General features: G+C 63.0%; 57 protein-coding genes (1 of these 57 cut by a window edge). 23 read left to right on the top strand and 34 right to left on the bottom strand.

Features of this window, described 5'->3' with window-relative positions:
* Positions 1-760 precede the first annotated feature (760 nt).
* Positions 761-2,659: an ATP-binding cassette domain-containing protein gene (locus ACT89O_RS21265; protein ID WP_487261115.1), complete on the top strand. Its 1,899-nt coding sequence runs from the start codon at positions 761-763 to the stop codon at positions 2,657-2,659.
* Between the two features lie 77 nt (positions 2,660-2,736).
* Here the strand turns inward: ACT89O_RS21265 and ACT89O_RS21270 are convergent, their stop codons facing one another.
* From ACT89O_RS21270 to ACT89O_RS21300, 7 genes are all read right to left on the bottom strand, one after another.
* Entirely contained in the window at positions 2,737-3,834 is a 1,098-nt protein-coding gene (locus tag ACT89O_RS21270; RefSeq protein WP_055398272.1) for a protein-glutamate methylesterase/protein-glutamine glutaminase, read from the bottom strand.
* A 15-nt stretch (positions 3,835-3,849) separates the two neighbouring features.
* Positions 3,850-4,599, bottom strand: a complete 750-nt coding sequence (gene cheD / locus ACT89O_RS21275) for a chemoreceptor glutamine deamidase CheD (protein ID WP_055398273.1) — start codon at positions 4,597-4,599, stop codon at positions 3,850-3,852.
* Between the two features lie 27 nt (positions 4,600-4,626).
* Entirely contained in the window at positions 4,627-5,532 is a 906-nt protein-coding gene (locus tag ACT89O_RS21280) for a CheR family methyltransferase (RefSeq protein ID WP_121421273.1), read from the bottom strand.
* Positions 5,533-5,633: 101 nt separating this feature from the next.
* Positions 5,634-6,122 carry a chemotaxis protein CheW gene (locus ACT89O_RS21285; RefSeq protein ID WP_010466005.1) on the bottom strand — a complete coding sequence of 163 codons (489 nt, stop codon included), beginning with the start codon at positions 6,120-6,122 and terminating at the stop codon, positions 5,634-5,636.
* Positions 6,123-6,174: 52 nt separating this feature from the next.
* On the bottom strand, positions 6,175-8,328 hold the full coding sequence (locus ACT89O_RS21290; RefSeq protein WP_487261116.1) for a chemotaxis protein CheW: 2,154 nt from the start codon (positions 8,326-8,328) through the stop codon (positions 6,175-6,177).
* A 40-nt stretch (positions 8,329-8,368) separates the two neighbouring features.
* Positions 8,369-8,731 carry a response regulator gene (locus ACT89O_RS21295; protein WP_010466008.1) on the bottom strand — a complete coding sequence of 121 codons (363 nt, stop codon included), beginning with the start codon at positions 8,729-8,731 and terminating at the stop codon, positions 8,369-8,371.
* Between the two features lie 49 nt (positions 8,732-8,780).
* Complete coding sequence (locus ACT89O_RS21300; RefSeq protein WP_010466010.1) at positions 8,781-9,227, bottom strand: hypothetical protein; 447 nt, start codon at positions 9,225-9,227, stop codon at positions 8,781-8,783.
* A 182-nt stretch (positions 9,228-9,409) separates the two neighbouring features.
* On the opposite strand from ACT89O_RS21300, the gene ACT89O_RS21305 reads away from it, so the two are divergent.
* Together ACT89O_RS21305 and ACT89O_RS21310 are read left to right on the top strand one after the other, a co-directional pair.
* A complete protein-coding gene (locus tag ACT89O_RS21305) occupies positions 9,410-10,522 on the top strand; it encodes a hybrid sensor histidine kinase/response regulator (RefSeq protein WP_306554949.1) in 1,113 nt (370 codons plus the stop codon).
* Positions 10,519-11,148 carry a response regulator gene (locus tag ACT89O_RS21310; protein WP_121421275.1) on the top strand — a complete coding sequence of 210 codons (630 nt, stop codon included), beginning with the start codon at positions 10,519-10,521 and terminating at the stop codon, positions 11,146-11,148. The genes ACT89O_RS21305 and ACT89O_RS21310 overlap by 4 nt, the downstream gene beginning before the upstream one ends.
* Positions 11,149-11,172: 24 nt before the next feature.
* On the opposite strand, the gene fliR is transcribed toward ACT89O_RS21310, so the two are convergent.
* The 13 genes from fliR to fliF form a co-directional block, all read right to left on the bottom strand.
* Positions 11,173-11,943, bottom strand: coding sequence for a flagellar biosynthetic protein FliR (gene fliR, locus ACT89O_RS21315; protein WP_055398277.1), 771 nt, complete (start codon positions 11,941-11,943; stop codon positions 11,173-11,175).
* 80 nt (positions 11,944-12,023) lie between these two features.
* Positions 12,024-12,293: a flagellar biosynthesis protein FliQ gene (fliQ, locus tag ACT89O_RS21320; protein WP_015015801.1), complete on the bottom strand. Its 270-nt coding sequence runs from the start codon at positions 12,291-12,293 to the stop codon at positions 12,024-12,026.
* Between the two features lie 11 nt (positions 12,294-12,304).
* Positions 12,305-13,012 carry a flagellar type III secretion system pore protein FliP gene (fliP, locus tag ACT89O_RS21325; RefSeq protein ID WP_121422887.1) on the bottom strand — a complete coding sequence of 236 codons (708 nt, stop codon included), beginning with the start codon at positions 13,010-13,012 and terminating at the stop codon, positions 12,305-12,307.
* Positions 13,013-13,067: 55 nt separating this feature from the next.
* On the bottom strand, positions 13,068-13,424 hold the full coding sequence (locus tag ACT89O_RS21330; RefSeq protein WP_055398280.1) for a FliO/MopB family protein: 357 nt from the start codon (positions 13,422-13,424) through the stop codon (positions 13,068-13,070).
* Positions 13,425-13,431: 7 nt separating this feature from the next.
* Positions 13,432-13,869, bottom strand: coding sequence for a flagellar motor switch protein FliN (fliN, locus tag ACT89O_RS21335; protein ID WP_055398281.1), 438 nt, complete (start codon positions 13,867-13,869; stop codon positions 13,432-13,434).
* Positions 13,859-14,863, bottom strand: a complete 1,005-nt coding sequence (gene fliM, locus ACT89O_RS21340; RefSeq protein ID WP_010466026.1) for a flagellar motor switch protein FliM — start codon at positions 14,861-14,863, stop codon at positions 13,859-13,861. The genes fliN and fliM overlap by 11 nt, the downstream gene beginning before the upstream one ends.
* Before the next feature lie 18 nt (positions 14,864-14,881).
* On the bottom strand, positions 14,882-15,454 hold the full coding sequence (locus ACT89O_RS21345; RefSeq protein ID WP_055398282.1) for a flagellar basal body-associated FliL family protein: 573 nt from the start codon (positions 15,452-15,454) through the stop codon (positions 14,882-14,884).
* Between the two features lie 374 nt (positions 15,455-15,828).
* Positions 15,829-17,184: a flagellar hook-length control protein FliK gene (locus ACT89O_RS21350; RefSeq protein WP_487261117.1), complete on the bottom strand. Its 1,356-nt coding sequence runs from the start codon at positions 17,182-17,184 to the stop codon at positions 15,829-15,831.
* A 2-nt stretch (positions 17,185-17,186) separates the two neighbouring features.
* Positions 17,187-17,651, bottom strand: coding sequence for a flagellar export protein FliJ (gene fliJ / locus ACT89O_RS21355; protein WP_487261118.1), 465 nt, complete (start codon positions 17,649-17,651; stop codon positions 17,187-17,189).
* A gap of 19 nt (positions 17,652-17,670) precedes the next feature.
* Positions 17,671-19,065, bottom strand: a complete 1,395-nt coding sequence (gene fliI, locus ACT89O_RS21360; RefSeq protein WP_121508460.1) for a flagellar protein export ATPase FliI — start codon at positions 19,063-19,065, stop codon at positions 17,671-17,673.
* The gene (locus tag ACT89O_RS21365) at positions 19,055-19,786 is read right to left on the bottom strand and encodes a FliH/SctL family protein (RefSeq protein WP_487261119.1); all 732 of its coding nucleotides are present in this window, start codon (positions 19,784-19,786) and stop codon (positions 19,055-19,057) included. The genes fliI and ACT89O_RS21365 overlap by 11 nt, the downstream gene beginning before the upstream one ends.
* Complete coding sequence (fliG, locus tag ACT89O_RS21370; RefSeq protein WP_055398286.1) at positions 19,770-20,765, bottom strand: flagellar motor switch protein FliG; 996 nt, start codon at positions 20,763-20,765, stop codon at positions 19,770-19,772. Before fliG ends, ACT89O_RS21365 begins: the two co-directional genes overlap by 17 nt.
* Before the next feature lie 24 nt (positions 20,766-20,789).
* Positions 20,790-22,484 (bottom strand): flagellar basal-body MS-ring/collar protein FliF, encoded by a 1,695-nt coding sequence (gene fliF / locus ACT89O_RS21375; protein ID WP_055398287.1) that lies wholly within the window; start codon positions 22,482-22,484, stop codon positions 20,790-20,792.
* 172 nt (positions 22,485-22,656) lie between these two features.
* On the opposite strand from fliF, the gene fliE reads away from it, so the two are divergent.
* Positions 22,657-22,968, top strand: a complete 312-nt coding sequence (fliE, locus tag ACT89O_RS21380; protein WP_055398288.1) for a flagellar hook-basal body complex protein FliE — start codon at positions 22,657-22,659, stop codon at positions 22,966-22,968.
* A 410-nt stretch (positions 22,969-23,378) separates the two neighbouring features.
* Here fliE and ACT89O_RS21385 read toward each other — a convergent pair whose 3' ends face one another.
* The 4 genes from ACT89O_RS21385 to ACT89O_RS21400 all read right to left on the bottom strand — a co-directional run bounded on the left by ACT89O_RS21385 (position 23,379) and on the right by ACT89O_RS21400 (position 27,320).
* Complete coding sequence (locus ACT89O_RS21385; protein ID WP_010466046.1) at positions 23,379-23,678, bottom strand: flagellar protein FliT; 300 nt, start codon at positions 23,676-23,678, stop codon at positions 23,379-23,381.
* Positions 23,679-23,680: 2 nt separating this feature from the next.
* Positions 23,681-24,136 carry a flagellar export chaperone FliS gene (gene fliS, locus ACT89O_RS21390; protein WP_055398289.1) on the bottom strand — a complete coding sequence of 152 codons (456 nt, stop codon included), beginning with the start codon at positions 24,134-24,136 and terminating at the stop codon, positions 23,681-23,683.
* A gap of 65 nt (positions 24,137-24,201) precedes the next feature.
* The gene (gene fliD, locus ACT89O_RS21395; RefSeq protein WP_487261120.1) at positions 24,202-25,635 is read right to left on the bottom strand and encodes a flagellar filament capping protein FliD; all 1,434 of its coding nucleotides are present in this window, start codon (positions 25,633-25,635) and stop codon (positions 24,202-24,204) included.
* 197 nt (positions 25,636-25,832) lie between these two features.
* Positions 25,833-27,320: a flagellin N-terminal helical domain-containing protein gene (locus tag ACT89O_RS21400; protein WP_218301583.1), complete on the bottom strand. Its 1,488-nt coding sequence runs from the start codon at positions 27,318-27,320 to the stop codon at positions 25,833-25,835.
* A 321-nt stretch (positions 27,321-27,641) separates the two neighbouring features.
* Here ACT89O_RS21400 and ACT89O_RS21405 point away from each other — a divergent pair, with 321 nt between their 5' ends.
* Positions 27,642-29,126 carry a flagellin N-terminal helical domain-containing protein gene (locus ACT89O_RS21405; protein ID WP_218301582.1) on the top strand — a complete coding sequence of 495 codons (1,485 nt, stop codon included), beginning with the start codon at positions 27,642-27,644 and terminating at the stop codon, positions 29,124-29,126.
* A 118-nt stretch (positions 29,127-29,244) separates the two neighbouring features.
* A complete protein-coding gene (locus tag ACT89O_RS21410; protein WP_487261121.1) occupies positions 29,245-31,464 on the top strand; it encodes an O-linked N-acetylglucosamine transferase, SPINDLY family protein in 2,220 nt (739 codons plus the stop codon).
* Between the two features lie 127 nt (positions 31,465-31,591).
* Here the strand turns inward: ACT89O_RS21410 and ACT89O_RS21415 are convergent, their stop codons facing one another.
* From ACT89O_RS21415 to rfbF, 7 genes are read right to left on the bottom strand one after another with little or no spacing between them, the layout of a single operon-like run.
* Complete coding sequence (locus ACT89O_RS21415; protein WP_487261122.1) at positions 31,592-32,371, bottom strand: cephalosporin hydroxylase family protein; 780 nt, start codon at positions 32,369-32,371, stop codon at positions 31,592-31,594.
* Positions 32,368-33,219, bottom strand: a complete 852-nt coding sequence (locus ACT89O_RS21420; RefSeq protein WP_487261123.1) for an NAD-dependent epimerase/dehydratase family protein — start codon at positions 33,217-33,219, stop codon at positions 32,368-32,370. The genes ACT89O_RS21415 and ACT89O_RS21420 overlap by 4 nt, the downstream gene beginning before the upstream one ends.
* Positions 33,216-33,704 carry an acyltransferase gene (locus ACT89O_RS21425; RefSeq protein WP_487261124.1) on the bottom strand — a complete coding sequence of 163 codons (489 nt, stop codon included), beginning with the start codon at positions 33,702-33,704 and terminating at the stop codon, positions 33,216-33,218. Before ACT89O_RS21425 ends, ACT89O_RS21420 begins: the two co-directional genes overlap by 4 nt.
* Positions 33,705-34,946, bottom strand: a complete 1,242-nt coding sequence (locus tag ACT89O_RS21430) for a methyltransferase domain-containing protein (protein WP_487261125.1) — start codon at positions 34,944-34,946, stop codon at positions 33,705-33,707.
* Positions 34,943-35,503 (bottom strand): dTDP-4-dehydrorhamnose 3,5-epimerase family protein, encoded by a 561-nt coding sequence (locus ACT89O_RS21435; protein WP_487261126.1) that lies wholly within the window; start codon positions 35,501-35,503, stop codon positions 34,943-34,945. The genes ACT89O_RS21430 and ACT89O_RS21435 overlap by 4 nt, the downstream gene beginning before the upstream one ends.
* Positions 35,500-36,567 (bottom strand): CDP-glucose 4,6-dehydratase, encoded by a 1,068-nt coding sequence (gene rfbG / locus ACT89O_RS21440; protein ID WP_487261127.1) that lies wholly within the window; start codon positions 36,565-36,567, stop codon positions 35,500-35,502. The genes ACT89O_RS21435 and rfbG overlap by 4 nt, the downstream gene beginning before the upstream one ends.
* Before the next feature lie 5 nt (positions 36,568-36,572).
* Positions 36,573-37,343, bottom strand: a complete 771-nt coding sequence (gene rfbF / locus ACT89O_RS21445) for a glucose-1-phosphate cytidylyltransferase (protein WP_436130811.1) — start codon at positions 37,341-37,343, stop codon at positions 36,573-36,575.
* A gap of 394 nt (positions 37,344-37,737) precedes the next feature.
* Between rfbF and motA the strand changes: the two genes are divergently transcribed.
* From motA to ACT89O_RS21490, 9 genes are all read left to right on the top strand, one after another.
* The gene (gene motA, locus ACT89O_RS21450) at positions 37,738-38,598 is read left to right on the top strand and encodes a flagellar motor stator protein MotA (protein WP_055398297.1); all 861 of its coding nucleotides are present in this window, start codon (positions 37,738-37,740) and stop codon (positions 38,596-38,598) included.
* Between the two features lie 30 nt (positions 38,599-38,628).
* Positions 38,629-39,561: a flagellar motor protein MotB gene (motB, locus tag ACT89O_RS21455; RefSeq protein WP_055398298.1), complete on the top strand. Its 933-nt coding sequence runs from the start codon at positions 38,629-38,631 to the stop codon at positions 39,559-39,561.
* 72 nt (positions 39,562-39,633) lie between these two features.
* A complete protein-coding gene (gene cheY / locus ACT89O_RS21460) occupies positions 39,634-40,020 on the top strand; it encodes a chemotaxis response regulator CheY (protein ID WP_010466076.1) in 387 nt (128 codons plus the stop codon).
* 4 nt (positions 40,021-40,024) lie between these two features.
* Positions 40,025-40,645: a protein phosphatase CheZ gene (locus ACT89O_RS21465; protein ID WP_121421289.1), complete on the top strand. Its 621-nt coding sequence runs from the start codon at positions 40,025-40,027 to the stop codon at positions 40,643-40,645.
* A 231-nt stretch (positions 40,646-40,876) separates the two neighbouring features.
* On the top strand, positions 40,877-42,031 hold the full coding sequence (locus tag ACT89O_RS21470; protein ID WP_055398300.1) for an EscU/YscU/HrcU family type III secretion system export apparatus switch protein: 1,155 nt from the start codon (positions 40,877-40,879) through the stop codon (positions 42,029-42,031).
* On the top strand, positions 42,028-44,109 hold the full coding sequence (gene flhA, locus ACT89O_RS21475) for a flagellar biosynthesis protein FlhA (RefSeq protein WP_121421290.1): 2,082 nt from the start codon (positions 42,028-42,030) through the stop codon (positions 44,107-44,109). The genes ACT89O_RS21470 and flhA overlap by 4 nt, the downstream gene beginning before the upstream one ends.
* On the top strand, positions 44,106-45,602 hold the full coding sequence (flhF, locus tag ACT89O_RS21480; RefSeq protein WP_121508445.1) for a flagellar biosynthesis GTPase FlhF: 1,497 nt from the start codon (positions 44,106-44,108) through the stop codon (positions 45,600-45,602). Before flhA ends, flhF begins: the two co-directional genes overlap by 4 nt.
* Complete coding sequence (locus tag ACT89O_RS21485; protein ID WP_487261128.1) at positions 45,595-46,392, top strand: hypothetical protein; 798 nt, start codon at positions 45,595-45,597, stop codon at positions 46,390-46,392. The genes flhF and ACT89O_RS21485 overlap by 8 nt, the downstream gene beginning before the upstream one ends.
* Positions 46,393-46,686: 294 nt before the next feature.
* On the top strand, positions 46,687-47,403 hold the full coding sequence (locus tag ACT89O_RS21490; protein WP_121421293.1) for an RNA polymerase sigma factor FliA: 717 nt from the start codon (positions 46,687-46,689) through the stop codon (positions 47,401-47,403).
* Positions 47,404-47,665: 262 nt separating this feature from the next.
* Here the strand turns inward: ACT89O_RS21490 and ACT89O_RS21495 are convergent, their stop codons facing one another.
* From ACT89O_RS21495 to flgA, 3 genes are all read right to left on the bottom strand, one after another.
* A complete protein-coding gene (locus ACT89O_RS21495; RefSeq protein ID WP_121508443.1) occupies positions 47,666-48,040 on the bottom strand; it encodes a hypothetical protein in 375 nt (124 codons plus the stop codon).
* 71 nt (positions 48,041-48,111) lie between these two features.
* Complete coding sequence (gene flgM, locus ACT89O_RS21500; RefSeq protein ID WP_121508442.1) at positions 48,112-48,432, bottom strand: flagellar biosynthesis anti-sigma factor FlgM; 321 nt, start codon at positions 48,430-48,432, stop codon at positions 48,112-48,114.
* Positions 48,433-48,525: 93 nt separating this feature from the next.
* On the bottom strand, positions 48,526-49,326 hold the full coding sequence (gene flgA / locus ACT89O_RS21505) for a flagellar basal body P-ring formation chaperone FlgA (protein ID WP_436130809.1): 801 nt from the start codon (positions 49,324-49,326) through the stop codon (positions 48,526-48,528).
* 220 nt (positions 49,327-49,546) lie between these two features.
* On the opposite strand from flgA, the gene flgB reads away from it, so the two are divergent.
* The 8 genes from flgB to ACT89O_RS21545 form a co-directional block, all read left to right on the top strand.
* Positions 49,547-50,005: a flagellar basal body rod protein FlgB gene (flgB, locus tag ACT89O_RS21510; RefSeq protein WP_487261129.1), complete on the top strand. Its 459-nt coding sequence runs from the start codon at positions 49,547-49,549 to the stop codon at positions 50,003-50,005.
* 36 nt (positions 50,006-50,041) lie between these two features.
* Positions 50,042-50,446, top strand: coding sequence for a flagellar basal body rod protein FlgC (flgC, locus tag ACT89O_RS21515; protein ID WP_121421298.1), 405 nt, complete (start codon positions 50,042-50,044; stop codon positions 50,444-50,446).
* 15 nt (positions 50,447-50,461) lie between these two features.
* On the top strand, positions 50,462-51,118 hold the full coding sequence (locus ACT89O_RS21520) for a flagellar hook assembly protein FlgD (RefSeq protein ID WP_121421299.1): 657 nt from the start codon (positions 50,462-50,464) through the stop codon (positions 51,116-51,118).
* 39 nt (positions 51,119-51,157) lie between these two features.
* Positions 51,158-52,438, top strand: coding sequence for a flagellar hook protein FlgE (gene flgE / locus ACT89O_RS21525; protein ID WP_121421300.1), 1,281 nt, complete (start codon positions 51,158-51,160; stop codon positions 52,436-52,438).
* A gap of 58 nt (positions 52,439-52,496) precedes the next feature.
* Complete coding sequence (gene flgF, locus ACT89O_RS21530; protein WP_121421301.1) at positions 52,497-53,237, top strand: flagellar basal-body rod protein FlgF; 741 nt, start codon at positions 52,497-52,499, stop codon at positions 53,235-53,237.
* A gap of 37 nt (positions 53,238-53,274) precedes the next feature.
* Positions 53,275-54,057: a flagellar basal-body rod protein FlgG gene (flgG, locus tag ACT89O_RS21535; protein WP_121421302.1), complete on the top strand. Its 783-nt coding sequence runs from the start codon at positions 53,275-53,277 to the stop codon at positions 54,055-54,057.
* Positions 54,058-54,086: 29 nt separating this feature from the next.
* Entirely contained in the window at positions 54,087-54,779 is a 693-nt protein-coding gene (locus ACT89O_RS21540; protein ID WP_487261130.1) for a flagellar basal body L-ring protein FlgH, read from the top strand.
* Positions 54,780-55,136: 357 nt separating this feature from the next.
* On the top strand, positions 55,137-55,833 hold the 5' portion of the coding sequence (locus ACT89O_RS21545) for a flagellar basal body P-ring protein FlgI (protein ID WP_121421304.1). Its footprint extends 455 nt past the window's final position; the window shows 697 of its 1,152 coding nt (coding positions 1-697); it begins with the start codon at positions 55,137-55,139; its stop codon lies beyond the right edge, outside the window.

Raw genomic sequence — 55,833 nt, forward strand, 5'->3', positions numbered from 1 at the left:
AAGTCTTTCGACTTAACTCATAAAAACGGAATTGAAGTGAACTTCACTTCTATTCTCATGAGCGTTTGTAGTGCTAAGCACTAGTTCCAAAGAACTTGGCACTCGCCATCAAACGCCCACGCTTATCGGCTGTATATTTTTAATGAACCGGATCACTCACAAGACCGCAGTCTTCTTTGTTTTCCCGACCTAGCTGCGATCAGCTGAGCCTTGAATTCTAGCACAGTTTTTGAAGAACTGTCAAACTTTTGAAAACTTTTTGTTTTCATCACCTTTCAAACTCAGCATCTTGCGACACGCCGCTCTACTTAGCGAAGCCTTGAATTATATGCCGGTTTTTACACCACCTACAACCAAAAACCAAAATTTCTTCTTCCACCTTCTCGACATCAGCAGCAACAGAACCTAAGCCCCGTCACCACCCACATCTTCAGCATCACCACATTTCTGCAGAACCGCCTCAGTAGCGAAGCCTTCGACTATAGCACTAATTTAGAGAGACTGGAAAGAGATGGGGACGAAAATTCAGCAGACTACGGGACAAGCTCCCCCGCTGGCACTCTTGGACGGAAAGAGCGTCCAGCATCATGAGATGTTTGGGTTCTACCGGAGCGCGGACGGAACAACCGGGGGCCTACACACAGTGCTGCACGTGCATGTCACATGCATAGCACTCCCCATGTGAAGAGACGAGCCCACTGAAGCAGCGCCGAAGATCCCCAAAAGGCTTATACGGCCCCGCCCCGATAATCTTGCTCTTATGGCACTTATCACCTTACTGGACGCCCAACTCGCATTTGGGCATGTTGCATTGCTGGACCACGCTGGCTTTTCTCTGGAGACTGCGGAACGTGTCGGCCTGATCGGCCGCAATGGCGCAGGCAAATCCTCGCTTCTCAAAATTCTTGGAGGCCTTGCAAAACCTGACGACGGCTCGCTCCAGGTACAGCAAGGAGTGCGGATTGCATTTGTGGCCCAGGAACCTTCCCTGGACGCGGCCGCCACCATCTTCAAGGCGGCATCCGAAGGATTGCAGAGGGTCATCGCTATCCGCGACCAGTACCTGTCGGGTGCGGAAGGACTGGATCTGGATGCATTGCAGTCGGAGATTGAAGCGTACGACGCCTGGAACTGGGAGCAGCGGGTGGAGGAAACCCTGCAGCGGCTGCACCTTGATCCAGACGCGGTGGTCGGCACGCTGTCGGGCGGAACCAAAAAACGCGTGGCCTTGGCACAGGCCTTGGTGGCACGCCCAGACGTACTGTTGCTGGATGAACCGACCAACCATCTGGATCTTGATTCGATTGAATGGCTGGAGGACCTTCTGCTCGACTTTCCCGGCAGCGTTGTCACCATCACCCATGATCGATCGTTCCTGGACCGGGTCGCCACGCGCATTGTGGAACTCGACCGAGGCCAGCTCCGGTCTTACCCCGGAAACTTCGCGCAGTACCAGATACAGAAAGAAGAACAGCTGGCGCAGGAGGCTGTCATCTCGGCCAAGGCCGACAAGCTTTTGGCACAGGAAGAAGTCTGGATACGCCGTGGCGTCGAAGCACGCCGTACCCGCAGCCAGAGCCGCATCAGCCGCCTGGAGCATTTGCGTGCGCGCCGCGAAGCACGTCGCGAGGTGGTCGGCAGCGTTCGCATGGATGTGGCAACAGGTGGTTCCAATGGCTACCAGGGCAAGATCGTCGCTGAACTGACCGGGGTGGGCAAATCGTTCGGCGACAAAACGATTGTTCGCAACTTCACGGGGACCATCCTGCGCGGCGACAAGGTAGGACTGATTGGCCCCAATGGTGCAGGCAAGACCACGCTCCTCAAGATGATCCTTGGCGAGCTCGCGCCTGACGAGGGCACCATCCGCCAGGGAGCCAACCTGCAAGTTGCGTATTTCGACCAGATGCGCCACGCGGTCAATCTGGATGCCACGCTGGAAGACTTCATCAGCCCGGGCAGCGAATGGATCGAGATTGGCAACCAGCGCAAACACGTGAAAAGCTATCTGAGCGATTTCCTGTTCTCTCCGGCCCGCGCACACTCTCCGGTTCGCTCGCTATCGGGTGGGGAACGTAACCGCTTGCTGTTGGCGCGGCTGTTCGCCCGTCCTGCCAACGTCCTGGTGCTGGATGAGCCCACCAACGATCTGGACATCGACACGCTGGATCTCTTGGAAGAGCTGCTGGAGAACTATGAAGGTACGGTCTTCCTCGTCAGCCATGACCGAACCTTTCTCGACAACGTCGTCACCAGCACCATCGCATTTGAAGGCGATGGACTGTGGCGAGAGTACGAAGGCGGCGTGCAGGACTGGCTGCTGCAATCCAAGCGCAGCAGGGCTCTCAACGCTTCAGCACCTGCCACCAAAAAGGTTGATGCGGAAATTTTGAGTCAAAATGCCGATCAGCGCTTATCCAGCAAGCCCGAACAGCTATCAAAAAAGAAGCTTAGCTACAAGGAGCAGCGCGAACTGGATCAGCTCCCGGCGCTGATCGCCGGCCTGGAATCCGAACAGCAGGCGCTCCAAGAGGCACTGGCAGATGGGACCCTCTACAGCACCGATCCGGCGCGGGCAGCAGTCATGACCGCGAGGGCGGGCGCGATCGAAGACGAGTTGATGGCCGCACTGGAGCGCTGGACAGCCCTGTCCGCATAGCGTTAGCCGGTCGGGGAACATAGCGCGGCCCGCAGGAAACCATCCAGCCTGCAGCGCTCAAGGGCCGCGTTATTCCATCAGATGCGGTGGTGCAGCCGATCAGTAGCGCCGCGCAGACGGGTGATCAGCGCAGGCGCGATCTGCCCCAGCGGCAGAACCTCATCAGCAGCGCCATGGGCAATGGCCTCACGCGGCATGCCAAAGACAATACAGGTCGCCTCATCCTGCACATAGTTGTAGCTGCCGGCGTCCTTCATTTCGCGCATCGCAGCCGCTCCATCATTACCCATTCCAGTGAGCATGATGCCGAAGGCGTTGCGTCCAACCACTGCGGCGGCAGATTTGAACAGCACTTCCACCGAGGGCTTGTGACGATTCACGGGCGGACCATCATCCACCACCGCCACATAGTTGGCACCACTGCGTGCTACATGGAACTGGGTGCCACCCGGCGCGATGTAGGCATGGCCAGGCAAGATGCGCTCGCCATTGACCGCCTCTTTGACCGTAATCTGACACAAGCCATTCAAGCGGGCAGCAAAGCTGGTGGTGAACCCTGGAGGCATGTGCTGGGTAATGACAATCGCGGGCGAATCCGCCGGCATTTGCACCAGCACCTCCTTGATAGCCTCCGTCCCCCCTGTGGAAGCACCAATGCAGATCAGCTTTTCGGTGGACAGACGGCCCAGGAGCGCCGAGGCTGGGGGCGCGACAGCAGCCCCGGCGCCGCCCCCTGCTGGCGCAGCGTCACGCACGGGTGCACGGCGGACCTGGGCGACCGCAGCCACACGGATCTTGTCCACGATCTGCGCAGCGAGATCATTGAGGCCGCTGGCCAGCCCCACCCGGGGCTTGGCCACAAAATCGACGGCCCCCAGTTCGAGCGCCTTCATGGTCACCTCGGCGCCCCGCTCCGTCAGCGTGGAAATCATCACCACTGGCATCGGGCGCAAGCGCATCAGACGCCCCAGAAAATCGATGCCATCCATCCGGGGCATCTCAACATCCAGTGTGATGACATCAGGATTGAGCTCGCGGATCATCTCGCGTGCCACCAAGGGATCATTGGCCGTGCCAATGCACTCCATGTCCCGCTGCCGGTTGATGATCTCGGACAGCAGACTACGGACCAGCGCCGAATCGTCCACCACGATCACCCGGATTTTCCTGCTCATTAACTCACGCCTTCCTCAAAACAGATCGACAGAACCGCCCGAGGTAGTCTTTGCCACAGTAGCTGCATTGCCACGCACTTCCTGGGCCACCAGGGTTTCGGGATGTGCGTGTGCCAATCGCTTGACCATGGCCTTCCCCGTGATGGGGAAAAAAACCACCTTGCGCGGATAAATATCCAATACATCCTCGGAGACGATGGGAATCCGCTCCGTGTGCAGGTAGTTCAAAACAAAATTGGTGTTGCGCTCACCGACGTTCATGGTCGTGAAGTTGTGCATGACCTGCGCCCCGCCAAATATCTTGGCCTGCATGGTCTCGCGCCGGGCGCCCAGCTTGAGCATCTCGTTGATCAGCAATTCCATCGCGTATGAACCATAGCGGCCCGACGCATCCGCCACGTCACCATCGGGCAGCATGAAATGGTTCATCCCTCCCACATGCGCGCGGCTGTCCCACAAGCAGGCGGCAATACACGACCCCAACACGGTCATGATGATCATGTTCTCGTCGCCGACGAAATACTCACCAGGAAGCACCTTCACAGCGTTGTGCTGGAAATGATGGTCCAGGTAGAAAAAGGATGCCTCCCCAGGCTTGCGGCTGCGCGCTTTGAGATCTTGCAGCGATGATTCCCTTGCAGGACCTGCCCCCGCAGAGTAGATGTCCGCACTCAACGGCGCAATGCGAGGGGCACGGCGCCGCTCGGACGCACCAGAAGAGGCGGCGGCCGGAGAAAGAGAGGATCCTGATGGAATATTGGTCATGGGCTAGGTGCGAGGCAACATGGCAGGTCAGCGACGCTCGTACACGGTCTTGCCACGCAGCGTAAACAGGTCTCTGGACTCGCTAAAGTTTTCGGCATGCCCCACAAACAGCATGCCCCCGGGTTTCAGGACCCGGTGAATCCTTTCCAGCACGCGTCGCTGCGTGGCGGCGTCAAAGTAGATCATCACATTGCGGCAAAAGACCACATCGAAGGGCTCTTTGAACGGCCAGTCGTCCCGGATGAGGTTCACGCTCATAAAGTCAATCGCGCGGCGCAACTCCGGCTTGGCCCGCACCATCCCCAGGTTGCCACCCTTTCCCCGCAGAAAAAACTTTTGCAGGCGCTCCGGGCTCAGCCCCTTGAGACTGTCAAGGCGGTACACCCCTTGCGCCGCCGTCGCCAGCACGCGGGAATCAATGTCACTGGCAGTCAGCTTGAAAGAAGCGTTGGCTCCCAGCGCCTCGAACGCGGTCATGACAATGGAATAAGGCTCTTCTCCGGTGGATGCCGCGTTGCACCAAACCTTCCAGCTGGCAGACGGCTTGCTCCGCAGGTGCGAAGCAAAAATCTCAAAGTGGTGCTGCTCGCGGAAGAACGCAGTGAGGTTGGTGGTCAGGGCATTGATGAACTCCTGCCACTCCGGCCCGTCGTGCGTCTCCAGCCATCCCAGATAGTCGTGAAAGCTGCTGTGGCCCGTGTCCCGCAAGCGGCGTGAAAGGCGGCTATACACCATGGCGTGCTTCCCATCGTGCAAGCTGATCCCGGCCCGTTGATAGATCAAGGCCTGCACCCGCGCAAAATCTGCATTGGTCCAGACGAATTCACGCCCTTGAGCCAGCGGCCCCGACGGCGCTGCAGCAGCGGCAAACGCTGGATCCGCCCTGCCAACGGGAGGCCGGGCTGTTGAAGAGGCACTGGTGGGTTGGGCCATATTGATCGTCCGACGGGAAATCCTGTTCGCTCCTAGAGATCTGCAAGCCACACCTGAAATCTGGCAGGTGCCGGGTCCACCACGTTGGTGACGGAGGAGTCCTACTCGTTGGCAGTCACCAGCCCCATGTCTACGCCGGACATGAGTTTCTCGATGTCCAGCAAAATCAGCATCCGCTCCCCCACCGACCCCAGCCCCAGGATGCAGCTGTTGTCGATGGCGCTTTCGATATCAGGCGCCGAACGGATGCTCTCAGGTGTCAGCTCCATCACATCGCTGACGGAGTCCACCACGATTCCGACCACCCGGTTGCGGAGGTTCAGAATGATGACCACCGTGAAGCTGTTGTAGTCGGCTTGCGCGCAGTTGAACTTGAGCCGCATGTCAACGATGGGCACGATGGTGCCGCGCAAATTGACGACACCCTTGATGAAGTTAGGGGCGTTCGCAATCCGTGTAGGTGGCTCATAGCCACGTATCTCCTGCACCTTCAGGATGTCGATACCGTACTCTTCCTGGTCGAGACGGAAAGTCAGATATTCACGGGTGCCCGTTGGCACCGCCTCTGCTGTTTTACCCATCACACTCATGGTGCTTCTCCTTTCGTGACAGCGCCGTGCCCCTGGGAACGGCCGCTTGAATCTAGTGGCGCGCCCTGCGCACCAAGCCGCCTGTGTCCAGAATGAGTGCGACCGTGCCGTCACCCAAGATGGTGGCCCCCGATACGTTGGGAACCTTGCGGTAGTTCGACTCCAGGTTCTTGACCACCACCTGGTGTTGGCCCAGCAGCTCATCGACCAACAGCGCCACACGGCTGCCATCCGCCTCGACCACCACCATGATGTTGCTGGATTTGTTGGGATCGAAACGCGGCACCTGGAAAATTTTCTCCAGCGCAATCACCGGCATGTACTCATCGCGCACTTTCACCAGTTGCGAACCTTGGGCCACGGTGCTCACATCGTCTGCATTGACCTGGAAGGACTCCACCACCGAAGACAGCGGAAGAATGTAGACCTCATCACTCACCCCCACGGACATGCCATCCATGATGGCCAGCGTCAGCGGCAGGCGCACAGAAACCTTCATTCCGTAGCCTTCAGCGGAATCGATTTCGACCGAACCATTGAGTGCAGCGATGTTGCGCTTGACCACATCCATTCCCACGCCACGCCCGGACACATCCGTCACCTCGTCAGCTGTGGAGAAGCCGGGCGCGAAAATCAATTGCCAGACCTCCGCGTCGCTCATCTGCTCGGACACTTCAATGCCACGTTCTTGGGCCTTGCTGAGAATCTTTTCGCGCGAGAGCCCACGGCCATCATCGCGTACCTCAATCACGATCGAGCCACCTTGGTGAGAGGCAGACAACGTGATGGTCCCATGCTCGGATTTGCCTTTCGCCAATCGGTCTGCGGGCATCTCGATACCGTGGTCGCAACTGTTGCGCACCAAGTGAGTCAGCGGATCGGTGATCTTTTCCACCAGCCCCTTGTCCAGTTCGGTGGCTTCGCCCAGCGTCACCAGTTCCACCTTCTTGCCCAGCTTATTGGCCAGATCCCGGAGCATGCGGGGGAAACGGCTGAAGACAATGGACATCGGAATCATGCGGATCGACATGACCGACTCCTGAAGATCGCGGGTATTGCGATCCAGGTCAGCCAGCCCTGCCAGCAACTGCTGGTACGCCCCAGCATCCAGGCCTCGGCTGTTTTGCGCCAGCATCGCCTGGGTGATCACCAGTTCGCCCACCAGATTGATGAGCTGGTCGACCTTTTTCACATCGACCCGAATGGTCGTGGACTCCATCTGCGCCTGCATGGCAACCTTCGGCTCGCTGGCCTTGGGGGCTGCAGCAACCTTCACAGCTTGGGTTGGGGCCTGCGCTGCGTGAGGTGCATCCGCACGGGGGGCGCCAGGCGCTTCGCTGAAGAAACCGTAGGCCTCACCCCCAGCGGCGCCAGCAGCAAGGACCGTTTCTTCATCCTCGTCAGCGGCAACGCCCGACGCTGGCGCCGCAGCGTCACGGATCAGCACCTGTTCCTTGGCCACATGAAAGGCAAACAGGTCGAGCAGATCGTCGTTGGTGGAGGTGGTTTCCACCGCGAAACTCCGCGTATTGGCCTGTGGACTTTCTATGTCACGGATCGCCCCGAGGCCCGGGATATCCCGAAAAAGCTCCTTGATGGCATCCGCCTGCTCCAGTCGATCCAAGGGACCAATCTGAATCTCCAGGGTCCGCGCCTGTCCGGTCACCGCCGGTGTCACTACCTTCGGTGCCGGCGCTGGTGCTGCAGCCTGTGGAGCTGGAGTTGGAGCAGGTGCGGCCGGCGGCGGGGGCGGAGCGACAGCAGGGGCATCCCCGGGGACCAACCCTGCAGCAAGTTCACTAATGCGACGCACCAGTGAGGTGGTGGAAACAGCTTCGCCCTGCCCACCTGCTTGGTGGCGGGCCAGCAGGCTCCGTGAGGCGTCGGCAGATTCGAGAAGCACATCCACCATCTGCGGAATCGGCTGGAGCTCGTGGCGGCGCAAGCGATCCAGGAGAGACTCCATCTGGTGGGTCAACTCCGCAACATCCGAGAATCCAAAAGTGGCTGAACCACCCTTGATGGAATGGGCGCACCGGAAGATGCCATTGAGTTCTTCGTCATTGGCGCTACTCAAATCCAGATCCAGAAGCATCTGCTCCATCTGGTCCAGGTTTTCGCCCGCTTCCTCGAAAAAGATCTGATAGAACTGGCTCAGGTCGAAGTCAGCACCTGCACCCGATCCTTCTTGGTAAGTTTCCGCCATCATGGGCTCCTGTGTACTTGGTGATCCCGGACAACCCGACTCAGCGGATCACTTTCTGGATAACTTCAATCAGGCGATTGGGATCGAAGGGCTTGACCAACCAGCCGGTCGCGCCAGCAGTACGTCCCGCCTGCTTCATCTGATCACTGGACTCGGTGGTGAGGATCAGAATGGGAATGGTCTTGAACTTAGGGTTCTCACGCAGTTTCCGAGTGAGCCCGATCCCGTCAAGCCGGGGCATGTTCTGGTCAGCGAGCACAAGATCAATATTGTGGCTCTCGGCCTTTTCCAGGGCATCCTGCCCATCCACCGCCTCCACGACGTGATAGCCGGCACCCGTCAGAGTGAACGACACCATTTTCCGCATGGACGGTGAATCATCTACGGCAAGGATCGATTGCATGTAAGGCTCCAACTGACTTAAATATATAGGTTAACCAGTGATGTAAAAATCAGAACAGGTCCACCGAACCGGCATCCATCTCGCTCTGCGTGACAGGGTTAGGCCGGTCGGGCGCCATCTCCGCAAAGGGCGCCGCTTCTTCGCCATCTTCATTGCCCATGGCTTCGGAAGCCAAACGAAACGCGCATCCTTGAAGCACCTTGGTCGTGTGCCATATCAGCTGGGACGCCATATCCTGGAACTGCAACTCAGTCACTGCACTGCGCAGCGCAGCGCGGGCAGCTACCAGCTCCGGGGAATCTGCAACGGCAGCATCCGTCAGCACCGCGTTTGCCTCCCCAAAGCGTTCCAGCAGGTTATCGGTAGCATGGTTGAGCAGTCCTTCCAGGCGATGCAGGTCATGCATAACGACCAGCAACGAATCCTGCAGTTCTGCCGCCACCATGACGGGAACCTGGACAGCAGGTCCTCCAGACGTTGTTAGCGTAGATTGCATCGTTTCTCCATCGCGGCACGCAGCAGCAAAGCACGCAAAAACACAGAACTACGACACCCGCACAGTGGCCCCAAGCCCGTGTGCACCGTGGTGTCAGCGCCCATTGGACGCTGACGCTGAAACCATCCCAATCGGACAAACACCCTTGTTTGTTCCAATTTGTATCCTATGATAGCGCTCCTATGGTCACCATAGCATCAGACCAGACCCTCAACATCCTGCATCTTGAAGATTCACTGGCAGATCATGAGTTGACCGCATTGACCCTGCGGCGCTCCGGTCTCCACTGCCACCTCCATCGGGTGGATTCGCTCTCCGAATTCCAGCGGCTCACAGATATCCAGCCGTTCGACATCATCTTGGCAGATTACCGGCTGCCCGGCTTCACTGCACTGGACGCGTGGGCACATGTGGTGCAAAAGCCGCAACACCCCCCCTTTATCCTTCTGTCGGGAGCCATCGGCGAGGCAGCAGCTGTAGATGCGATCCGCCTTGGCATTGCCGATTACCTGCTTAAAGACGACCTTCAGCGGCTGCCGCATGTCATTGCACGCGCCCTGGAGGTTCATGAAGCCCGTCAGGCACGCGAACTGGCTGTCTCGCAACTGGAAGCCTCGGAGCGCCGACTGGCAGACCTGACGGAACATCTGCAAACCTCGATCGAGCAGGAACGTGCGTCCATTGCCCGCGAGATCCATGACGATATCGGCGGCGCACTGACCGCCGTCAGGTTCGATGTGGCATGGATCGGACGCCATAGCACCAATACGGAGATGCAAGAGCATGCAGCCTCAGCGGCAGAGATGTTGCAGCATGCCATTGGAGCAAGCCAACGCATCATGATGAACCTGCGCCCCCCGATTCTTGAACAGGGACTGGTGGCAGCGGTGCAATGGCTTGCCGCCGGATTTGAGCGTCGCTCGGGCATTCCCGCCCGGGTTATCAGCAGCAGCGAATCTATCCGGGCCACCGCAGATATTCAGCTGGTTGCCTATCGCACAGCGCAGGAGGCGCTGACCAACATCTCCAAACACGCACATCCCCGCACAGTGCACATTGACCTCTCCGACAAAGAGGATGTCCTGACATTGGAAGTGACTGACGATGGGCAAGGTATTGACCCCTGCATGCTCGAAAAACCAAAAGCCTTTGGGCTCAAAGGCCTGCATGAGCGTGCCCGGACCGTGGGGGGATGGCTGGACATCAGCAGCCGGCCCGGCCATGGCACGTCCGTGATCCTGTCCATACCGCTAACATCGCACCCAACACCACCAGCTCCAGGAGATGCGCAGTGATTCATGTGGTCCTGTGCGATGACCACGCCGTCTTGCGGCGTGGAATACGCGACACGCTGGCCGACGCGCCCGACATCCAGGTAACTGGCGAGGCCGGAGGATATTCCGAGTTGCGCGAGGTCTTGCGCTCCGCCGCCTGCGACGTATTGCTGCTCGACTTGAATATGCCGGGCCGCAGCGGCTTGGAGGTGCTCACCAGCTTGCGCGAAACCCATTCCGCCATCAAGGTGCTGGTGGTCTCGATGTATCCAGAAGATCAGTACGCCCTGCGCTGCCTGAAAGCTGGCGCGCAAGGATATGCCAACAAGGCAGGGGACCCGGTCGAGCTGATTGCTGCCGTGCGGACCGTCATGCAGGGACGCAAGTACCTCACGGCAGAAGTGGCGCAGATGCTCGCGGACAGCCTGGCACAGCCTACGCCGGAAGCGCCACACACGGCCTTGTCGGAGCGGGAGCTGCAAACGTTGGTCAAAATCGCGTCCGGACGCAGGCTGTCGGACATTGCAGAAGAGCTGATGCTGAGTCCAAAGACAGTGAGTGTCTACCGTTCACGGGTGCTGGAAAAGCTCAAGCTGTCCAACAATGCGGAGCTTACCGTCTACGCCATCCGAAACCAGCTGGTCTGAACCTGCCCCCAGCGCCACCTATGACTACCGCTGAGCAGCAAACAGATCGACTGCCTGCTGCATGAGCGCGAGCACGGGTTGCTCCAGTAGCGGCAGTGTGGCCACAATACCCAGCATGCCTACCGTCAACGTCACGGGGAAACCGACCGCATAGATATTCATTTGTGGTGCCACGCGGGAAATGATGCCCAGCGTCAAATTGACAAACAGCAACAGCGCAATCATCGGCAGAGCGATCCAGAGCGCGCTGGCGAACAGCGACGAGCCCAGTTCATAAAGGCGCATCTGCCCGAGCGCCTGCAAAAAATTTCCATCGACAGGAAAGCGGTCAAAGCTTTTCACCACGGCCATCAGGATCAGCAAGTGGCCATTGATGACCACAAACAGCAGCATGGCCATATGCCCAAAAAACCGCGCAACGGCGCTGATCTGCGCATTGGACGACGGGTCAAAGAACGACGCGAAATTCAAGCCCATCTGCAAACCGATGATTTCACCCGCCAGTTCCACGGCCGCAAACACCAGCCTGACAGAGAAACCGATCGCAAGGCCCACGGCCACCTGCTGAGCAACAGCACCAAACGCCTCACGACCATTGACGCTGATGACCGGCTGATCACCCAGCACACCCTGCGCGCACAGTGCCACCAGAAACGCCAGTCCAATTTTGACGCGCATGGGAACTGTGCGCATGGAGAACACCGGCGCGACCGAGAACACGGCCAGCACGCGCAAAAAGGGCCACAGAATGGGCGAAAGCCAAGCCATCAGCTGAGCCTCGGTGAAAGTGATCACACGATCCTCAACGGGCTTCGAAGCGGGCGTCTGGAGGACCCGGCTTCAGGAAAAAACCCATAGCTCGCCCTCTCACCTGGCTAGCCAATCATCGAAGGAATCGATTCGATGGTCCGGCGGATAAAGTCCACCAGGGTGCTGAGCATCCAGGGGCCTGCAATGGCAAAAACCACCATCGCGGCAATCAGCTTGGGAACAAACGCAAGCGTCGCTTCGTGGATCTGGGTTACGGCCTGAAAGATGCTCACGAGCAATCCCACCGCCATGACGACCCCGAGCACGGGCATCGAAATCATCAGAAGCAATGTCAGCGCGTCACGCCCGATGGTCAGCACCATTTGTGAAGTCATTGGCAGCTCCTTCAGGGTACAAAACTGGCAGCCAGCGAGCCGATCAGCAGGTTCCAGCCATCCGCCAACACAAACAGCATGAGCTTGAACGGCAATGCCACCAGCACCGGAGACAACATCATCATGCCCAAAGACATGAGGATGCTCGACACCACCATGTCGATCACCAGAAACGGAATGAAGATCATGAACCCGATCTGAAACGCCGATTTCAGCTCACTGGTGACAAATGCAGGCACAAGCACCCTGAGGGGTGCAGTTTCTGCGGTCACACTGGAATCCAGCCGCGCCAAGCGGGAAAACAGGGCAAAGTCAGACTGCCGGGTCTGCTTGAGCATGAAACTGCGCATCGGCGCTTCGGCCTTTTCCAGAGCCTGTTCAAAACTGATGGTGTTGTTGGTGTAAGGCACATAGGCATCCTGGTACACACGGTCCAGGGTAGGCCCCATGACAAAAAAAGTGAGAAACAGCGACAGCCCGATGATGACCTGGTTGGGCGGCGCGGACTGGGTGCCCAGCGCCTGGCGCAACAGCGACAAAACAATCACGATCCGGGTAAAGCCGGTCATCATGAGCAGCACCGCTGGCAAGAAGGACAGCGCCGTGAAGAACAACAGTGTCTGAATAGGCACCGAGTAACTGTTGCCAGACGGACCGCTTCCCACCACCAGCGGCAGGGACCCGGCAGACGCCTGCGCGAAGGCCAGGTCATGCCCCATGAACCCCACAGAAGCGACCGCTCCCAGCAGCGCCACGCGACGGGTGAGCGATACATCAGCCATTGGCGGTGCTTCCTGGGGCATTCACGGCGGACGCGACTGCCTGCGCGAAAGAAGGCTCCGCTCTGGGTGCCGAATGGGGGGCGGCTGACGGACCAGCAGGGAACACATGCAGACAGCTCACTTGCTGAGCGGTAACGCCCAGCACCAGCCAGGTTCGCGCATGCTCGGGCCCGACTTCCACCGTCACCACGCGCTGATGGGGGCCGACAGCCACTGCAGACAGTACCCGCGACGCGGCTCCCACACCAGCGCTACCCGCCGCCTGCCGCTGCTGCAACCGGCGGACAAGCCAGGGCAGTAAGGCCATGGCGCCCACAAAAAGGACGACCACGAGCAGCGTCTGGGTCATGCTGCCACTATCCACGACTGACCCGCCGCAAACGCTCGGAAGGCGTCACCACGTCCGTGAGGCGAATACCAAACTTGTCATTCACAACCACCACCTCGCCCTGGGCAATGAGATAGCCATTGACCAGAACGTCCATCGGCTCACCCGCGAGGGCATCGAGCTCCACGACCGAGCCTTGCGCGAGCTGAAGGATGTACTTGATGGGTACCTTGGTGCGCCCAAGCTCCACCGATAACTGGACGGGTATGTCCAGCACCATGTTGATGTCGTTGACCGTGCCATCGCCACCACCGGAGAAAGGGCGTACAGGCTCACCAGACAACGGGCCACCTTGCTCCCCGTCGCCAGGCTTGTCGTCGGTGCGCTTTTGTTCTTCAAGCGCCTCGGCCCAACCCGCAAACGGGTCGTCCGCGCCAGCATCCTTGTTATCTTCTTCAGTTGACATCTTTTTCTCCCAGCCAGCTCATGTCGGCATTGCGCAGGCATTCTTCGATACGAATGGCGTACTTGGAATTGTGCGTTCCGTACTGGCACTCAAAAATGGGGACCCCACCAATCGATGCGCGAATGCGGGGTTCTCGGTCCAGCTCGATGAAATCGCCAGGCTTCATGGCCAGCAACTGCTCCACGGTGGCGTCGGCGCGTGCCAATTCGGCCACCAGGGTCACTTCGGCTGCCTGGATTTCCCGGGTGAGCACGCGGACCCAGCGGCGATCCACTTCAATGGAGTCGCCCTGGGTGGACGAATACAACACGTCACGGATCGGCTCCAGCGTCGCGTAGGGCATGCAGATGTGGATGGCGCCCGAAAGGTCCCCGATTTCCAGCTGAAACGCCGTGGATACGACGATTTCGCTGGGGGTGGCAATGTTGGCAAACTGCGGCTGCATCTCAGACCGCTGGTACTCCAGCTCCAGCGGGTAAATGCCCTGCCAGGCCTTTTTGTATTCAGCACAGATCACGTCCACCAGGCGGTTGATGACCCGTTGCTCCGTGGGCGAAAAATCCCGACCTTCAATCCGTGTCTGGAACTTGCCCACGCCGCCGTACAGTGTGTCGATGATGCCGAAAACCAGCGAGGGCTCGCACACGATCAGTCCGCTGCCGCGCAGCGGACGGATGGCCACAATGTTGAAGTTCGTGGGTACCGCCAACTCGCGCAGAAAGGCGCTGTAACGCTGCACGGATACCGTGCCCACCGAAATTTCAGGACTGCGGCGGATGAAATTGAAGAGCCCGATGCGGAAGTTGCGTGCAAACCGCTCGTTGACGATTTCCATCGTCGGCATACGCCCGCGGACGATGCGCTCCTGGCTGGAAATGTCGTAGTTGCGTACGGAGCCCGCCTCCGCGACCTCCTCGACCGACTTCTGGCTCTCACCAGTAACCCCTTCAAGAAGGGCATCAACTTCTTCCTGGGAAAGAAATGAATCACTCATGACTGGTCCTCGCCCGGGTCATTGGATGATGAAGCTGGAAAAAAGCACACGGTGCACCGGGTTGCGCTCTGTGCGCCGACGCGAAGGCCGGTCCTCCGCATCCTCTTCCTTGTCGGCCGCCGCAGCGCGTGCACGCTCCGTAGGAACCGTGTAACCCAGGGGGCGGGAGACTTCCCGCAGGATGTCTGCAGCCAGCTTTTCCTTGCCTTCCCGCTGCAGCAGTTCAGTGGAAGTCCGCTGGGAAACCAGCATCAGGATGCCGCTGCGTATGGAGGGCAAATACAGCTTCACCTGCTCTGCTGTCTTGGCATCTTCCAACTCCAGGGTGATACCAATCTGGGCAAACCGGTCACCGCCAGGGTCTGCCAGGTTCACCACCATGTTCTCCATGGGCAGGAACGTGGGGGCCACCTTGGGGGCCTCCTTGCGGACTGGTGCAGCCCCATCTTCTTCGTCGGCATGGGAGCGGCTGGAAATGAACCAAGCCGCCGCGCCGCCACCAATCACCAGCACCGCCACCACAACGCCGATGATGATGATGAGCATCTTCTTGCTTTTGGCCGGGGCCGCTGCGGGAGTATTGGCTGACACGTTGCGGATTCCTTGCGGTGGGAGACGGGCCGGGCCCGCGCAATCCATGGGCGAGCAAAACCGGATGGCCCATTATTGGGCGGGGCTGCAACCAATAATAGCCAGAATAAAAGCCCAAAACCATGGCATTCACTGCGCTATGGACTCTGCACGCAAGCACCGGAACGGCGTTCGGTCGCGCTGCAGCGGCAAGACCTGATGGAATGCAGGAGTAGCCACCGCTGCAAAGCAACCTATCAGAAGTGCTCTGGGGTAGGGAGTAACACGGTACTCGCGTACCGCCAGCAGCAGCGTAAAGACGCCGCGCGAGCGAGTTCCTGACCGGGGGGGGGTGACGCGGGCGGCAGGCGGGTAGCCCCGTCTGCCCGCCGGGCTCACACAAAGACGTCTACTGCGCGATCCGGGGCGCCACCGCGCAGCAGTGAAGCCGTGCCAGTGGGCGCTGCAGCGACCACCTTCGCCTGGCGAGCGCCATCGCGCTGGCCCTGCCGCTCAGCCCCACCCGCATCGTCACGCTGCCCCGCCGAGGTGCCAACCGACATACCCGACAGCACGAGGCCCTCACTGCGCAACAGCTCACTCAATTGCGCCATGCTGCGGTCCAGCAGCTCACGGGTTTGCGGCTGGTCGCTGCGGAACGTCACGTGGGCCTCATTGCCCGACAGCGACACCGACACCTCTACCGGCTGCCCGTCGCGGTTGAGCGTCAGTTCCGCATTCTGTGTTTTCTGGTTGACCCAATAAGCCACCTGCTCGGCGACCTGCTCCTCAACACCTGCCTGTGCAGGGTCGGCAAACACCGTGGCCCCATCCAGGGAGCCCGGCTCCACCGGCGCAGAACCGCTGCCGCTATCCAACCAAGCCCCGGCGCTGGAACGCCCCTCGCCAGAGCGGCCTCCAGCGTCCGCACCCTCCCCACCTCGCGCGGACGCTACCGGAGACAGCAACCCCTCTGCAACGGAGGCGACCACAGCGCCACCCGCCGGGTCCACCATGCCCCCCGGACTGCGATCCGATGCGCCAGCAACTGGCATCCCCACCATTCGCTCGCTGGCCATCTGCACCGCAGCCAGGGCCACGCCTTGATGGCCCGGCAACTGCTGCGCAGCGCCTCCTCCGAGGGAGCGACCTGTAGACATTTCCACTGCATCTGCCTTCTGGGCCAAGGCACTTTGCATGCGGGAGAAAATCCGACCCTGCGCCATCCCGCCGACCGGCGGGAGCCCTTCCTGCAAGTCTGCCGAAGTGTCGAGCCTGGCTGTTTCAGCCACGATGCCTTGCGAAAGACCGTCCGTTCCGGGAAGGATTCCCGCCAGGGACGCCAGCCCCCCTTGGGCGCTACCACCCTGCGCGTCCAGCCCCAACACCGCTCGGGTCTGCGCTCCGGCACTCAAAATGCTGCCGCCCTGCCCGCGCTCTGCCGCAGCAGCATCAATCCGCCCATTGGCACCGGGCACCAGCAAACTCTGCCAGGCGGCCATGGCGGAGGCCTCCATGGCCTCCTTTGCAACGTCCGTCAAAGCCACATCGGAAGGAGCGGCACCGGAAGCCGCCAGATCCAGCGGAGCGCCATCGCCTCCGCCCATCGCCCCATCGCCCAAAGCTGCCAGCAGCGCCAGAAAGCCGCCAGCGCCAGGTTCGTTCGCGTCCGGGGGCTGCGCTGTGGAGCGGTGCCGAGCGGCATGGGCGGACTGGGTGCCCTGGGGAGAAGAAATTTTGGTGGGTTCCATGGTCAATACTCCCGGCCCTCAGAGCCCTGAATCGCACTGCGGTACTGCAACGCAGCCCGCTCATCGGTTTGTTTCTGATCTCTTCGCATTTCGGCCAACTCCAGGTCGTGGCGCCGCTTTTCCATGACCTTGCGCAGGCTTGCCAGACGCAATTCCGCCTCCAGCAAGACGCGCCTGGCGGCCTCCACCCGATGGGCGTGGTCTCCCACCACACCATTCTGGACACCCGCCGCATGGCCCAGGCGGTCCATGAACTGGTAGTGGTGGTACATCACCTCGGGCTTCATCGTGGTGTCGGCCTTCATGCCCCAACGCGCCTGGGTCTCCCGGGCGTAATCTTCCAGCTGGTCGAGCTGGGCACGCGCCGCCTGCTGCGCAGCCAACATGTCCTGCAGCGCCTGGCGCGCGTCGTCCCGCTTGCGTGAGGCGACTTCCACAGCGACGGCGAGCGAGTTCAGGCTGGACATGGCTGACTACCCAAGGTGTTCAATGGTCCAACACCGCTGCCATGCCCGCCACGCTCTGGTCCATCGAGGCGGCCTCGAACATGTCCTGCTGCAAGAAGGCGGCCATCTGCGGCTGCAGGCGAATGGCTTCGTCCAGGGCAGGATCGGAGCCGCTCATGTACGCCCCGACCTGCACCAGATCCCGGCTCTTCTGGTAGCGCGAATACACCGCCCGAAAGCGTCGCGCCAGATCAAAATGCCCGCGCGACACCACGTTGTGCATCACGCGGGATGCAGACTGCTCGATGTCGATGGCGGGGAAATGCCCCGTCTCGGCCAAAGCCCGCGACAACACGATGTGCCCATCCAGAATCGCACGCGCCGCGTCAGCGATCGGGTCTTGCTGGTCATCGCCCTCAGACAGCACCGTGTAGAAAGCCGTGATCGAGCCAACCCCATGCAGCCCATTGCCACTGCGCTCCACCAGTTGCGGCAGTTTGGCAAAGCAGGAGGGCGGATAGCCCTTGGTGGCGGGTGGCTCACCGATGGCCAGCGCAATTTCGCGCTGCGCCATGGCATAGCGGGTGAGCGAATCCATGAGCAGCAGCACATGCTTGCCCTTGTCCCGAAAGTGCTCGGCAACCGCCGTGGCATATGCAGCCCCCTGCATGCGCAAGAGCGGCGGCGCATCAGCAGGCGCCGCCACCACCACCGATCGCGCGCGGCCATCCTCACCCAAAATGTCTTCCACGAATTCCTTGACCTCGCGCCCCCGCTCGCCAATAAGCCCCACCACGATCACATCTGCCTGTGTGTAGCGGGCCATCATGCCCAGCAAGACGCTTTTGCCCACCCCTGAACCGGCAAACAAACCCAGGCGCTGCCCACGCCCCACGGTAAGCAGGGCATTGATGGCGCGCACGCCCGTGTCCAGCGATTCGCGCACAGGGTCCCGGTCCATGGCATTGATCTGGCGGCGCCCCATGGGCTCAGACACCACGTCCTGCACGGGCCCGCCATGGTCCAGCGGCAGTCCCTGCGCATCCACCACCCGGCCCAGCAGGCCTTCGCCCATCGGCAAGCGCAGTACACCCGCACGCTGGATGGCCCGCGCGGGCTCGCCGAGACGGGGGATGGGGATGTAGGGCGCAGCGGGCACCACACTGGCACCACTGGAGAGTCCGTGGATATCTCCCGCAGGCATCAGAAAAGCGCGGTCCGCAGAAAAACCCACCACTTCTGCCAGCACGGGGGCATGCCCCGGCATCTGGACCATGCACTGCGAGCCCACGGGCACGCGGATGCCCACAGCCTCCAGCACCAGGCCCGTCAGCCGGGTCAGCGTGCCGCGCGTCTCCAGCGGCGCGCCTTCAGCGACGCGCGCACGCGCGTCGTCCATCAGGCGTGTCCAGGCAGATGGAGATTCAACGGCCATCACTGCCCTCTTCTTCCTCTTGCCATGGCGACTGGAGCCCCAGTGCGGCAATGGCCCGCTGCCAGCGTTTGTCAAGGCTGCCGTCCACCGCCGTACCGGCTGATTCCACCAGGCAGCCGCCCGGCGGCACCGCAGCATCCGCCATCCACTGCACACCGGGGGCATCGATTTCTTCGCGCAGAGGCTGGGCCATCGCCTCCATATCTGCTGGGTTCAGGCGGACCACGGCAGGCCGCCCCTCGGTCACCAGCATGCCTACCGCCTCCCTCACCACGGGCTGCAAGGCGTTGGGGTTGACGGACAGTTCCTGGCGCACCACCTGGCGCGCAATGTCACAGGCCAGCTCCAGCAGTTGCTGGGCCATCTGCTGCTGCATGTCGATCAGGCTTGCATCGAGGGTCTGCACCACGCTCTGCAGCCGCTGCGCCGTTTCATGCCCTTGCTGGGCAATGTATTCGTCCATGCGCCGCTGCCATTCCAGCGCCGTTTGGGCCTGCCCCTGGGCAAAGCCCTCAGCATAGGCGTCATCACATGCCTGCTGAATCAGTGCCTGCTGCGCAGCCTCATCAATTTCGGCCGGAATCTCCGCCACAGGCTCGGGCTCCGCTGGCTCAACCAGGTCGGAGCCGTCCACCGCACCAAACTTCCACTGCGTGAAATCGCCCACTTCCTCGCTGGGAATGAAGCGCGAATAAGAGCGCTGGCTAGACGAAGGCATCATCACCGCCGGATCCAATCACGATTTGACCCTCGTCGGACAAGCGACGCACGGTCTTCAGGATTTCCTTCTGCTGAGCCTCGACCTCGGACAACCGCATCGGGCCGCGCGATTCGAGGTCTTCGCGCAATGCCTCGGAGGCACGCGAGGACATGTTCGACAGGAACTTCTCGCGTAGCTCGGGCACTGCTCCCTTGAGTGCCACGATGAGCGTTTCGGACGCCACTTCCTTGAGCACAGTCTGGATGGCCTTGTCGTCGAGCTTGAGCACGTCTTCGAACACGAACATCTTGTCCATGATCTTCTGGGCCAGATCGGGGTCGTAACCCCGGATGGATTCGAGCACCACGGCATCCATGTTGCCACCCAGCAGATTGATGATCTCGGCCGCAGCCTTGACACCGCCCAGCGAGCTCTTGCGGATCTTGTCACCACCCGCCAGCACCTTGAACAGCACCTCGTTCAGGTCCTTGAGCGCCGTCGGCTGAATACCTTCCAGCGTGGCCACGCGCAGCAAAATTTCACTGCGCTGACGGTCAGTGAGGTGCATCAGGATGCCCGACGCCTGGTCGCTGTCCAGGTGCACCAGGATGGCTGCGACGATCTGGGGATGTTCGTTGCGCAGCAGTTCAGCCACCGACAGTGGGTCCATCCACTTGAGGCTCTCGATGCCCGACACGTCGCCGCCCTGCAGGATGCGGTCGATGAGCAGGCCCGCCTTGTCGTCGCCCAGCGCGCGGCGCAGCACGGCGCGCACGTAATTACCGGTGTCGGACACCAGCAGGCTCTGCGCAGCAGCGGCGCCGGAGAACTTGTTGATGACCTCGTCCACTTTCTCGCGCGACACCGAGCGCATGCGCGCAATGGTTTCGCCGAGTTTCTGCACTTCCTTGGGCGAGAAGTGCTTGAACACTTCGGCAGCCTCTTCCTCGCCGAGGGACATCAGCATGATGGCGGCATCGTTGAGTCCTTGGTCGTCCATGGTCGTCGTCCGTGGTGTCGGTAATTAGACCGGCTCGCCGTTCAGCCAGGTCTTCAGGATATTGGCCACAGCCACCGGGTTCTCCTTGGCCAGCACGCGCGCCTCTTCCAGACGCAATTGCTCCGGCGTGGCAGGAAGCACCTCGTTTTTCTTGGCGGGCGCAGGCAGCGCCGGGCGTTCGGGCGTTTCGGACTCCACGGCATCCAGCTGGCCACCGGCCACCGGGATGGCACGGGGCTTGGCCGCCGCGCCAGTACCCTTGAGGGCCGGACGCACCAGGCCCATCAGCACCAGGGCCGCAAACAGCACCGCACCCACCGGCCAGGCAAACGACTTGGCCAGATCGATCACTTCAGGCTGCTTCCACAGCGGAATGTCGCTGGTTGGCGTTGCAGTCACCTGGAACGGTGTGTTCATGAGATTGACGGAGTCGCCGCGATCCCGGTTGAAGCCAATGGTCTCGCGCACCAGCGCCGTCATCTGCTCCAGTTGCTCGGGTGTGAGCGCCTTCGACACGGTCTTGCCCTTGTCTTCCGTGGACTGGTAGTTGACCACCACCGCCGCGCTCACCCGCTTGAGGGCACCACTGCCGCCGCGCGTGACGCGCACCGTCTTGTCAACCTCGTAATTGGTGATGGATTCGCGCTTGCTGCCCACTGCTTGGGCGCCCTGAGCCTGCTGGCCGGCGGCGGTGGGCGGCGGGTTGGCGCCATTGATGGGCGCGGCAGACGGTGCAGGGGGCTGATTCGTCGTGGCGCCCGGCACGCCAGTGGGCAGCGGATTGCCTTGGGGGCCTGTGCTTTCCACCACCTGCTGGCTGCGGATGGCGCTGGCATCGGTGGCCAAGTTGGGCCGGTGCTGCTCGGAGGTAGATTCGGTCTGTGTGAAATCCACCTCGGCCGTCACCTGCGCCTTGACGTTGTCGCGGCCCACCACGGGCTCCAGGATGTCCAGGATGCGGCGGGTGTACTGCTGTTCGATCTGCTGCACATACAGCAGTTGCTGCGCATCCACACCGTTTCCAGCGGCAGTATCGGGCGACTGGGACAGCAGTTTGCCTGTATCGTCCAGCACGCTCACGGCGGACGGAGACAGCTCTGGCACGCTGGAAGCCACCAGATGCACGATGCCCGCCAGCTGCGCCCGGTCCAGAATACGGCCCGGGTGCAGGCTCACCAGCACCGACGCCGAAGGCTTTTGCTGCTCCCTGAAAAATCCGTTCTGGTTGGGAAGCGCCAGATGCACCCGCGCACCTTGAACCGACGACAGCGCCTGGATGGAGCGCGTGAGTTCGCCCTCCAGGCCTCGCTGAAAGTTCAGGCGCTCCTGGAACTGCGTCATCCCAAATTTGCTCGATTCCATCAGTTCGAAGCCCGCCACCGAACCCTTGGGCAGGCCCTGGGTGGCCAGGCGCAGGCGCACGTCGTGCACGCGGTCTGCAGGGATCAGGATGGCACCACCGCCATCGGCGTGCTTGTAAGGCACATTCATCTGCGACAACTGGGCCACGATGGCACCGCCATCTTTGTCGTTCAGATTGGCAAACAGCACGCGGTAGTCAGGCTGGCGCCCCAGCACGATGGCCGCAATGGCCACCGCCACCAGCAGCGCCGCGCCCACACCCAGCCGCATGCGCTGCGCCCTGTCGAGGGCAGACAGCCGCTGCAGCCAGTTCGGGCTGGCAGGGGGGGTGAGAGGAATTTCAGCAACTGCAGACATCTTGCTTTCCAGTAGGGTGGCCCGGCAAGGACCAAAGCGTGGGGTCGATTATTCGGTCACGCCTCCAAAATGTTCGCTGGATAAGCCGCGCGTTTGGGCATCAATTCAGAGCGATGGGTCCCGGCGCGATGGCTAGGATACGCAGCATACCGCCATTCCCACGGATACAGCCATGGACCTTCGCATCTCAAGCTCTACCGCCCCGCTCACGGGCGCTGGCGTGGCGCGCCGTGCTGCAGCGCCGCAAAACGACGCCAATGACGTGGGTTTCTCGGGGGCACTCAAAGGCGCACTGCAGTCGGTCAGCGCCGCACAAAACCGCTCTTCGAACCTGCAGACCGAGGTGCAGATGGAAAACCCTTCTGTCAGCCTCGAAGAAACCATGGTGGCGATCCAGAAGGCCCAGATCGGCTTTCAAGCCACGCTACATGTGCGCAACCGGATGGTGCAAGCCTATACCGACATCATGAACATGCAGGTATAGCAGCAGCACTCGCTGAGCGGCTGCGCCGCTTCCCCTCGCTCTCACAGCGCTGCGCCCTGTGGGCAAGGGGACGATGCCCTCGCTGCAGGGCGGCGCTTGCTGGGCATCCCTCGCGTGGGGCGCGCCGGTATCGGGCGGTAGGGGCCTTCTTTCACTCCTATTTTTGTAGCATTTGCGCTTTGTAGGCAAGCGCTATGGGCACTTTTTATCCCCAAAGACACGCCACGCTCTTGGTACCGGGGGCTGAGTGACGCATCGCTGGCCGTGGCGAGCTGGGTGCCAAGCGCCAGGAACCAGATGCTCTCAATTTAATAGCTGTTTGCGCTTGATAGACAAGCGGCATAGCCCTATTCGCCCATGAAAAAGCCGACCTCGTGGGGTCGGCTTTGTCCTGAAGTTCGGCGCACGCCTCAGTGCATCATCTGCGGCTGGCCTTCGAACAGGTGTTCAAACTGCGCCAGCCAGGGCTCAGCGAGGCAGCGAATCTGGGCATCGTTGCGCAGGATGCGCTGCATGATGCGGGTCTTCTCGCGTTTGTGCTCGGGCAGCAGTTCGTGCTCTTGCGACTTGAAGCGCAGCTGCTCGATCAGCACGGCGCAGGCGCCTTCGTAGCGCACCACCCCATCCCAGTCCTTGAGCTTGGCGGCCTCCAGCATCTTGGCGCTGCTGTCTTCAATCGCCTTGTAATAGTCAATCAGCATGTGTGACATGGTTATGCCTCCACCAGCACAGGCTGGCCAGTGGCGGCGGGCGCATCGGACGAAGCCGCGGTGCCGGTTTTCTTGATTTCGTTCCAGCCTTGCGCCACGGGCTCGATCAGGCGCATGACTTCTTGCATGATGGCGTCGTCGTTGCGGGCGTTGGCCAAGATCAGGCGGCGCATGCAGTAGTCGTACAGCGCACCCAGGTTTTCGGCCAGTTCGCCCCCATCGACTTTGTCGAGCGAGGTGCTCAGGCCCTCCTCCAGAATGCGCACGGCCTTGGAGATGGCATTGACTTTGGCCAGCACATCACCACGTGCCAGGGCGCCACGTGCCGTGGCGATGGCATTGAGGACACCTTCATACAGCAGGCTGACCAGCTGGTGCTGGTCCATCGTGTGCATGCTGGTTTCCACATTGATACGCTGGTAAGCGTTGGCTGCACGGGGGCTGTAGGCGCTGAACATGCTGACAATCCTTCCGAGGTATTACTTAAGTTATCGGCATGTGCCAGAAAAACTGAAGCCCCTGATTAACCAGTCGATTTGTTCCAGGCAGTGACCTGCTGTGAGATATACGCGTTCAGGCCATTGAGGCTGCTCAGCTGGGCATCGAGCGCGTTATACCGCTGTGTAATGCGCTTTTCAAATGCCTCGACCTTCTCATTCACACGTGTCTGGTCCTGGCTGTTGCGCTTGAGGCTCAGCTGCAGGGTGGCATCCTTGGATTTGAAGAAACCGTCGTTGGAGAGCAGGTTGGTGGTCAACGCCTTCAGCTGGACGGCAATGCCATCGGCAGCGCCGCCGCCGGTATTGCGGAACAGGTTTTTCACGTCGTCGGGGTTCTCGGACAGCGCCTTGGTGAGCTTGGAGGAATCAACCGCCAGATCTCCGCCCAGCTGCTGGGTAATGCCAATGTCCGCCAACCGCTGGAAAGCACCGCCCCCTGTAGTGACCGACTGGATGGCATTGCGCAGGGAGTTTTGCAGCGCTACGGCCGTCGAGTCACCTTGCAGCAAACCGGCCGACTTGGTAGCGGCGTCGTACTTGGTGGCGTCCTGCAGCAACTGGTTGATGGCGTTGTAGGCCTTCACGAATCCATCAATGTTGGACTGGATCGCGGAGTTGTCCTTGCTCACGGTGATATCAATGGGAGCCGTCGTCACTTGCTCGGCCTTGAAGGTCACGCCCGAAATCGTGGAGGCAAACGTATTGGTGGCTGAAGACACCGCGATCCCGTTGACCGTGGCCTTGGCATCGGCGGCAGCCTGCGTGACCGTGGCACCGTTGACGAGGCGGGACAAGCCTGTGGCGTCGGTGTTGCCCGCGCTCTGCGGGTCGGTGTCGCCGTCCTCCATCACACTCAGGCGAAACCCGAACTCCTCGCCGGTGCTCTTGCTGCGCAGCAGCAAGCGCTCGCCCGACGCATCACTGAGTACAGACGCCGTTACCCCTGCATTGGCACCATTGATCTTGCTGGCCACGTCCGACAGCTTGTCGCTCGCACTGATAGTGATATCTACGGGCTGACCGCTGCCAGGTGTGAACGACGCGGGTGCAACACTCCACTTGCCCAGTTCGAGGCGCAGCGTACCGGATCCGAGCGCTCCGCCCACGGGCAGCAAAGCGGCGGACGCAGTGGCCTGCGCCTTGGCAAGGCTCTGGACCTCGACACTGAACGTGGTGGGAAGCGTGCCCCCTACGGCGGTGGCGGAAACAAATTTGGAGTCGGACGACGTGGTAGCCACGCCATTCCAACCGGTCACGCTGGTGAGCTTGCCCGCTGCATCCTGCAGCGTGGACACCAGCGACTTGATCTGTCCAAAGGCAGAAATCTTGGTATTGACCGTGGCCGCTTGTAATTTCAGCGTGTCCAGGGGCCTCTTTTCCAGGGTGACCAACTGGGAAATGATGCTCTTGACATCAAGTCCGTTCGTGCCGACGCCTGGGGATGAAATGGTTGCCATACAAACCTCCTGAACTGGTCCAACGGAAATTATGGCGCCGAACGGCGATCAAGAACGTCCGTAAACACGCCAGGAAACCCGTCTTATCCAGCGGTCCTGGCACCCGCCTTCCAAAAAGCCAAAGGGCGGCGACAGAAATCTGCCGCCGCCTGGGGTCCACCAGGGCGCTGCAACGCCCTGGCTGCCATGCCCGCCGCTTAACGCAGCAGGGCCAACACACCTTGGGGCAGCTGGTTGGCCTGGGCCACCATTGCCGTACCGGCCTGTTGCAGGATCTGGGCACGCGACAGGTTGGCCGTTTCTGCGGCGAAGTCGGCATCCAGAATACGCGAACGCGAGGAAGAAAGGTTTTCCGACGTCACTTGCAGGTTGCTGATCGACGTTTCAAAGCGCGATTGCAGAGCACCGAGCTTGGCACGCTCACCGTTGATGAAGGCCAGTGCAGAGTCCACCGTCTTCAGGGCGTTGGTGGCGTTGCTGAACGTGGTCACATCCAGGTTGGCCACGGTTTGCAGGGCAGAGCCACCGTTGTCCAGCTGGTTGCTGGTTGAAGTAATTGCGAAAGACTTTTCCGAGTCCAGCGTAATGTAGCCACCGGTGTTCACGTTTTCTACCGTTGCGGCAGCAGAGCTCAGCGTGGTCGTGCCGCCGTTGGCCGCGCCAGCTGCGTCGTAACCGGTGACCGTCACGTTCGCCGCGTTGGCGTTGGCTGTATCGCCCACCACGATGTTGTTACCCGTGGCATTGGTAAGAACGATCTGGCTGCCGTCAGAGCTCAGAGAAGCATTGATACCGGTCTTGGCAGACTGGTCGTTGATGGCGGACACAGCGGCCGACAGGCGGTCCGTGCCTGTGGCGGAGGTCAGCGTGAAAGACACTGTACGTGCCGCGCCGACGTTGTCACCTTCCAGCGTCAGCGAGTAAGAGCCGACAGCCGACATACCACCCAGACGCACTTCGGTACGGGCCGTGGCTGTCACACCGGTATCTGCCTTCAGGGCATTGATCTGGTCGGCCGTAGCCTTGGCCGTGGCGCTAGCAGCCACAGTCAGCGTGCCGGTGCCCAGAGCACCGCTGATGGCCACGGTACCTGTGGTCACACCGTTGGTGCCTGCGGTCGCTTGGGTGGCCGATGCGCCAATGCCCGAGCCGTTGGAGGCGACGTTCTGGTTGTTGCCGTAGACGCTGGTGCGCAGATTGCCCGTGGCAGCCACGATGGTCTGGTTGGCGTTGGCACCCACTTGGAACTGCTGTGTGCCGAAACTGCCATCGAGCAGCTTGGAGCCGTTGAATTCCGTGGTTTGCGAGATACGGTCCAGTTCGGACACCAGCTGTCCCACTTCCTGTTGCAGGGCTTGGCGGTCGCCAGCGCTGTTGGAGGCGTTGGCCGATTGCACAGCCAGTTCACGCACACGCTGCAGGATGTCGCCAGAAGCCTTCAGGGCGCCTTCAGCGGTTTGTGCCAGGGAGATACCGTCATTCGCATTGCGAACAGCCTGGTTCAGGCCGCGGATCTGGCTGGTGAAGCGCTCGGAAATCGCCAGGCCAGCAGCGTCATCCTTGGCGCTATTGATACGCAAGCCAGAGGACAGGCGCTGAATGGACGTATTGAGAGAAGTCTGACTCATGCCCAGGTTGCGTTGGGCGGTGAGCGAGGCGATGTTGGTATTGATGGTGGAAGCCATTGCAAATCTCCAGAAAAGAACTGACTGAATATGGCGTTGCCGCCAGCCGGGGCGCCAGCACCGCGCTGGCCTCCTGGGTTCCCAGCGCTACAGGCCATCTGGTGAACGGCGGGCCGCTTACGGACCGTTGCAATTGTTTTCGGGTCGCCGCCGGAAAACTTGAGGGGCAAACGCACAAGTTGTACGACTTTTTTGCCGCTTATCTCCTAAACGCCCAAAAGCAGCGTCTCCACAATTCATCCATCGTTCCCCCATTGACAGCCGGACGGGTGCGCTTGAACCGGCAAACAGATCCGTCTTGCGACGTTAAGGAGTTTCGCCATGGCAGCAACCATCAATACCAACATCAGCTCGCTGACCGCCCAGCGCAACCTGGGCACCAGCCAGATGTCGCTGAATACAGCCATCCAGCGCCTGTCGTCCGGCTTGCGTATCAATAGCGCTAAGGACGACGCCGCCGGCCTGGCGATTTCCGAGCGCTTCACCAGCCAGATCCGCGGCCTGAACCAGGCTGTTCGCAATGCGAACGACGGGATTTCTCTGGCGCAGGTGGCTGAAGGTGCAATGGGGTCGGCTGGCAACATTTTGCAGCGGGTCCGTGAACTGGCGGTGCAGTCGGCCAATGCCTCCAACAGCGCTGGCGACCGCCAGGCCCTGCAGCAGGAAGTCGGCCAATTGGTAGCTGAACTGGACCGGATTTCGCAAACCACCGAATTCAACGGCCAGAAGTTGCTGGACGGCACCTTTGGTACGCAGCAGTTCCAAGTGGGTGCCAACGCCAACCAGACCATCGTGGCGGCCACAGCCAACCTGCGTACCAGCGTGTACGGCAACAACCAGAACGTCGCCTCCAACGGCTCGGGCATTGGCGCATCGGCCACCCAAGCCACCGCAGGCACCAACGGTGTGACCACCGGCTCGGTAGCCGTCAGCGGCTACCTGGGCACCGGCACCCTGACGGTGGCTGCAAGTGCTACCGCCAAAGCCACCGCCGACCAGATCAATGCCCTACAGGCCACCACTGGCGTGACCGCCACAGCCCGCACCGAAGTGCACCTGGGTGGCATGGCGGCGGCCGGGTCCTATTCGTTGACGCTGGAAGGTGACAACATCGGCAGTCCCCGCACCATTTCATTCACGCTGGTCGCAGGCACGGGGACCGACCGCCTCTCCCCTGCCGTGTCGGCCATCAATGAACAAGCGGCCAAAACCGGCATCAATGCCTCGCTCAACTCCGACGGCACGCAGATCATCCTGACCAACGCCACCGGCAACAACATCGTGATCGGCGACACGGTGAACGCCAACGCGGGTGCGGTGACCGTCACCGGCTATGACGCGGCAGGTGCCAGCAACGGCGCGACCCAGACGCTCGCGGCCGACGCCAACGTGGAGTTCATCAACACGGGCGGTTACATCACGCTGGACTCCGAAAAGTCCTTCGCCGTGACCTCGGCCAGCAACCAGTTGGACAACGGTGGCTCCTCGCTGCACACCGTGGCCAACCTGGACGTGACCACCTTCACCAACGCCACCGACGCGCTCAAGACCGTAGATTCGGCCCTGGCCTTCATCAACGGTGAACGCGCCAAGCTCGGCGCCCTGCAATCGCGCTTCGAAACCAGCATCTCCAGCTTGCAGATCACGTCTGAGAACCTGTCCGCATCGCGTTCGCGCATCCAGGACGCAGACTTCGCGGCCGAAACAGCCAACCTGTCGCGTGCCCAGATCCTGCAACAGGCCGGTACGGCGATGGTGGCCCAGGCCAACCAGATCCCGCAGGGCGTGCTGTCTCTGCTCAAGTAACCTGACCAAACCACACGCTGCGCAGTGAAACAGCAACACCAAAGGGGCCCATCGGGCCCCTTTGTACATGGCACACTGCCTGCACATCCCGCTCCTTTGCTCGTAGATCGGCGCCACCGTGCACACCAAACACACCGACCAGGACGCGTCCCGCCTGCAGGCCGCACTTGCTGCCTCCGACTGGCCCCTTCTCACCCGCTTGTGCCGCCAGGTCCTGCGCAAGAACAGTCGTCACCTCAGCGCGCATCGGCTGCTGGGCTTCTCACTGAACAAGCAGCGCGAGTTCGACGCCGCCCTCAAGGCTTACCGACAGGCCTATGTGTACTGGCCTGAAGACGCCGAGCTACTCGTCAACTATGCGAACGTGCTCATTGAGCAAGCACGCAATATCGACGCCCTGCCCCTGCTGGAAAAAGTGTGCGAACTGCGCCCCCAGCAGGCCATTGGCTGGATCAAGCTGGCCGAATGCTGCTACCTGCTGACGCAACACGACAAAGGTTTTGACGCCAGCCAGAGGGCCGCCGCCCTGGCCGAGACACTGCACGACCGCGTCGCCGCACTCATGCAAAGCGCCATCCACCGGCGCGAGCTGGGCCAGGTGCGCGAGGCTGTCAAGGACTGCGAGACAGCCATCGCCCTGCGCTACAACGACCCTGGCAACTACACCAACAAGCTGTTGTTCATGCTGGCCGATCCCCAGGTGGACGCCGCGCAGCTGTCGGCGGCCGCACGGCAGTACGGCGCTGTGTTCGAACCGCCGCTGCGCCCAGAGTGGCCCGATTTCCAGGAGCACCGGGGCTCGCCATGGCGACGCCTGAAGATCGGCTTCCTCTCCCCCGACTTCCGGGTGCACTCGGTGATGTACTTTGTGGAGGGTCTGCTGGCGCAACTGGATCGGCGGCAGTTTGAAGTTTTCGCTTTCTATCTGTTCCCGCGGGACGATCACGTCACCGAGCGCGTACAGCGCCATGCCGACCATTTTGTGCCCCTGGCCGGTTTCAGCCCGCAGCAGCAGGCCGAGGCCATTCGCGCGCAGGGCATCGACATCCTGATCGACCTGGCGGGCCACACCGGCAACAACGGCCTGCTGACGCTGGCCCACAAGGCGGCCCCGGTGCAGGTGTCCTGGCTGGGGTTCCCGGCCACCACCGGGCTCACGGCCGTGGACTACAAGTTCACCGACGAAATCACCGACCCGCCCGGCGCAGAGGCGCAGTACACCGAGCAGCTCTACCGCTTGCCCACGCTGTTCGCGTGCTACCGCCCCATGAGCCGCAACCCGCTGTGGCGTTACCAGCCGCGCTACCAGGTGCGCCCCACGCCCGCGCTCGCCAACGGTTTCATCACCTTCGGCTCGTGCAACAACCTGGGCAAGCTGACCGACGAGGTGCTGGCCCTGTGGGGCCAGGTACTGGCTGCGGTGCCGGGTTCGCGCCTGCTCATAGAGGGCAAGAACCTGGACCGGCCGGACTTTGCCAACGCCTACCGCCAGCGCTGCGAGCGCCTGGGCCTGCCGCCGGCGCAGGTAGACCTGGTGGCGCAGCGCACCGACAACCAGTACCTGACCTACCACCGCATCGACATAGCGCTCGACCCCTTCCCGCTAACGGGCGGCACCACCACATTTGACGTGCTGTGGATGGGCCTGCCCATCGTGTCGATGGTGGGCGAAAGCTTCAAGAGCCGCATGGGCGTGGGCCTGCTGGCCTACCTGGGCCGCACCGAATGGCTGGCCGAAACGCCCGAGGACTATGTGCGCATCGCCACCAGCCTGGCGGCCGACACACAGGCGCTGAACACCCTGCGGCAGGGGCTGCGCGCCGAGGTGGAGGCCTCTGCACTGATGCGCGAGGACATCTTCAACCACCACTTTGCCGAAGGCCTGCGCGTGATGTGGCTACAGTGGCTGGCCCGGGCCGAACACCCGAACGATCCCGCCGCGCAGGCCCAGGCGATCCAGGACTGGCTGCCCCAGCTGCCCGAGGCCTGGACCCAGCCACCCGTGCCCGGCGTGGGTCTGAAGCCAGGCCAGCGTGTGAGCCTGTACGAGGCGCACCAGCGCCTGCAGGATCTGGTGGACAAGGCCAAGGCCGCCCCGCCGCCCACACCCGCCACCGGCGCAGACACCAGCGCGGGCCCGGCCCTCAAGGACCGCCACTGGATCGCCGTGACCGAGCTGGCCGAAACCGTGCTCAGCGCCATGCCCCACGACCCGGTGGCCCTGGCCTGCCTGGCCGAGGTGGAACACGCCCACGGCCACACCGAATTTGCCGTGACCTACCTGCGGCATGCCACGCAGGCGATGGGCCTGGACATGGGGGCGAGCCCCGCTGCGTGATGCCCTGACGCCTTGGCGCTCAGTTACAGGGACAGGGCTGCGCCGCGTTAAACGCTACAAACAATATAGCAACAAACACACGCCCAACGAGCGCAGGACGGTATTTTCTCCATGTTTTCAGCGCCCATCACACCTTGCGTCGCAGAAACCCGTGCGGCGCCACCGTGACCTGCAGGCGCTGCTCCATCTCGGCGTCGATCTCGAACTCCGGGTGGCTGGCCAGCCACTGGTGCACGGCCGTCTTGGGGTTGTTGCCCACGTCCCAGGGGCGGTCGGCAAAGAACTGGGGCGGCATGTCTTCCACAAAGGTGTCGAACACCACGCAGTAGCTGCCGGGCGTCACCAGGGGCGCGTAGGCGTTGAGCTCGCCCAGCACATGGTCGTGGGTGTGCATGGAATCCAGGCACACCAGCACACGCTGGTAGCCCTGGGTAAACTCGTGCACCTGCTGCACCACCTCGGGCGCAATGGCCGAGCCCTGGATCATCGCGATGCGGCTGGCCATGGGGTGGGCTTCGATGGCGGCACGGTTGTGGGCGCGGATGTCGATGTCCACGCCCAGCACCTTGCGGCGCGATGCGCGCGGGTCCATCGTGGTGCCGGCTTCAATCGCATCGCTCATGTCCAGCAGCGCCAGCAGCGAGGCGCTGAGCACCAGCGAGCCGCCGTGGGCGATGCCGGTCTCGATGATGAGGTCGGGCCGCACGCGCCACACCAGCTCCTGCATGGCCACCATGTCCTGCGGGTACTGGATGATGGGCCGCCCCATCCAGTCGAAGTTGTAGACATACTGCCGCTGCATCGAAGCCTGCAGCCAGTCGCGCGACAGGGTCTGGAACGCGGTGTCCTGGGCATAGCCCGCAAGGCGGTCGCGGCGTTCCTGGGCAAATTGGTCAACGGGGTTCATGGCGGGGTTACTCCAACAGGATCGGTCACAACGGAAGCGTCGTTCAGCAAAAGGTCATCGGCCAGCACGGCGCGGGGTGCCACCCCCCATTCACCCCGCAGGCGTTGCACGTTGATAGGGGGAAACGCCTGCAGCGGGGCCTGGGCATCCACCTCCACGGTACAGCCCGTGCGCGCCTGCAACCAGGCCAGCCACTGGGCATGGAGGGTCTGTCGGCCGCTGGCCACGTTGTAGGTGGCAGCGCGGCCCGCCAGCGCAATGCGCGGCAGCCAGTCCAGCAGGTCGCCCACATGCACATAGTCCTTGGCGGACTGCGGATCGGAGCGCAGCACGATGTGGCCGCCCTGCGCCTGGTGCAGCAGGTCGGCCACCAGGTTGCCCGATGCGGAGTCCAAACCCGGCCCCACCACGTTCGACAGCCGCGCCACGCGCACCCCGGGCCGGCCGCTGGCGTGGCACAGGGATTCGCCGGTGAGCTTGGTGAGGTTGTACAGGTATGAAGGGTCGCCCGGCAGCACGGTCAGCGGCGCGTCTTCGTCGGTGCGGGTGGCGCCCATGTAGACCCGGGTGGACGACAGGTACAGCAGCGAGTCGAACTGCGCGCGCCGCAGCACCTCGGCCAACAGGCCCACATGGGCGTCCACCGTGTCGAACGGGCGTGTGCGGAAGTCGGCGGTAAGCCCCACGCAATACATCACATGGCCCAGCGGGCGCGTGAACACCTCGGCATCGCCGCGCGGTGGCGCCCACACGGTGTTGCCCTGGGCCCGCAGGTGCGCTACCAGGCGGCTGCCGATGTAGCCCGAGGCGCCTAGTACCGTAAACGTCGAAGGGGGCAGGCCCGTCACCGGCGCTCCCCCACAGCGGCCAGCGGTTGCCCGGCATACACGGTGTACGCCAGCAACTCGCCACGCACGATGGAGCCCGCGCCCACCACGCAGCCGCGCCGCAGCACGGCGCCGTCGAGCAGCACGCAGTTGGCGCCGATCCACACGTCGTCCTCGATCACGATGCCGCCCTTGCTGGACAGAAAGCCCTGCTCGCGGATCAGGCGGCTGCGGTCGGCATAGGCATGGTTGACCGGCGCAAAGGTGCAGTTGGCGGCAATCGCCACGTAGTTGCCGATGTGGATGCCGTTGCCGGTGTAGAGCACACAGCCCGCGTTGATGACCACATGTTCGCCCAGCATCAGGTCGCCACTGCCGCCCGCAGGCTTGACCTTGACGAAGCTGTCGATCACCGAATGCGCGCCCACCACGATGCGCGTGCCGCGCACCGAGTCTTCGATGTCGGCCAAGTGCGAGAGCTTCGCGGTGGGATGGATCTCGATCACCTAGAACACCTCCAGGCGCGGTACGGCCACCACCATCTGCGCGCCCCAGCTGCGCGTGTAGTCCAGCTGGTCGGCCACCTCGCTGCGCAGGTTCCAGGGCAGGATCAGGATGCGCTGCGGCTTGTGGGCGCGCAGGTGCGCCTCGCTAACCACGGGGATGTGGCTGCCCGGCAGGTACTGGCCCTGCTTGGCGGGGTTCTTGTCCACGGCATAAGGCAGCAGATCGGGCCGCACACCCGCAAAATTGAGCAGGGTGTTGCCCTTGGCGGCCGCGCCGTAGGCGCCCACGGTGATGCCGTCGGCCTGGCATTGCAGCAAAAACGTGAGCAGCTCGCGCTTGACCCTTATGGCCTGGGCCTGGAAGTCGCTGTAAAAACCGGCACCCAGCATGCCCGCCGCTGTCTCGTTGGCCAGCAGTTGCTGCACGCGGGTGGTGCCTTCAGCCGTTACCTGGAGGTGGCCCACGGTATCGGCGCGGGCGGCAAACACACGCAGGCTGCCGCCGTGGGTGGGCAGCTCTTGTACATCGATCACCGCTAGGCCGTTGGCCGCAAAGATGCGCTGCACCGCCGTGAGCGACAAATAGGAATAGTGCTCGTGGTACGCCGTGTCGAACTGGCAGCCCTCCACCATGCGCAGCAGGTGCGGAAACTCGAACGTCGCCACGCCATGGGGCTTGAGCAGCCGCGTGAAGCCGCCCACAAAGTCGTTGATGTCGGGCACATGGGCCAGCACATTGTTGGCGGCGATCAGGTCGGCCTGGCGGCCTGCGGCGGCCAGCTCGTCGGCCAGCGCCACGCCAAAGAACCGATCCACCACCTCAATGCCCTTGGCGCGGGCTGCGGCTGCCGTGCTGGCGGTGGGCTCCACGCCGTAGCAAGAAATGCCAGCCGCCTGCACGTATTGCAGCAGGTAGCCGTCGTTCGACGCGACCTCGACCACGCGGCTGCGGGCATTGAGCCCCAGGCGTTCGCGCATCGCTTCGACATAGGCCTTGGCGTGGGCCAGCCACGACGATGAGAACGAGCTGAAATACGCATAGTCGTCGGTGAACAGCGCCTCGCGCCCGGCGTGGTCTTCGGTCTGCACCAGCCAGCAGGTTTCGCACACCAAGAGGCGCAGGGGGAACCAGGTCTCGGGCGCGCGCAGGGCGGCTTCGCTCAGGTAGGCGTTGGACGGGGGCGCGCTGCCCAGGTCCAGGAACGTGAGTTGCAGCGGGCTGCCGCAGTGTCGGCACTTCACAGGCGCACTCCTTCGTATTCTTCGGTCATCTTGGGCTGGCCTGCGTCGCGGGGCGACATTTGCCCCACCGGCAGGGGCCAAGCCACGGCCAGGCGCGGATCCACCGGGTTCAGGCCCGCTTCGGCGGCAGGCGCATAGGCCGCAGAGTGGCAATACAGCAGCTCGGCATGGTCGGTCAGCGCCTGGAAGCCGTGGGCAAAACCAGGGGGGATGAGCAGCGCGTTGCCGTTGTCTGCGGATAAATGCTCGGCATGCCACTGTAAAAAGGTGGGAGAGCCCTGGCGCAGGTCCACGGCCACGTCCCAGACCTCGCCACGCAGGCAGGTCACCAATTTCATCTCGGCGTGGGGCGGCTTTTGGTAGTGCATGCCACGCACGGTGCCTTGGAGGGCTGTGTAGCTCTGGTTGATCTGGGCGATGGGGCCCGCCCAGCCTGCGCCCGCCAGTTCATCAGCGCAGAACAGGCGCGCAAAAAAGCCGCGCTCGTCCACCAGCGGCTGGCGCTGAACACGGAAAAGCCCAGCCAGCGGCAGTGGCGCCAGGGCCAGTCGGCTCATGGGCGCGCCTCCCAGGCGTCGATGTCGGCCAGGCACAGCGCGCGGGCATCGGCGCCGCCGTGTTGCTGGCGGTACCAGTTCATGGTGCGGGCCACAGCGGTATTCAGCGACCAGTGCGGGGCCACGCCCAGCACCTGGCGGGCATGGGCGGTTTCGAGCGCGAGCCAGCCGGCTTCGTGCGGGCCTTCGCTCTCGTTTTCATAGCTGGTAGCGCTTGCTGGATAGGCGGTGGAGGCCAATTCAATGACATTTTTGACCGTGGCCGCCTCGTGGGGTAGCGGGCCAAAGTTGTAGGCACCGGCCAGTGCGGGAGATTCCCACAGGCGCTGGGCCAGACGCAGGTAGGCGGCCAGCGGCTCCAGCACATGCTGCCAGGGGCGCGTGGCCTGGGGGCGGCGGATGTGCAAGGTTGCACCCTTTTCCCAGGCGCGCACGGCGTCGGGCAGCAGGCGGTCTTGGGCCCAGTCGCCGCCGCCGATCACGTTGCCCGCGCGGGCGGTGGCCACGGCCACGCCCTGGGCGGCCAGGAAGGAATCGCGGTAGCTGGCCGTGACCAGCTCGGTGGCGGCCTTGCTGGCGCTGTAGGGGTCGTGCCCGCCCAGGGCGTCGTCCTCGCGGTAGGGGTAGGCCCATTCGCGGTTGCGGTAGACCTTGTCGGTGGTGACCACCACGGCCACGCGCACGCCAGCCAGCCCGCGCAGGGCATCGAGCAAATGCGCCGTGCCCATCACGTTGGTGGAAAAGGTATCCAGCGGCGCCGCGTAGCCGGGCCGCACCAGCGCCTGCGCAGCCAGGTGCAGCACGACCTCGGGCCGGGCGGCGCGCACGCGCATGGCCAGGGCCTGGGGGCTGCGGATGTCGCAGAAATGGCTCTCCATGGCCTGGCTCGCCTGCCCCAGCTGGGCCAGGGTGAAGAGATTGGGCTCAGTGGCGGGCGGCAGCGCCACGCCGGTCACCTGCGCGCCCAGGCGCTGCAGCCACAGGGCCAGCCAGGCACCTTTGAAGCCGGTGTGGCCGGTGATCAACACGCGCTTGCCGCGCCAGAAGTCGGGATCAGGGCGCATCGGGGTTACCAGCACTTCCAGGGTGCGCGGCCCGATTGCCACAGGTCTTCGAGCAGGTTCTTCTCGCGCAGCGTGTCCATCGGCTGCCAAAAGCCCGTGTGTTCAAAGGCGCGCAGCTGGCCGCTGGTGGCCAGGCGGGCCATGGGTTCCAGCTCCCAGCTGGTGGCGTCGCCGTCGATGTAGTCGATGACCTCGGGCTGCAGCACAAAAAAGCCGCCGTTGATCCAGCCGCCGTCGCCACGCGGTTTTTCCTCGAACCCGGCCACGGTCTCGCCGTCACGCACCAGCGCGCCGTAGCGCCCCGGGGGCTGCACGGCCGTCACCGTGGCCTGGCGGCCATGGGCACGGTGGAAGGCAAACTGCGCGGTCATGTCCAGGTCGGCAACACCATCGCCATAGGTAAAGCAGAAGGGCTCGCCCGCAGGCAGATATTCCTGCACGCGGCGCAAACGCCCGCCGGTCATGGTGCTTTCGCCGGTGTCCACCAGCGTCACGCGCCAGGGCTCGGCGTGGCGGTGGTGCACTTCCATGCGGTTGTTGGCCATGTCAAAGGTCACGTCCGACATGTGCAGGAAGTAGTTGGCGAAATACTCCTTGATCACATAGCCCCGGTAGCCCAGGCAGATGATGAAGTCGTTGACGCCATGGGCAGCGTACATCTTCATGATGTGCCAAAGGATGGGCCGCCCACCGATCTCGATCATGGGCTTGGGACGCAGGTGCGACTCTTCCGAGATGCGGGTTCCCAGCCCCCCCGCGAGCAGTACGGCTTTCATGCCCGCAGCATAGTCCAGCCCCTGCGCCACCAAAAGGCCCTGTCACTGCGGAAATACGGGCCAAATGCAGCGATTGACACTGCGCGCCGATGGAGAGGGGTGCAAACAATTGGAATATTGCTATATTTTATATAGCAACAAACTTTCTACCACGAAGCGACAGAGGCTTTTTTACATAATCCGCGCCCCAGGACAACCGTCAAAACTCCGGCAAAAGAGGCAAAGGTGTGGCGCTGGCGCCATTTCCCGGAGAAGGCCTGTGTTGATGGCACTCTTGAGTGCATTCCACACTCATCAATCCGATACATTTACAGTAACCTTCGGTAAGCCGCGTTGCCAGCGGCTCCGCCCGCCCACCTGTTTAGCCCCGGCTGCCGCCCAACACGTCTACAGCATGTTCGTCATCATTGGTTACGTTGTCTGCCTAGGCTGCATCTTCGGCGTGTACATCGTGCACGGGGGGAACATCAGTGTGATCCTGAAGGCCCTGCCCTTCGAGATCGTCACCATTCTGGGCGGCGCGCTGGGCGCCTTCGTGGTGAACAACCAGCCCAAGGTGATCAAGGCCACCCTGGCGGCCATTCCGATGGCACTCAAGGGCTCCAAGTACACCAAGGCCCGTTACATGGAGCTGATGGCCATGCTCTATGACATCCTGCAAAAGGCCCGCAAGGAAGGGCTGATGGCCATCGAAAAGGATGTCGAAGCGCCCCACGAGTCCGAGATCTTCAAGAAATACCCCACCGTGGGCAGCGACCACCATGTGATCGAGTTCACCACCGACTACCTGCGCATGATGGTGTCGGGCAACCTCAACTCCCACGAGATCGAAGCGCTGATGGACAGCGAGATCGACACCCACCACCAGGAAGCCCACGCCCCCGTGGCCGCGCTAGCCCGCCTGGCCGGTGCCCTGCCCGCCTTCGGGATCGTGGCCGCCGTGCTGGGCGTGGTGAACACCATGGGCTCGGTGGGCCAGCCGCCCTCGGTGCTGGGCGGCATGATCGGCTCGGCGCTGGTGGGCACGTTCCTCGGGATCTTGCTGGCTTATGGCGTGGTGGAGCCCCTGGGCGGCCTGGTCGAGCAAAAGACGGAGGATGCTGCCAAGGAATTGCAGTGCATCAAGTCCACCCTGCTGGCCAGCATGCAGGGCTACAACCCCGCCACGGCCATCGAATTTGGCCGCAAGGTGCTTTTCTCCAGCGTCCGCCCCAGCTTTACCGAGCTGGAGGGACATGTGAAGGGCAAGAAGTAGCGACGTCCGCGCCGCGAAGCCCCAAACGCCATGGCAGAAAAAAAACTCCAGCCCATCATCATCAAGCGCATCAAGAAAGGCGGCCATGCGGTGCATGGCGGCGCCTGGAAGATCGCTTATGCCGACTTCGTGACGGCGATGATGGCGTTCTTCCTGCTGATGTGGCTGCTGGGCTCCACGGCCAAGGGCGAACTGCAGGGGATCGCCGCGTATTTCGCGTCGCCGCTCAAGGTGGCAATGACTGGCGGCGACGGCGCGGGCAACAGCTCCAGTGTGATTCCGGGCGGGGGCAACGATCTCTCGAAGGTGCACGGACAAGTGCGGCGCTCTGACGTGGAAGAGGCCAAGCAGCGCCGCATGAGCATTGATGCCGCCCGCGCCGAGCGCGCCAAGCAGGACCTGGACCGCATCAAGGCCCTGGAGGCCAAGATCGACGCGCTCATCACCGAAAACCCGCGCCTGAACGAATACAAGTCGCAGATCCGCATCGACATCACCCCCGACGGCCTGCAGATCCAGATCATTGACGACCAGAACCGCCCCATGTTCGACAGCGGCAGCGCGTTGGTGAAACCCTACATGCGCGACATCCTGCGCGAGATCGGGGCAGCGCTGGGCGGGGTGGAAAACCGCATCAGCCTGGCCGGGCACACCGACGCCGTGCCTTACGGAAACAGCGACCGGGGCTACAGCAACTGGGAGCTGTCGGCCGACCGCGCCAATGCCTCACGCCGCGAGCTTGTGTCGGCCGGCATGCCAGACGCTAAACTGGGACGTGTGGTGGGCTTGGCGGCCAGCGATCTGCTGGAGCCAAACAACCCGCGCGCACCCGCCAACCGGCGCATCACCATCACGGTGCTGACCCGCGAGGCCGAAGAACGACTCATGGGCAAAGGGATTCCCGAAATCACTTCCACAGAACTGCTGAATGAAAAGCGGGAAAATCCCCCCCCAAGCAGGTAACAGTTACGACTTGTCACCAAACCTGCCACCCATGACAATGCCCACAGTAATTCTCGACCGAAAGGGTCCCAAGTGACCACAGCCCTTCGTTTTTTGATCGTTGACGACTTCTCCACCATGCGGCGCATCGTGCGCAATCTGCTCAAGGAAAGCGGCTTTGCCGATGCCGACGAGGCCGAAGATGGCGTGGCCGCCCTGAACAAGCTGCGCAACAGCAAGTTCGACTTCGTGGTGACGGACATCAACATGCCCAACATGAACGGCTTTCAGCTGCTGGCTGAAATCAAAAAGGACGACAAGCTCAAGCACTTGCCCGTCCTCATGGTCACAGCCGAAGCCCGCAAGGAAGACATCGTGGCAGCCGCCCAGGGTGGCGCAGCGGGTTACATCGTCAAACCCTTCACCAAGGCCACGCTGGAAGAAAAAGTGACCTTGATCCTGAAAAAGATGGGGCTATGACACCATGGACGACACACCGGACAACAGCCAGCCGCCTGCCGATGTACACCACAAGATTGGCCAGCTGACGCGCCAGCTGCACGACTCGCTCAACGAACTGGGCTATGCCGACAAGCTGCGCGGCTCCATGGGCGAACTGCCCGACGCGCAAAGCCGCCTGTCCTACATCGCGCGGTTGACGGGTGAAGCGGCCGAGAAGGTGCTCAACCGCGTCGAACAGGCCAAAGCCCAGCATGACTACATCGCGGCGGAAACGCGCCGGGTCGTCAACTCGCTGGTGGCCGACCCGGTGGCGGCCGTGGCCAAGGGCGAGATCTTCAACTTCCTGACCGATGTGGAGCGCGTGACCAAGGAAGCCGACACGCACCTCACCGAAATCATGATGGCGCAGGACTTTCACGACCTCACGGGGCAGGTGATTGCCCGCGTGGTCAACCTGGCGGCCACCATTGAAGACCAGCTGGTCCAGCTGTTGATTCAAACGGCCCCACCCAACGCGCAGGTGCCCGCCGAACCGCCCCGCACTCAGCACCTGCAGGGCCCCGTGGTGGACCCCGAGCACACCCCCGACGTGGTCACCGACCAGTCCCAGGTGGACGACCTGCTGGCCAGCCTCGGGTTCTGAGCCCGTCCGGAGCTTTCTGCGGTCAAAATGGCTGCTGGCGCTTGTCCACAAAGCGCTAGCAGCTATCTTTTTTAGCATTCCATCCCGGCTCCACCCACCCTTTGTTGGGTGAGGCCACGCAGACAAGGCCCCTTCGGCCCGCATGGAAAAGAGGGGGCTGCAGCCCCCTTATCCAGCTTTAGATTTCCGGGCTGCTCACGACAATGGCATGACACCAGCCGTCATGCCACCATGGAATCCAGCCAAGAAAAAAGCCTACCCGCGTCAGAGCGCAAGCTGCAGAAAACGCGCGAAGACGGCCAGGGAGCACGCTCGCGCGATCTCTCCCACCTGGCGATTCTGGGTGCCGGGGCCGCCTGCCTGCTGGTGCTGGCGCCCCAGCTGATGGACCACATGCAGCTGGCCATGAGCCAGCAACTGGCGTTTGACGCCGCCACCGTCATGGCGCCAGGCACCATGCTCAAGCGCCTGCAGGACATGGTGGTGGTGGGCCTGGTGGCCAGTGCAGTGTTTGCCATCCTCACAAGCGCCGCCGCCCTGATCAGCGCCATTGGTGCTGGCGGCTGGATCCTGAGCCTCAAGCCCATCACGCCCCAGTTCAACCGCCTGAACCCGATCTCGGGCCTGGCCAACCTGTTCTCCAAGCAGCAGATGGCCAACGTGGCCAAGATGGTGCTGATGACCGCGATCCTGAGCTATGTGGCCTGGAAGTTCATGGGCAACAGCATCGACACCGTGGCCATGCTGGTGCTGCAGCCCTCCCCCATGGCCATTCGCCAGCTGGCTGACTGGCTGACTTCGGGCATGAGCCTGCTGCTGCTGGTCGTGTTCCTGGCCGCGCTGGTGGACGTGCCGCTGCAGGCCTACTTCTTCAAGTCGCGCCTGAAGATGTCGCACGAGGAAGTCAAGCAAGAGCACAAGGAATCCGACGGCAACCCCCACACCAAGGGCCGCATCCGCCAGAAGCAGCGCGAGATTGCCGACCGCGCCAGCGTGGGCGCAGTTCCCAAGGCCGATTTCGTGGTGATGAACCCCACCCACTATGCGGTGGCACTCAAGTACGACGAAAAGACCATGAGTGCCCCCCAAGTGATATCGCGCGGCACCGACCTCATCGCGCTCAAGATCCGCGACGTGGCCAAGGCGCACGACGTGCCCGTGCTGCAGTCGCCCATGCTGGCCCGGGCGTTGTATGCGCATGCCGAACTGGACCAGGCCATTCCCGCCACGCTCTACACCGCCGTGGCCCAGGTGCTGGCCTATGTCTACCGCCTCAAGGCCGCCCTGCGTGGCGAAGGCCGCATGCCCGACAGCCTGGTGGAGCCCTTCGTTCCGCCTGAACTTGATCCGCTGAACCGCACTCCCGTGCAAGGCGCCGCCGTATGAACACCTCAGTAACGTCTCTTCGACAATGGGCGGGCACCAATGCAGGCGCCCTGCAGGGCCTGTCGGCACCACTGCTGGTGGTGGCGATCCTGGCGCTCATGGTGTTGCCCATCCCGCCCTGGCTGCTCGACGCGTTTTTCACGCTCAACATCGCCGTGGCCCTGATGGTGATGATGGTGGCGGCCTACATGCTGCGGCCGCTCGATTTCGCAGCCTTCCCCTCGGTGCTGCTGCTGACCACCCTGATGCGCCTGTCGCTGAACGTGGCCTCCACGCGCGTGGTGCTGCTCGAAGGCCACACCGGCCCCGGCGCCGCCGGTGCGGTGATCGAGGCCTTTGGTCACTTCTTGATCGGCGGCAACTTTGCCGTGGGGCTGATCGTGTTCGCCATCCTGGTGGTGATCAACTTTGTGGTGATCACCAAGGGCGCCGAGCGCATTGCAGAAGTGTCGGCACGCTTTACCCTGGACGCCATGCCCGGCAAGCAGATGGCCGTGGACGCTGACCTGAACGCGGGCCTGATCGACGAAAAAGAAGCCAAGCGCCGCCGCGCCGAAGTGGCGGAAGAAGCCAACTTCTTTGGCTCCATGGACGGTGCCTCCAAGTTCGTGCGCGGCGATGCGGTCGCAGGCATCCTGATTTTGCTCATCAACATCATCGGTGGCTTTGCCATCGGGGTTTTGCAGCACGACCTCTCGGCCAAGCAGGCGGCTGATAGCTACATCCTGCTGGCCATTGGTGATGCGCTGGTGGCACAGATTCCCGGGCTGCTGATCTCGGTGGCTGCGGCCATGGTGATCTCGCGCGTGGGCAAGGACCACGACATGGGCCGCCAGATCGTGCAGCAGCTCTTCATGTCGCCCCGCGTGCTGGGCGTGACCGCCGGCATCCTGCTGCTGCTGGGCGTGATCCCCGGCATGCCCCACATGGTGTTCCTGACCATGGGCGGCCTCTTGGGCTACGCCGCCTGGGTGCTGTACGAACGCCAGAAAGTGCCGCCCGAAGTCGAAGCACCGCCCGCCCCGGTGAGCGATGGCGAAGCCACCTGGGACGACCTGCAACCCATAGACCTGCTGGGCCTGGAGCTGGGCTACCGCCTGATCAGCCTGGTGGACAAGAGCCGCCAGGGCGACCTGCTCACCCGCATCAAGGGCGTGCGCCGCAAGTTTGCGCAAGAAGTGGGCTTCTTGCCGCCCGCCGTGCATGTGCGCGACAACCTCGAACTCAAGCCCAGCGGCTACCGCATCACGCTGCGTGGCGTGGTGGTGGGCGAAGGCGAGGCCTTCCCCGGCATGTTCCTGGCCATCAACCCCGGCGGTATCACCACGCCCCTGATTGGCACCCCCACCACCGACCCCGCTTTTGGCCTGCCAGCCCACTGGATCGACGAACGGCAGAAGGAAGCTGCACAAATGGCGGGTTTTACCGTCGTTGATTCCGAAACCGTGATGGCCACCCATTTGTCACACTTGATGCAAGTGCAAGCCGCCAAGCTTCTGAGTCGCACAGAAACCCAGCAACTGGTGGAGCACGTGGCCAAGCTAGCCCCCAAGCTCATCGAAGAAGTGGTCCCCAAAATGGTCTCCATCGCAACGTTCCAGAAGGTCCTCCAGCTGCTGCTGGAAGAGTCTGTGCACATCCGCGATATCCGGACCATCATCGAAACGCTGGCCGAGCACGCTGGTGGCATCACAGACCCGGTCGAGCTGGCCCGCCGCGTGCGCATTGCACTGTCGCCCGCCATCGTCCAGCAGATTTACGGCCCCACCCGCGAACTCAACGTCATTGCCATCGAGCCGGGCCTGGAACGCCTGCTGGTGCAAGCCCTGGGCAACGCAGCAGGACCGGCTCTGGACCCCGGCGTGGCCGACATCCTCACGCAAAAGGCCGCCGAGGTGGCCCTCAAGCAGGAAGAGATGGGCCTGCCCGCCTGCCTGCTGGTTCCCGACCAGATCCGCAACGCCATCTCCCGCCTGGTGCGCCGTGTGGCGCCCCGGCTGCAGGTGCTTGCGCACAGTGAAATTCCAGAGACCCACACCATCCGCATTGGGCCGATCCTTAGAGGTGCATCAGCATGAACATCAAACGCTTTACCGCCCCCACCTCCCGCGAGGCATTGGCCAAGGCGCGCATGGCCTTTGGAGAGGGCACCCTCATCCTGTCCAACCGCCCCACGGCCAACGGCGTCGAGGTTGTGGCCACGGCCGAAGACACGCTGTCGGCCCTGGATGGAAGTGCAGGCGCGTCCAGCAACCCGCCCTTGCTGGCCCCCACACCGGCGCGCAGCGCCCCCCAGCGCGCCAGCCAGACCGCCGCAGCCAGCACCCTGGGCCGCAACGCAGTCGAGGAAGACACCGAGCAGCTGGCGATGAGCACGCTGTCGTTCCAGGACTACGTGCGCGAGCGCATGCTGCGCCGCCGCCACGAGGCGCTCAACGGCCCGGCCGAACCACAAACCTTGTCGGAGCGCAGCCGCGACCAGGAGCCCGAGCGCGAACGCATGCCAGCACCCGCCGTCGTGCGCCACAACCCGCTGCGCAGCATCCCCATGGACATTCCACCGGAGCCTCCACGCCGCCGGCAGGAAGCCGCCAGCGCCCACCTGGCCCAGTCGAACAACAACCAGCAAAGCGTGATGAATGAACTCCATGCCATGAGGGAGTTGATCGAAGACCGCTTTAACACCATGGCCTGGCTGGGCCAGGCGCGCCAGAACCCGATCCAGTCCAACCTCATGCTCAAGATGATCCGTGCAGGCTACTCCCCATCTTTGGCCCGCGCCGTGCTCGAACGCATGCCCGAAGACCTGTCGGCCGCCGAGTCGGTGCGCTGGCTGATGGATGTGCTGGAGCGCAACCTCAAGACCGACCTGGCCGAGCCTCCGCTGTATGAGCAAGGCGGCATCTTCGCGATGGTGGGCTCCACCGGCGTGGGCAAGACCACGACCACGGCCAAGCTGGCCGCGCTGTGTGCGCGCATCCATGGCCCGGGCAGCGTGGGCCTGATCACGCTGGACACCTACCGCGTGGGCGCGCACGAGCAGTTGCGCAGCTACGGCCGCATGCTGGGCATCGTGGCCCATCTGGCGCACGACCGCGCCGCGCTGCAAGACCTGCTGGGCCTGCTCAGCGGCAAGAAGATGGTGCTGATCGACACCACCGGCGTGGCCCCCCGCGACCCGCGCAAGCGCGACATGCTGGACGTGCTGGACCTGCCCCACGTCAACCGCCTGCTGGTGCTCAACGCAGGCTGCCATGGCGACACGCTCGATGACGTGCTCACCGCATTCAAGACCGAAGGTTCCCAGCAAGCCATCCTGTCCAAGGTGGACGAGGCCGTGAAGCTGGGCCCCGCCATCGACGCACTGATCCGCCACCAGATGGTGCTGCGCGGCGTGACCAACGGCCAGCGTGTGCCGGAAGACTGGGAACGTGCCGATGCGCACAAGCTCATCAGCACCTCCATGCGCGCGCCTGCCAAGTCGGCCTTCGACCCCAAGGCGACCGACCTGAATTTCTTCTTCTCGCATTCGCCCGACACCATGAACGAACGGGGGCTGGTCGATGCTTGATATCGGTTTTCACCAGGCAGCCGGCCTGCACAGCTTCACCCCGCAGTCAGAGCTGCGCGTGGTGGCTGTTGCCAGCCAGGACAACGCGGGCACCGGGCTGGAGACGCTCTGGCAGATCTGCGCCAGCCTGCAGCGCCTGGGCTACCCGGTCGTGGTGCTCGACGGCACAGCGCAGGAGACGGATGAGTACCCGGGTTTGCTGCACCTGCTGCAACAAGCGCCGTGGAACGAGGGCGTCAGCCTCAACATGGGGGCCATGGCCTCATCGCTGGCAGTGATTCCCGCAGCCAAAGGCCTGCAGCGCATCAGCCGCGAGGCCAGCCGCAACGAGACCGCACCCCTGCCCTGTCTGCTGCCCTATTTCCGAACCTACGGGCTGATCGTGCTGCACGCGCCTGCGGCCACGCTGGGGCCGCTGCTGACGCACACCGCCACCGTACCGCTGGTGGTGATGGGCGACGGCTCGGCTGGTGTGCTGACCAGTTACAAGAGCCTCAAACAGATCGCGGTGCACACAGGACTGCCCTGTATGGTGGCGGCTTTGCTGCGCGGCACCACGCCCGCAGAACGGCGCAAGACCCAGCATGCACTGACGACCTTGCAGGACTGCGCGGAACGCCACCTGGGCGGCCCCGTCCGCACGACCACCATCGCCACACAGAACCCTCAGGACCTCCAGCGCCTGGCCTTGCAACTGCTGGAAAATGCGGGCACTATCAGTGAGTCGCTGACAGCGCTGCCACCCAGCAACTTGGCAGCCATGCCTGCGCATTTTGTCCGGAGCCATTGATCTGATTTGTCCGGAGCCGTTGACTAGAGCGTGTTATGCACTTTTACGTACCCACGTTGACCCCAGAGGCCGGTGATCGCAAGGCGCAGTGCGCAGCCAAGGCCGGGGCCTTGGCAAGTGCTGCAACGCGGCGAGTGCCTGCCTCTGGGGTCAACCCGGAGGGAAAGCCGGGGCAAGGCCCGGCCACGTCGTTGCAGGCCGCTGGCAGTATTGATACTGCGGCGCGTCCTGCGTCTCGTTGTCGGGCCTTGCCCCGGCTTTCGTGGGCACGTAAAAGTGCATAACACGCTCTCTATGTACACCGCCAAAGGCCAGCTCGATCGTGATGCGATGATCCGCCAGCACGTCCCGCTGGTGCGAAGAATCGCGCACCACATGATCGCCAAGCTGCCTCCCAACGTGGAGCTGGACGACCTGATCCAGGTTGGCATGATGGGCTTGGCGGAAGCCCTGTCGCGCTACGAAGTGGCCCAGGGTGTGCAGTTCGAGACCTTTGCCACCCAGCGCATCCGCGGCGCCATGCTCGACGAGCTGCGCGAGGGCGACTGGATGTCCCGCAGCTCGCGCAAGAGCCAGAAAGACATCGAACACGCCGTGCACCGGCTGGAGCAGAAGCTGGGCCGCAGCCCGCTGGAGTCTGAAATTGCCAGCGAGATGGGCATGAGCTTGGTCGAATACCAAAGCCTGCTCGGCAAGGTTCGGGGTACACAACTGGTGTATCTGGAGGACATGACGCATGGCAACGAGGACGATGACGGCTTTCTGGACCGCCATGTGGCAGACGCCGACGCAGACCCTCTGGAATTGCTGCGCGACCAACGGCTCAAGATGTCGCTGGTGAATGCCATCAAGACCCTGCCCGAACGCGAGCAGCACATCATGGGCATGTACTACGAGCACGACATGAATCTCAAGGAGATCGCGGCCGTGCTGGGGGTGACCGAATCTCGGGTGTGCCAGCTGCACAGCCAGTCCATCGCACGCCTGCGGGCCAAGATGCGGGCGCATTGACTACCCCCTGAGTCGCCTTCGGCGCCTTCCCCCTGAAGGGGGACGCCACCAGTGGCCTGGCGGAGCCAGTTCCACGGTGGCACTGGTCGGGGGCTGCGACCGTTTCAGGGGTAACCGCGCCGAGCAGACATCGAAGTTCAATCCTCCGGCCTTCACTGGTAACGGTCAAAACAATAGATGCTTGCACTTGTAATCCGTGGCTTTGAGAGGTTTTTCCTCTCAAAGCCAACAGGGACAAGCGCCAGCAGCTATCTTTTTTGGCTCAACCAGCCGATTTGTAGATACGGGCCACGCCGGGCTTGCCGGCCTGTGCGCCCCGACCGTCGCCGTAGGTGGAGGGTGTGCCCGCCTGCGGCACCAAGCCTGCCACCTGGCGATCGGCATTCACGGCCAGGCGCGCCAGGCTTTCGCGGTGCACGGCAAGCATATCGTCAATGGCCCGGGCTCGCTTTTGCAGCTGTGCCGGCACGGGCAGACCCCTGGCTGCAGTCTGCTCCAGAACGCGCGCGAACTGGGCCGCTGCATCCCGCAGGGCCACACTGTTCTTTTCCAGGGATTGGGGGTCTGCCGCGAGAAGGGCGGCGGAGACTTTTTCGATCAGCTGTTCAACAGCCGAGAGGGATTCTTCCAGGGACATGGCGCATTGTGAGGTGGATAGCGCCTGCCTGCCAAGTCTGTCAATAAAGGTGCGTGCGGGACGCTGAGGAATCAACCGCGCGAGCGGGCCAGGATTTCCTGGGCGTTGGAGAGCATCTTGTCGGCAATGGCTTCGGCGTCCACCGAGAAAGTGCCTTTTTCGATGGCCGCCCGCACCGCCTTGACCTTGCTCGCATCAAAATCACCTGTGGAACGGGATGTCTGGTCCAGCGCACGGGCAGCGGTGGAGACGGTGACGGGCACACCGGCGGTTGACACAGCCGCAGCGTCTTTGGCGGCTCCTTCAGCAGCGCTGGCAGGACTTTTGGCTTGCTTGGCAAGCCCCGTCTGCGCCAAGGCGCCCGGGAGTTCCGGTTTTTGACCAATCTTCATCGCTCTCTCCACCACCCCGTTTGATGTGGGGCACAGTAGCAATGTTTTCGACCCATTTGGCCCGGACTTTAGCCATTTATCACCGCCCCGTCATCAAAGAGCGACGACCACTGTCCCAACCTCATTCACAGTTCCACTTACTATCCTGCCATTATCCATGCGGATGCGAACAATCTGCCCCGCAGCGCCTGCCGACATGGCCTGCCCTGCGGAGGTGACTGCATAGCCGGGGCCCTGGGCAATCACCTTGACCTGGGCGCCTGCGCGAAAGAGCTGGGGGGGCCGCACCATGGTCTGGCGCAATGCCTGGCCGGCCACCAGCTGGCGCGCGGCGACCTGCCCGACCCACATTTCCGGGTTGGCCATCACGGCTGCCGACTCTTCGGCCCAGTCCACTTCCGCCTCGGTGGCGTCATTGGCGGTCAGCACCGTCCCCGGAGCCACCGGGCCGGTCAGCACCCAAGCCGGGCCAAATGCCTTGACGGTCACCGGCAGGTAAACGTTCCATGCGGTTTGCCCCTCGACACAGCGCAGCCCCAGGCGGGTGCGGCCCCACAGCCGGGCGCCGACCGGCAGGTAGGGTTCGACCCGCGCGCACGGCGCCAGCCGCAGCCGCGAGTCGAGTGAGCCAACGCTCACTTCCATGCGCAGCGGCAAGCCGGAAGCCTGGTTGCGCGACATCGCGTCATCCAGCCAGCGTTGGGTCAGCGGGCCCAGGTCGGCACTGGGGTCGGCTGCCGCCTGGGCCAGCGCGGCCCCGCTGCTGCCAGCCACTGCAGTCAACCCCAGCACCACCGCCAGAGCGTGCCGAGCCACAGCACGCCGCCCGGCGCTCGCCAGAGCGCCCGCGCGAACCAAAGGGGACACGAAGGGGAAAACGAAGATCGATGGCATGGGGCCTCCTGGGCATCGCAGGTCAACAGGTCTGACCGCGCGGGGCGGCAAAGACTCTTTCACGACTGGAACTATAGGCAGGCGAGCCCTGCGCAAAACCCGAAACTGCGCACCCATTTCCGCGTTCTTCGTGCTTTAGAAAAAAGCGGCGGCTTTCACAATCGAACCACGCCGGAAACCCCCAACCGGCTCCTATTGCAACCCAGGGTGTGAGGCAACCATGCTTGACAAGATGACCAACCGGCTGGACTTTCTCGGCAACGCGCTCGTACTGCGTGCCGAGCGCCAGCGCGCCATCGCCAGCAACATCGCCAACGCTGACACCCCGGGCTACGTGGCACGCGATTTCAGCTTTGGCGATGCGATGCGCGAAGCCACGGGCTTGGGCTCGGGCGTGACCCGCCTGGCCACGGGTGGCTCGGTGAGCACCACGGGCAACCTGGGGGCCAAGGGCGCCACAGCCCCCCGCCACATTCCGCTGCCAGCGGCCAGCACGGGCACCGGCGCACCCGGCACGCTGGGTTATTCCGTGCAGACCCAGCCCAGCCTGGACAACAACACGGTGGACCTGGACCGCGAGCGCGCCAACTTTGTAGACAACGCCGTGCGCTATGAAGCCACGCTGCGTTTCATCAACGGCAACGCCAAAACCATGCTCAGCGCGATCCAGGGCCAATAAGCCATCCGCAGTGCAGCGCAGAAAGCGAGTCTCCCCATGTCCATGTTCTCCATCTTCAGCGTCTCGGGCAGCGCCGTCAGCGCGCAGTCGCAGCGGCTCAACGTGGTGGCCAGCAACCTGGCCAATGTCGATGCCGTGGCAGGCCCCGACGGCCAGGCCTACAAGGCGCGCCAGGTGGTATTCCAGACCGCCCCCATGGGCGCGGACAGCTCGGCCGGTGTGCGCGTGAGCTCCATCAACGAAAGCAACGTTCCCGGCCGCCGCGTGCACGACCCCAGCCACCCGTCGGCAGACGCGGAAGGCTATGTGACGCACTCCAACGTCAACGCCGTGGAGGAAATGGTCAACATGATCTCCGCCTCCCGCTCTTACCAGAACAACGTCGAGGTCATGAACACGGCCAAGTCGCTGCTCCTCAAGACCCTGCAGATGGGCCAGTAACTCTAGGACGCCACCATGATCCTCAACTCCGCCACCAGCGCGCCCACGGTCACCGATGCGACCGGCACCAAGGCCAACGCCGCCACCGACCCTGCAGCCGCGCAGGACCGCTTCCTGAAACTGCTGGTTGCACAGCTGAACAACCAGGACCCGATGAACCCGCTGGACAACGCCCAGATGACCTCGCAGATTGCGCAGATCAACACGGTGACCGGCATCCAGCAGCTCAACCAGACGATGGAGAGCATGTCGGCGCAGTTCAACTCGCTGCAGGTGATGCAGGGCACGGCCCTGATTGGCCGCAACGTGATGACCGAAGGCTCGACGCTGGCCGTGGCCGACAAGGCCGGCAAGGGTGGCTTTGAGCTGGCCTCGGCCGCCACCAAGGTGAAGGTCGAGGTGATGACCGCTGGCGGCCAGGTGATCGAGACCATGGACCTGGGTGCCAAGGCTGCAGGGCGCCACACCTTCGAGTGGGATGCCAGCAAGTACACCGGCTCCACCGAGGGACTGCAGTTCCGCGTTAGTGCCGTCAATGGTTCGACCAAGATCGACAGCACGTCGCTGGCCCTGTCCAAGGTCACGGCCGCAGGTGCCGAGGACGGCCAGCTGGTGCTGACCCTGGCCAACGGAAAAACCATCAACTACAGCCAGATCAAGGCCCTGGTCTAACCCGGCCGATTCAGTGATAGCCCCCATCAGGAGAACACCATGAGCTTTCAGCAAGGCCTCTCTGGCTTGAACGCCGCCAGCAAGAACCTCGACGTCATCGGGCACAACATCGCCAACTCCAACACCGTCGGGTTCAAGGCCTCGCGGGCCGAGTTTGCCGAAATGGTGGCGTCCGCCATCGGCTCGTCCGGCGGCACCAATGCGGGCATCGGCGTCGAAGTGGGCGCGGTCTCCCAGCAGTTCACACAGGGCAATCTCACGATCACGGGCAACAGCCTGGATGTCGCCATCAACGGCAACGGCTTTTTCACGCTCACGCTGCCCGATGGCACACCCGCCTACACCCGCTCCGGCAACTTCAAGCTGGACAAGGAGGGCAACATGATCACCAACGACAACGCCAACGTGATGGGTTACCCCGTGGACCCGGTCACCGGCCTGCGTTCGGGCACCGACCCCATCCCGATGGTGTTCCCCACCTCCGAGCCCATCCCTGCCAAGCAGACCACCACGATCACGGCAGCATTCAACCTGCCGGCCACGGCCACCGATGCGGCCGGCGACCCTGCCGCCACGCCGCCCATCCCGGCCACACCGCGCGCCACCTACGGCACGTCGATCAACGTGTTCGACAGCCAGGGCGTGGCCAAGCCAGTGAGCCTGTACTTCCAGAAGACCGCCACCGACAACACCTGGGACGTGTACGACCAGCTGGACGACCCCACGGCAGTGCCTCCCGTGGTGGCAACTCCTATAGGCCAGATCACGTTTGACAACAATGGCGCCATCACGGCCCCCGTGGCCACGCCCCCCGCCACGGGCTTCGCGCTCACGCTGAACGTGAACCCGACCCCGCCCAACCCCAACAACCTGCCCGCGTTTGATGTGGCGGTGAGCCTGGACAAAGTCTCACAGAGCGGCAACAAGTTCTCGGTCTCCAACCTGAGCCAGGACGGCTACACCACGGGCGAGCTCACGGGCATCAACATCGAGAACAACGGGATGATCATGACCCGCTACTCGAACGGCGTGACCCGTGCAGAAGGCCAGCTGGCGCTGTCGAGCTTCCGCAATACGCAGGGCCTGGCTTCGGTAGGCGGCAACAACTGGGTCGCCACCTTTGAATCCGGCCAGCCGGTGGCTGGCACGGCCACCGACGGCAACTTTGGGTCGCTGCGTTCGGGCGCGCTGGAAGACTCCAACGTGGACCTGACCGCCGAGCTGGTGAACATGATGACCGCACAGCGCGCCTACCAGGCCAACGCCCAGACCATCAAGACGCAAGACCAGGTGATGTCCACCCTGGTGAACTTGCGTTGATCGGGAACGGTTCGTAAGAACTCTGCACTGAAACAGCCCTGGACAACGGAGAGCCCCCATGGACCGCATCATTTACACCGCGATGACGGGCGCCAACGCGGCCGCCCACCGGCAGGCCGTGTTGTCCAACAACCTCGCCAACGCCTCCACCCAGGGGTTTCGTGCGGAGATGTCCACCTTCCGCTCGGTCCCGATCCAGGGAGATGGCTCCAAAACCCGTGTGTTTGCGCTGGAGGCCACCTCGGGCCACGTGAGCACGCCCGGCCCCGTGCAGCGTACCGGCCGCAACCTCGACGCCATGGCCGTGGGCAATGCCTGGTTTGCCGTGCAGGGACTTGACGGTACCGAGGCCTACACCCGCGCAGGCACCTTTGAGGTGTCGGCCACGGGCCAGCTGCTCACCCCTACCGGACTGCCCGTGCTGTCCGATGGCGGCGCGCCCATTGATGTCCCGCCGGGGGCCGAAGTCACGCTGGGCTCGGATGGAACGGTCACTGCCAAGGCAGCGGGCCAGCCCGCGCAGGCCATTGGCCGCCTCAAGCTGGCCACTCCCACCCCGGAAGACCCGCTCAAGCGCGGCGACGACGGGCTGTTTCGCACCACGTCCGGCGACCCGATTGCCAATGACGCCAACGCCCGCATGCTGGCAGGCGCAGTGGAAGGCTCGAACGTGAATCCGGTGGAAAGCATGGTCGGGATGATTGCCGCATCGCGCCAGTTCGAACAGCAGATGCGCCTGCTGCAGTCCGCCGAAACCAACGACAAGACCGCCAGCCAGTTGCTGAGCATGAACGGCTGAGGTCGCGCCCCGCGCCGCCACGCCAAAAGGAAGCACCATGATCAACTCCCTCTGGATCGCCAAGACCGGCATGTCTGCCCAGCAGACCCAGCTCGACGTCATCTCGCACAACCTGGCCAACGTCTCCACCACCGGCTACAAGCGCAACAACGCGGTGTTCGAGGATCTGATCTACCAGAACCTGCGCCAGGTGGGTGCCAACACCACCGAGCAGAACCAGCTGCCCACCGGCCTGCACCTCGGCCTGGGCGTGCGCACGGTGGCCACCAGCCGCAACTTCGTGCAAGGCAGCCTGCAGGAGTCCAAGAACAACCTGGACGTGGCCATCAACGGCAATGGTTTTCTCGAAGTGACCATGCCCGACGGGACCATCGGCTACACGCGCGACGGCTCGTTCCAGGTCGATTCGCAAGGCCGCTTGGTCAACTCCAGCGGCCTGCCCGTGGCCAACGGCATCACGGTGCCCGCCAACGCCACGAGCGTGACCATCAGCGCCGACGGCGTGGTGTCGGCCACCGTACAGGGCAACACCCAGCCCCAGCCCTTGGGCAACCTGGCGATGTCGGCCTTCATCAACCCGGCAGGTCTGGAGCCCATTGGCCAGAACCTGTTCAAGGAATCGGCCGCCTCGGGCCAGCCCCAGCAGGGCACGCCCGGCACCAACGGGCTGGGTATTCTCAAGCAGGGGTTTCTGGAAGCCTCCAACGTCAACGTGGTGGAAGAGCTGGTCACCATGATCCAGGCACAGCGTGCCTATGAGATGAATTCCAAGGCCATCCAGACCTCGGACCAGATGCTGGCCAAGCTCAGCCAGCTGTGATCCCGATGCCGACACCAGGAGCGTTCGCCATGCTGCCGTTCACACGCCTTTTTGCCCTGCCCACCGCCGTGGGCGCGCTGCTGCTCACGGGCTGCGCCGCCACCCTGTCGCCGCCGCCCCCGGTGGACATCCTGCCGACCACCCCACCACCACTGGCCGCAGCGCACCGTGCACCACCGCCCGTGACCGGAGGCCTGTTCCACAACGCCAGTTACCGCCCCGCGTTCGAAGACCGCCGCGCACGGCTGGTGGGCGACAACGTCACGATCATGATCGTCGAGAACGTGACGGCCAGCCAGAAATCCTCATCCACCGTGGACCGTACCTCGGAGGCCTCGGCCGGCATCACCAACCTGCCTTTCGTGAAAAAGTCGCTGGCCGACCGCACCACGCTCGGCGCCGGTTCGGAAAGCACCTTCTCGGGCAAGGGCGGCACCGAAAGCGCCAACACCTTCACCGGCTCGATCACCGCCACCGTGGTGGACGTGCTGCCCAACGGCCACCTGGTCGTGACGGGCGAGAAGCAGATCGGCGTGAACCAGAACGTGGATGTGCTGCGCTTCTCGGGCACCATCGATCCGCGCGCGCTGCAGCCGGGCAGCATTGTCAACTCGACCCAGGTGGCCAATGTGCGGGTGGAATCCCGTGGCCGTGGCGCACAGAACGAAGCCCAGACCTTGGGCTGGATGAACCGGGTCTTCAACACGATCACGCCGTTCTAGACTCCCCCTGAGTCGCTGCGCGCCTTCCCCCTGGGGGGGGGCGCCGCCAGCGCGGCGGGGCGGCCCTTGCGCGGCGGCCCGCGCCTGGGCCGCGCCAGTTTTGACAAGCAATGGGCTATGCGATGTCCCTTGGCCCAAACCAGTCAACCCAAGAAAGCTATTATATTTATAGCTATTAGCGCTTATCCATAAAGCGCTAGCAGGCATTTTTATTCATATTTCACCTTGCAGCCTGCCCCGGACCAACCGCCCGGGCGCACGGTACGCCACCGCCGTTTCCACCCGCTCGGGAACCCATGCAATAGGCCGGTGAACCCGCTTCTTTTTGGGTTTTAGTTCCTGGCGGGGCCGCCCACAATCGGTGTCATGAAAGCCTTGTCCCACTCCCTCTTGTCACGCCCCGTGCGCGCGCTGTGGCTGTTGCTGGCCCTCGTGGCTGCTGGTGTGGCGGTGCCTGCCCATGCCTTGCGCATCAAGGAAGTGGCGGCGGTGCAGGGCGTGCGCAGCAACCAGCTGACGGGCTATGGCCTGGTGGTGGGGCTGGACGGCACGGGCGACCAGACCACGCAGATGCCTTACACCACGCAGGCCATGTCCAACTACCTGCAGCAGATGGGCATCAGCCTGCCGCCTGGCACGGCGAACCAGTTGCAGCTCAAGAACGTGGCGGCGGTGATCGTCACGGCACAGTTGCCGGCCTTTGCTCAGCCCGGGCAGATGATCGACATCAACGTGTCCTCCATGGGCAACGCCAAGTCGCTCAAGGGCGGAACGCTCATCGTCACGCCCCTGCGCGGCGCCGACGGCGAGATCTACGCCCTGGCCCAAGGCAATGTGGTGGTGGGAGGCGCGGGCGCCTCGGCGGGAGGCAGCAAGGTGCAGATCAACCACCTGAGTGCAGGCCGGGTTCCGCAAGGCGCACAGGTCGAACGCGCCGTGCCCACACCCCTCAACGAGGGCGACACCATCAACCTGGGGCTCAATGCCTCGGACTTCCAGACCGCACGCCGCGTGGCGCAGGCCATCAACACCAAACTGGGTAGCGGCCTGGCCA

This window comes from Acidovorax sp. NN32 (assembly GCF_057597245.1).

What these genes read in the sequence shown, in the direction of transcription:
- ACT89O_RS21540 (WP_487261130.1), top strand. Translation starts at nt 54,087, where the DNA reads ATGCTGCCGTTCACACGCCTTTTTGCCCTGCCCACCGCCGTGGGCGCG.
- ACT89O_RS21290 (WP_487261116.1), bottom strand. Translation starts at nt 8,328, where the DNA reads ATGGCGGAAACTTACCAAGAAGGATCGGGTGCAGGTGCTGACTTCGAC.
- fliE (WP_055398288.1), top strand. Translation starts at nt 22,657, where the DNA reads ATGGACCTTCGCATCTCAAGCTCTACCGCCCCGCTCACGGGCGCTGGC.
- flgE (WP_121421300.1), top strand. Translation starts at nt 51,158, where the DNA reads ATGAGCTTTCAGCAAGGCCTCTCTGGCTTGAACGCCGCCAGCAAGAAC.
- ACT89O_RS21415 (WP_487261122.1), bottom strand. Translation starts at nt 32,371, where the DNA reads ATGAACCCCGTTGACCAATTTGCCCAGGAACGCCGCGACCGCCTTGCG.
- ACT89O_RS21295 (WP_010466008.1), bottom strand. Translation starts at nt 8,731, where the DNA reads ATGCAATCGATCCTTGCCGTAGATGATTCACCGTCCATGCGGAAAATG.
- fliN (WP_055398281.1), bottom strand. Translation starts at nt 13,869, where the DNA reads ATGTCAACTGAAGAAGATAACAAGGATGCTGGCGCGGACGACCCGTTT.
- ACT89O_RS21270 (WP_055398272.1), bottom strand. Translation starts at nt 3,834, where the DNA reads ATGAGCAGGAAAATCCGGGTGATCGTGGTGGACGATTCGGCGCTGGTC.
- flgC (WP_121421298.1), top strand. Translation starts at nt 50,042, where the DNA reads ATGTCCATGTTCTCCATCTTCAGCGTCTCGGGCAGCGCCGTCAGCGCG.
- ACT89O_RS21280 (WP_121421273.1), bottom strand. Translation starts at nt 5,532, where the DNA reads ATGGCCCAACCCACCAGTGCCTCTTCAACAGCCCGGCCTCCCGTTGGC.
- motB (WP_055398298.1), top strand. Translation starts at nt 38,629, where the DNA reads ATGGCAGAAAAAAAACTCCAGCCCATCATCATCAAGCGCATCAAGAAA.
- ACT89O_RS21350 (WP_487261117.1), bottom strand. Translation starts at nt 17,184, where the DNA reads ATGGAACCCACCAAAATTTCTTCTCCCCAGGGCACCCAGTCCGCCCAT.
- flgB (WP_487261129.1), top strand. Translation starts at nt 49,547, where the DNA reads ATGCTTGACAAGATGACCAACCGGCTGGACTTTCTCGGCAACGCGCTC.
- ACT89O_RS21465 (WP_121421289.1), top strand. Translation starts at nt 40,025, where the DNA reads ATGGACGACACACCGGACAACAGCCAGCCGCCTGCCGATGTACACCAC.
- ACT89O_RS21330 (WP_055398280.1), bottom strand. Translation starts at nt 13,424, where the DNA reads ATGACCCAGACGCTGCTCGTGGTCGTCCTTTTTGTGGGCGCCATGGCC.
- ACT89O_RS21520 (WP_121421299.1), top strand. Translation starts at nt 50,462, where the DNA reads ATGATCCTCAACTCCGCCACCAGCGCGCCCACGGTCACCGATGCGACC.
- flhA (WP_121421290.1), top strand. Translation starts at nt 42,028, where the DNA reads ATGAACACCTCAGTAACGTCTCTTCGACAATGGGCGGGCACCAATGCA.
- fliD (WP_487261120.1), bottom strand. Translation starts at nt 25,635, where the DNA reads ATGGCAACCATTTCATCCCCAGGCGTCGGCACGAACGGACTTGATGTC.
- fliQ (WP_015015801.1), bottom strand. Translation starts at nt 12,293, where the DNA reads ATGACTTCACAAATGGTGCTGACCATCGGGCGTGACGCGCTGACATTG.
- ACT89O_RS21365 (WP_487261119.1), bottom strand. Translation starts at nt 19,786, where the DNA reads ATGATGCCTTCGTCTAGCCAGCGCTCTTATTCGCGCTTCATTCCCAGC.
- ACT89O_RS21405 (WP_218301582.1), top strand. Translation starts at nt 27,642, where the DNA reads ATGGCAGCAACCATCAATACCAACATCAGCTCGCTGACCGCCCAGCGC.
- ACT89O_RS21495 (WP_121508443.1), bottom strand. Translation starts at nt 48,040, where the DNA reads ATGTCCCTGGAAGAATCCCTCTCGGCTGTTGAACAGCTGATCGAAAAA.
- fliF (WP_055398287.1), bottom strand. Translation starts at nt 22,484, where the DNA reads ATGTCTGCAGTTGCTGAAATTCCTCTCACCCCCCCTGCCAGCCCGAAC.
- ACT89O_RS21400 (WP_218301583.1), bottom strand. Translation starts at nt 27,320, where the DNA reads ATGGCTTCCACCATCAATACCAACATCGCCTCGCTCACCGCCCAACGC.
- rfbG (WP_487261127.1), bottom strand. Translation starts at nt 36,567, where the DNA reads ATGCGCCCTGATCCCGACTTCTGGCGCGGCAAGCGCGTGTTGATCACC.
- ACT89O_RS21485 (WP_487261128.1), top strand. Translation starts at nt 45,595, where the DNA reads ATGCTTGATATCGGTTTTCACCAGGCAGCCGGCCTGCACAGCTTCACC.
- ACT89O_RS21385 (WP_010466046.1), bottom strand. Translation starts at nt 23,678, where the DNA reads ATGTCACACATGCTGATTGACTATTACAAGGCGATTGAAGACAGCAGC.
- flhF (WP_121508445.1), top strand. Translation starts at nt 44,106, where the DNA reads ATGAACATCAAACGCTTTACCGCCCCCACCTCCCGCGAGGCATTGGCC.
- flgF (WP_121421301.1), top strand. Translation starts at nt 52,497, where the DNA reads ATGGACCGCATCATTTACACCGCGATGACGGGCGCCAACGCGGCCGCC.
- ACT89O_RS21435 (WP_487261126.1), bottom strand. Translation starts at nt 35,503, where the DNA reads ATGAGCCGACTGGCCCTGGCGCCACTGCCGCTGGCTGGGCTTTTCCGT.
- fliP (WP_121422887.1), bottom strand. Translation starts at nt 13,012, where the DNA reads ATGGGGCATGACCTGGCCTTCGCGCAGGCGTCTGCCGGGTCCCTGCCG.
- ACT89O_RS21265 (WP_487261115.1), top strand. Translation starts at nt 761, where the DNA reads ATGGCACTTATCACCTTACTGGACGCCCAACTCGCATTTGGGCATGTT.
- rfbF (WP_436130811.1), bottom strand. Translation starts at nt 37,343, where the DNA reads ATGAAAGCCGTACTGCTCGCGGGGGGGCTGGGAACCCGCATCTCGGAA.
- flgM (WP_121508442.1), bottom strand. Translation starts at nt 48,432, where the DNA reads ATGAAGATTGGTCAAAAACCGGAACTCCCGGGCGCCTTGGCGCAGACG.
- fliS (WP_055398289.1), bottom strand. Translation starts at nt 24,136, where the DNA reads ATGTTCAGCGCCTACAGCCCCCGTGCAGCCAACGCTTACCAGCGTATC.
- ACT89O_RS21490 (WP_121421293.1), top strand. Translation starts at nt 46,687, where the DNA reads ATGTACACCGCCAAAGGCCAGCTCGATCGTGATGCGATGATCCGCCAG.
- flgG (WP_121421302.1), top strand. Translation starts at nt 53,275, where the DNA reads ATGATCAACTCCCTCTGGATCGCCAAGACCGGCATGTCTGCCCAGCAG.
- fliJ (WP_487261118.1), bottom strand. Translation starts at nt 17,651, where the DNA reads ATGTCCAGCCTGAACTCGCTCGCCGTCGCTGTGGAAGTCGCCTCACGC.
- cheD (WP_055398273.1), bottom strand. Translation starts at nt 4,599, where the DNA reads ATGACCAATATTCCATCAGGATCCTCTCTTTCTCCGGCCGCCGCCTCT.
- fliM (WP_010466026.1), bottom strand. Translation starts at nt 14,863, where the DNA reads ATGAGTGATTCATTTCTTTCCCAGGAAGAAGTTGATGCCCTTCTTGAA.
- ACT89O_RS21285 (WP_010466005.1), bottom strand. Translation starts at nt 6,122, where the DNA reads ATGAGTGTGATGGGTAAAACAGCAGAGGCGGTGCCAACGGGCACCCGT.
- ACT89O_RS21470 (WP_055398300.1), top strand. Translation starts at nt 40,877, where the DNA reads ATGGAATCCAGCCAAGAAAAAAGCCTACCCGCGTCAGAGCGCAAGCTG.
- motA (WP_055398297.1), top strand. Translation starts at nt 37,738, where the DNA reads ATGTTCGTCATCATTGGTTACGTTGTCTGCCTAGGCTGCATCTTCGGC.
- fliI (WP_121508460.1), bottom strand. Translation starts at nt 19,065, where the DNA reads ATGGCCGTTGAATCTCCATCTGCCTGGACACGCCTGATGGACGACGCG.
- ACT89O_RS21300 (WP_010466010.1), bottom strand. Translation starts at nt 9,227, where the DNA reads ATGCAATCTACGCTAACAACGTCTGGAGGACCTGCTGTCCAGGTTCCC.
- ACT89O_RS21305 (WP_306554949.1), top strand. Translation starts at nt 9,410, where the DNA reads ATGGTCACCATAGCATCAGACCAGACCCTCAACATCCTGCATCTTGAA.
- flgA (WP_436130809.1), bottom strand. Translation starts at nt 49,326, where the DNA reads ATGCCATCGATCTTCGTTTTCCCCTTCGTGTCCCCTTTGGTTCGCGCG.
- fliG (WP_055398286.1), bottom strand. Translation starts at nt 20,765, where the DNA reads ATGGACGACCAAGGACTCAACGATGCCGCCATCATGCTGATGTCCCTC.